The following is a 56512-nucleotide window of genomic DNA, read 5'->3' as shown; positions in this document are numbered from 1 at the left end:
GAATCGTTGCTCTTTCTCGCCTCATCGTCGGTGGTCGGCCGCTCTCGGCCGTCCGTCGAGCACCTCACCCCCGGGCTGCCCCCGACCTCGTCGTTTCCGTCCGGCCACGTTGCCGCGACCACGGCGGCCTACGGCGCTATCGCACTGCTCATCGTCTTTCTCCTGCACCGGTGGTGGCGGTTTCTCGCTGTTGCCGTGGCCGCGTTGATCGTGCTGTCCGTCGTCGTGTCCAGGCTGTACATCGGCGTCCACTACCTCACCGACACCCTCGCGAGCGTGATCTACGCCTGCACCTGGCTTGCGGTGTGCTGGTGGATATTCTTGCCTGCGGCTGGCACGAACGACGATCAGTCCGGCCATATCAGCAGCCGCGCGGAACCGGGCTCTCGAAGCGTCATGGCGAGATGATCTCGCGGGCTTGCGCAGGGAGCTTGAATACTATGATTGCGCGGCACGCTTGCGCCGCAGGTAGAGCCATTCGAAGCCGATGATGGCGCAAATGGCGAGCGCAGCGACTCCGATCACCAGTGGGTCGGTCCGAATCTTCATCGTGACGAAGGCCGCGAGGACCACCAGATCCATAGTGATGGCGACCAAGGGAATCGCGGGCTTGATATCGATTTTCCTCCGGAGGTTCTTCCATAGGCCCCAGTGGATCGCGATGTCCATCGCGAGGTAGAAGACCACGCCGAGCGAGGCGATCCTGCTCAGATCGAAAAAGATCGTCAGCAGTATCGCCAGGGCAATCGTGTAGACCAGAGTGTGCTTCTGAATGTCTCCCGGCATGCCCAGATGGCTGTGCGGCACCAGTTTCATATCGGTGAGCATGGCGAGCATCCGGGACACCGCGAACGCGCTGGCGATCACGCCGGAAACCGTCGCTATGATGGCGAGGAAAACAGTGAAGTAGAGCCCAAAGTTCCCGAAAGCGGGCCTCGCCGCTTCCGCTAGGGCGTAGTTCCTGGACTGCACGATCTCAGCGAGCGATAGATTGCCCGCGACAGCCAGCGCAACCAGCATGTAGACGAGGACACAGATCACGATCGAGTAGATGATTGCTCGACCGACATTGCGGTGTGGATCCTTGATCTCGGCGCCACTGTTGGTGATCGTCGTAAAGCCCTTGTAGGCAAGGATGGCCAGAGCAACACCCGAGATGAAGCCAGTGATCCCGAACTGCCCGAGGCTCGCATCGGTTCCGGTGATCCTGCCGAGGTCGGCCAGCCATAGTCCAGCGATTCCGAAAAGCGTGATTCCGCCGATCTTGACGAGCGACATCACCAGCGAGAAATTTCCAACGATGCGGTTGCCGGAAATGTTGATGGCGAAGGCGAAGATGAGCAATCCAACGCCGAGCGCTGGAACAATCCATGCCGGTGTGCTGCCGAACAGCTGGCTGACGTATGTGCCAAAGGTGCGGGCAACAAGGCTCTCGTTGATCACCATGGAGAAGTACATGAAAAGCGCACCGACGGCCGTGATCGTGCCCGGCCCGTACATCTGCTTGAGGAACATGGCGATGCCGCCCGCGCTCGGGAAAGCCTTGGCTAGCTTGACGTAGCTATACGCGCTGAACGCGGTGACGATAGCGCCGACGATGAACGCGAGGGGAAACAGTGGACCTGCGAGCTCGGCTATCTGGCCCGTCAGGGCGAAGATTCCCGCGCCGATAATGACAGCGGTGCCCATCGATATCGCGCCCACGAGCGACAAGGATCCGCTCTTGTAGCGTGCGGTGCTTTCGTCTTCGTTGGACACCTGGCTGCTCCCTTCCAGCTAAACTCCTCCACGATACTGCGCAGGCGTTGCGTGCCTATGCCGCCGAGGACTGTAGTGGTGCTTCAGGCGCAAGTCTGCCTGCCTGTCGCTGGTGCTGCGGTGGCCCGCTTCGTGGCGGGGAGCACCGCGAGGAAACCGAGGATGCCAGCAACGGTGAAAGCCACGAGCGGGGTAGTGGAACCCATCAGGGCGCCGAGCAGTCCCGCGCCGATCGCCTGGCCGACGGCGAGAGCGATGAACAACATGGCCGTGCCTTGGGCTGCGTGGCAGGGGAGAGAGCGCGAGGCCCAGACGATGAGGACCCCGCATACCGCGGTGTAGGTGGCACCGAACACGGCCACGGAGATGCCTGCCAGCAGGGGCGATCCGGGTGCCGCGGCCAGGCCGATGGTCACGGCGGCCATTGCCGATGTAGCCACGTCCCAGGCGGTCCGCAGGGTCGAGGCCTGGGCGATCCTTCCGGCGGTGGCTCCGAGCACGCCGAATGCACCCAGGACCATCCAGGCGATGATGGAGTACATCGCCCCGTCCGCGCGGGACTCGACCATGATGGTGCGGCCAAAGGTCCAGATCGCGGCGCTCGAAGCCCCTGCCAGCGCCGCTGCGGAGATGGGGAACGCCAGCGGTGCCAGGATCGGCGCCCGCGCTGGCGGTGGTGGGCGCTGATGGGCGGACTGGTCAGCGCGGAGGGTGGCAATGGTCGCCAGGGCTACGAGGATGGCGAAGGCGAGCCAGCCCAGCCGCCACTGGCCGATCGTGAGCAGCATGACGATGCCTGCAGCAACGATCCCCGCGCCGGTGCCGGCGTTGACGATCGTCTGAGCGCTCTCGCGGCGCGGTGGCGCGACGTTCCGCTCGATGAGCATGACGAGGCCTGGCGTGGCGAACCCGGCCCCGGCGCCGGCGAGGACCACGCCGAGCGCGAGGACGATCGCGTCGGGGGCTCCTGCCACGACGAGTGACCCCAGCGTGGCTGTCGCGCCCGCGCAGAGGACGACGAGTCGCGGGCGGGCAGCGAGGCGCGAGGCCGTCACTGCGGCAAGGCAGAAGGACAGGAAGCTTCCGGACTGAATGAGCCCTGAGATGACTGGGTCGAGCTGGAAGGCATTAGCGAACCGGGGGAGGAAGAGGCCGTAGCCGAAGCGCGCGAGCCCATAGGTCGCTGCGATCAAGGCCATGCCGCTGACCACGAGAGACCGCATCGCGCCCCCTTGCATCCGATAACCAGAACGCACGTATCAATCTAGCAGAACGAACGTTTCGATTTGAAGGGTACCTACACTGAAACCATGACCATGGCCCGGCGATCTCCCGCTCGCGCACGACTGCTTCAGGCCGCCGATCGGGTGCTGTTCCACCGCGGCATCCGGGCAACGCCGGTCGACGAGCTGCTGCGCGAGGCACAGGTCTCGGCAGCCACCTTGTACACGCACTTTGGCAGCAAGGACGCTCTGGTAGCCGAAGCGCTACGGGCGCGCCTCGCGGAGTGGCGCACAGCCTGGGACCGCTGCATCATCGCGGCAGGCGACGACCTGGAGCGTTTGCTCGCGGTGTTCGACGCACTAGCTTCCCACCGTCGCGACCAGGACAACCCAGCACGCTGGTGCGCATTCCTGGCCGCTGCGGCCGAGCTTCCCGTGACAGCGGACGAGATCGGTGAGGTCATCGCAGCAGACACTGCCCTCCTCACCGAGCGCCTCCTGCACCTTTCTCGTCCCCTCGCCGGGGCGCGGGCCCAGGATCTAGCCGACGAGGTACTCCTCGCCTACACCGGCACCCTGGCTGCACTCCTTCGCGGCGCCCCCGGATCGCCGATCGACGTGGGCCGCCGCCTGGCCTGCTCGGCAGCTCGCTCCTACATGCGTGATTGACAGCAGACGATCCGGGGGCGGATGGCCCTGGCTGCACGGGACGGAAGGCTCTATCCCGGGTCTCGCTTCCCGGTGAGAATCAAGAAGGAAGCATCGCGCGAGCCCATGCTCGCCGAGCCTGGACCGGTCTCGTCCTGATCGGCACCGTCCGGCCCCCCGACATACCAGTGAGCTTGAGAAGGGATCGAGATGAACGCGATGAAGTCTGCCGTTGTGGCGAGCGTCATGGCAGTATCAGCAGTTCTTGGTGGCGGCACAGCGCTCGCGCAGCCCTCGACATCCATGATGCATGACGCGAACAGCACATGCGGCAAGGTCATGCAGTTCATGCACGAAAACGCGGAGATCATGCGCTTCAAGCATGAGCTGTTGCAGCAGAACCCCGACCTGATGAGCATGCACATGCAAGCGATGGGCATGATCTGTTCCCCGGACCAGATGATGCGGATGCGCCAGATGATGATGTCGATGTAGTGCCGGAATGGCGCCCCCTAGCTGATGAACCGGTAGCCCATGCCGGGCTCGGTGATGAGGATCCGCGGCCGGGCGGGGTCCTCCTCGAGCTTGCGGCGCAGCTGGGCGAGGTAGACGCGCAGGTAATGGGACTCGTTCTCGTACTCGGGCCCCCAGATGGTGGTGAGGAGCTGCTTCTGGGTGACGAGCTTTCCGGCATTGCGGGCGAGGAGCTCGAGGATGGCCCACTCGGTCGGCGTGAGCCGGACTGTCGTCCCGTCGCGGGTGACGCGCTTGGCGGAGAGGTCGATATCGAGCGAGCCGACGCGGATCTCGCTGCTCACGGTGGGCGCGGGGGCCCCGCGGCGGATGGCGGCGCGCAATCGGGCCATGAGCTCGTCCATCCCGAAGGGCTTGGTGACGTAGTCGTCGGCGCCCGCGTCGAGAGCGACGACCTTGTCGATGGAGTCGATCCGGGCGGAGAGCACGATGATGGGCATGGTCGTCCAGCCCCGGAGGCCATGGATGACGTCAGTGCCGTCGAGATCGGGGAGCCCGAGGTCGAGGATGACAACGTCAGGCTTGTGGGTGGCGGCGGACCGTAGCGCTTCGGATCCGGTGGCGGCGGTGTGCACGGTGTAGCCGCGGGCCACGAGATTGATGCGCAGGGCGCGCAGGATCTGCGGGTCGTCGTCGACGGCGAGGACACTGGTCATGCTCGTGGCTCCAGTCCGGGCTGGGGGGCGGCGGGGAGCGTGACGGTGATGGTGAGCCCTCCGCCTGGGGTGTCGCTGGCCTCGATGGTGCCACCCATGGCGGTGGCGAACCCTTTGGCGACGGACATGCCGAGCCCGATGCCAGTGGTGCGGTCGCGGTCGCCGTGGCGCTGGAACGGCTCGAACAACTGGGCCCTAGCCTCGGGCGAGAGGCCAGGACCGTGGTCGATGATCGAGAGCAATACGCGCTCGGCGGTGTGGTGCGCCTCGATGCGGATGGGTTCGCTGCCGTGGCGGATGGCGTTGTCGGCGAGGTTGGCGATGACGCGCTCGAGCAGCCCGGCGTCCGCGAGCACGTCGGGCAGGTCGTCGGGAAGAGCGAGGGCGAGTTTGTTGCCGCCGCGGACGCTGGCAAGGGCACGCACGGCTATGTCGTCGATGCCGTGGGATCGGATGAGGGGCCGCACGGCGCCGGTGGCGAGGCGGGAGGAATCGAGCAGGTTGTCGACGAGATCGCGGAGCTGGCGTGTTGATTCGTCGGCGACACTGAGCAGCTCGCGCCGATCCTCGGGCGTGATGGCGAGCGCCTCGTTGTCGAGGGTCGCGATGGCCATGGTCAGGGCGGTCAGGGGAGTCCGCAGATCGTGGCCGAGCGCGGAGAGCAACGCGGTGCGCAGCGCGGCGGCGTCGGATTGCCGCTTGGCCTCGGCAGCGGTGCTCATCATGTGCTGGTGGCGTAGCGCGAGGACCGCCTGCACCCCGGCGCTGGCCAGCATGGAGCGCCGGGCCTCGTCGAGGCCGGGTCCGTCGAGGACGAGCGCGGTCGTGGCGTCGAGGGGGATCTCCTGGCAGTGCGGCGAGCCAGCGCGGGCGGGCTTCTCGCGCAGCTCTACCGAATCGAGCCCGAAGTCCTCGCGGATGCGGGCGAGGAGCGTGTCGGCCGGGTTGTCGTCGAGCAGGATGGTGCGGGCGTAGGACGACATCAGCGCGGCCTCGGTGCGGGCATGCGCGGCCTCGCGGGCGCGGGTTGCAGAGCGGTGCACGACGGTGGCGACCGCCGCGGCGACCACGGCCATCACGGCGAGGGTGAACCGGTTGTGGGCATCGGCGATGTAGGGCGTGTGGAAGGGCTCGGTGTAGAAGACGTTGAGCAGGATGGCGCTGAGCACTACCGCCGTCAACGCTGGCCGCCATGCGCCGATCAAGGCGACGGCAACGGTGCCGAGCAGGAACGCCATGGCAACGTCAGCGAGCTCGAGCTGCTCCTTGAATGGCACGAACCCGGCAGTAAGCAGCGTGGGCACGGCGATGGCCGCCACCCACGCGGCGCGCGTGCGGGAGCGGGACAGTGCTGATCCACGCATCGTGCCGTGCGCCGCGCGTCGGCTCGGTGGCGTGGCCACGAGCTGCACATCGATGGATCCTGCATTCCGCGCAACGGTGCTGGCGGTGCCGCGGCGGCGCGCCAGGGGCCAATTGGGGCGCGCGCGATGCCCGACGATGATGCGGGTGGCGCCAGCACTGCGGGCTAGCTCGAGAAGAGCACCGGCAACGTCGCTGGCCACGACGGTATGGAATGTAGCCGCGGCTTTGGTGGCTTGCTCGCGAATTGCCTCGACGACACCGGGCGGGGTGCCGCGCTCCCGGGGGTCGAGCACATGTACCACGAGCAGCTCGGCACCGCATCGGTCGGCCGCGCGAGCAGCGCGCTGCACCAGCGCCTCGGTATCCCCGGCACCGGAGATCGCGACGAGTACTCGCTCGCGCAAAGCTGCCCCCTCATCGTTCATGCTCACCCCACGATGGGGCGTTCCGCGGGCAGCTCGTAGCGCCGGGGCCGCTCCTGCAGCGCGAGCGCGGACGCCACCACCACGGGTCCGATCCGGCCGATGAGCATGAGCGCGATGAGCACCACATGCCCGAGGGCAGGCAGGTCCGCGGTGATGCCCATGGACAACCCCACAGTAGCGAATGCCGAGATCACCTCGAACATCACTTCCTCCGCGCCGTGGCCACTGATCGCGATCAGCAGGATCGTCGCGCTGATGATCGCGGCGACGCTGAGCAGCACGATCGTCAGTGCCTGGCGCTGCACTGACTCGGGGATGCGGCGATCGAGGGCATGGACGGAGGGTTGCCCGCGCAGCTCCGCGAGTATCACGAAGCCGAGGATGGCGAAGGTAGTCACCTTGATGCCGCCCGCGGTTCCCGCGCTGCCGCCACCAATGAACATCAGCACATTGGTGATGAGGATCGTTGCCGAGTCCATCTGGCCCACATCGAGCGAGTTGAAGCCGACCGTGCGAGGGGCGAGGCCCTGGAATACCCCGGCGAGGATCTTCTCTCCCGTGCCCAGCGGGCCGAGAGTCTCCGGGTTGGAGTATTCGAAGGCGAGAACCGCGGCGATGCCGACGGCGGCGAGCGCGCCATACGCGAGGACGGTGATCCGGGTGTGCAGGGACCAGCGCGGGGGAGGCCCGAGAGGAAGACCCGTGTTGTTGCGCGCGCGGCGTTCCCGCCGCAGGTGCTTGCCGATCTCGAGGAGGACGGGGAAACCGATGCCGCCGAGCACGAACGCGGCGATGATGGGCAGGAGGATCCACGGGTCGCCGGTGAACGCCATCATGCTGTCCGCCCGCAGTCCGAAGCCTGCATTGTTGAATGCAGACGCCGCATGGAACAGCGCGAACCCCACAGCCCCGAGGGCCGAGTCGGTATAGGCGGCGTAGTAGCGGACGCCAATGATGAGCGCCACGATCGCCTCGATGGCAAGGCTGACCACTACCACGCCCACTGCGACCCGCCGCACGTCCGCGAGGCGGAGTTCCTTCGTCTCGGCCTGCACGATCAGCTGCATCCGCATGCCCATCCGGCGCGCGACAACGATGCCGAGCAGGGAGGCGAGCGTCATCACGCCCATGCCACCGATCTGGAAGAGCACCGCGATGACGCCCTGCCCGAACACGGACCAGTAGGTGCCGGTATCAACAACGACGAGGCCCGTGACGCACACCGCGGACGTGGCGGTGAACAGCGCCGGAAGGGGAGCGGTCCAGCTACCGGCGGCCGACGAGAACGGGAGTATGAGCAGAACCGTGCCGGTCAGTACGACCAGCACGAATCCTGTGGTGACCACGCGCGCGGGGTGGCGGACGAAAAGCCCGACGAGATGACGGGCGCGCGCGGGCCCCGCCGCGCTACGCAGCATGGACGTGTAGTTGGTGTGGCACTCATCCAGCGTGCGCACCGCCGGTGGCGCGCGCACGCGCCTTGATGCCGTCCTGACGGTGCGGCCTGGAGTCTTGATGGTTTCTTGACGCCGTGTGACGCGCGTCTATTGCCTGGGCCAATCGGTGCAGTCGCCGGCGCCGCTGCAGTAGGGCGCGTTCGCGGTCTGCCCGCAGCGGCACAGAGTCGCGCGGGTCTCGGACCGAGGCCCGGACCCATCGTCGATGGTGAACGATCCATTGATCACTAGGGGCTGGCCGGGGCCGGTGGTGATCCGTACTGCGGCGTCGCCCTGCTCGGCGGGGCCGGTAGTGAGCTGGTAGTGCAATGCGCCGGTGGGGCAGCGGCGAACGACCTCGGCCGTGGCGCCGGGCTCGGCCGCGCTGGGCTGGATCCACGGGCGGCGCGCGGTGTCGAAGACCTCCGGCAGGCCGCGCACGCACTCGGCGGCGTGCAGGCAGCGATGCCGGTCGTAGGTGACGGTGATGCCGTCCCCTTCATACGCCTTGGTGCTGGCGTTCTCGCTCATCGCGACTCCTGGGATTGCAGGCCGAACTTGCCGTGGAGCTGCGCGGGCACGAGGTCGGCATAGCTGGGATGCTTCTGGATGTATCGCTGGGCAAACGGGCAGAACGGCAGTACCACGAGCTCCCGCTCCCGTGCCTCATCGAGCACCTGCCCGAGCAGCTGGGAGGCAAGGCCCTGCCTGGCATAGGACTTGCTGATCTCGGTGTGGGTGAGGGAGAACCGACCTTGCAGGATGCTGTACTCCACCGATCCGGCGACCTCGTTGGTGTCGTCGTCGATGAGCTCGTAGCGCTCGAGCATGTCGTTGTCGCGCAGGGTGAATGGCATGTGGCGCCTTCCGGGTGCGTTTCTGGTGCTTCCATGGTGCCGCAGCATGGCGCGCATGGCAGGCGAACAGCAGGAGCGCGCGCCGCGCCGGGGACCAAATACCCGTGGGAAAGAGTCGGCGTGCCCTAGGGTCCGCGCGTGCCGTAGCGGGACCCTGGATGCAGGAAGTGGCGCCGAGCCACCCCCGTACCGGGACCGCGAGGAGACAACGATGAGCGTGGCGATCCGCACGTCCGGGCTCACCAAGGCATACCGGCGCGCTATCGCGCTGGACAATGTGAGCCTGGAGGTTCCCGCTGGCATCGTGTTCGGCTACCTCGGCCCGAACGGGGCGGGCAAGACCACTACGATCCGCATCCTGGCAGGCCTGCTACGCCCCACCAGTGGCACCGCGACCATCCTGGGCACCGACGTCCTGGCCGACAGGGAGGGCGCGCAGCGGCATGTTGGTTATCTCCCCGGTGACTTCGTGGCCTATGCGGACCTCACTGCGGAGCAGTACCTGCGCTACCTCGGAAACCTGCGCGGGGGCGTTCCGCCGGCGCGGGCACGGGGCCTGGCGGAGCGGCTGCGGCTCGATCTGCGCTCGCGCATCGGCGAGATGTCGCATGGCAATCGCCAGAAGGTCGGCATCATCCAGGCCTTCCATCACCAGCCGGAGGTACTGATCCTCGACGAGCCCACCGCTGGTCTGGATCCGTTGGTGCAGAGAGAGTTCCTGGGCATGGTGCGCGAAGCCCGTGACGAGGGCCGCACGGTGTTCCTCTCCTCCCACGTCATGTCGGAGGTAGAGGCGGTCGCGGATACCGTCGGTATCCTGCGCCGCGGCGCCCTCATCGAGGTTGCCGATGTGGCGACGCTCAAGTCCCAGGCGCTGCGCCGCATCGACATGGTTCTCGACGAGGCGGTGTCGCTCGAGCAACTGAGGCTGATCGATGGCGTGCGGGAGGCCACCTGCGATCACGCGGGAACGCACGTGCTCGTCGAGGGATCCACCGCGCCCCTGCTGTCCTGTGCCGCGCCCTACGGCATCAGCTCGATCATCACCCATGAGCCGGATCTCGAGGAGATCTTCCTCGGCTACTACGCGAAGGCGGTGTGATCATGCTGCGCAGCGTGTTCACCAAAGCGCTCCGGGACCAGCGGCGCGCGCTGGCAGGGTGGGGGACCGGCCTTGTCCTGCTGCTCCTGCTGATGGCCGCGCTCTGGCCCTCCCTCGCGGACATGGGCGATCTCGAGGCCTTCCTGGCGAGCTTCCCCGAACCGATGCAGGAACTGTTCAACCTCGAGGAGTACGGCACTGGGGTCGGCTACTACAACACGGAACTCTTCACCGCCATGCTGCCGATCCTGTTCCTCGCGTTCGGTATCGGCAGGGGAGCGCGCGCCGTCGCCGGCGACGAGGAAAACGGAACCCTCGATGCAGTGCTGCTGACCCGGGTCTCGCCGCGCGGCTTGCTGGTGCAGCAGGCGGCGGCGGTGGCCGTGGCCATCACGCTGCTGGGCACGGTCGTGCTGGTGTGCGCCGTCGCCTTCTCCGCGATCTTCGGCCTCGGAGTGGGGGTGGGCGCTGCCGCGAGCGGGGCACTGGCGATCACCCTGCTGGGCCTGGAGTTCGGCTGGCTCTCGCTGGCGATCGGGGCAGCGACAGGAAGCCGGATCAAGGCGCTCGCGCTGAGCTCCGCGGCCGCGGTCGCGGCGTACGTCCTGTACCTGGCGGGCGCCCTCGTCGACGGGGTGCGGCCATGGCAGCCGCTCTCGCCGTTCTACCAAGCGCTCGCCGATGGCCCGGTGGGGGCCGGGCTCCCATGGTCCTACCTGTGGATGCTGCTAGCGGCCGTGGTCTTCGTCCTCGCGGCCATTCCCTTGCTCGAGCGGCGCGATATCGGTCGCTGACACCGATCGGCCGCGCGGCCCGGCATGGCGAGCGAGCGGTCGGTCCCGGCGTATCGTGGAGCCACTATGGCTGAGTTGAAAGCACGGATGCGCGCGGACCTGACGGCCGCGATGAAAGCACAGGATTCCGAGACCAAGGCGACGCTTCGCATGATGCTCGCCGCGGTGCAGACCGAGGAAGTAGCGGGGGAGTCGGCCAGGGAGCTCTCCGATGCGGAGGTCACCAAGGTGTTGATGCGGGAGGCGAAGAAGCGGGCCGAGTCCGCGACGGTATACGCCGACGCGGGCCGGGAGGAGCTCGCGGCGAAGGAGCGTGCCGAGGGCGAGATCATCGCGCGCTACCTGCCCAAGCCGCTGACCGATGACGAGCTCGCCTCTCTCGTCGACCAGGCGATCGATCAGGTCGCTACCGATACGGGCGAGCGCCCGGGCATGCGGCAGATGGGGCAGGTCATGAAGGCGGCGAATGCCCTCGTTGATGCGCGCGCTGACGGTGCACGGGTGTCGCAGGTGGTCAAGGCGCGCCTCGCGGGGTAGGGGCCCCGCGGGGGCCCGCGAGTGTGGCAGCTCCACGAGTGTGCGAAAAACGACAGCTCTGAGCACGGTTGCTGTCGTTTCTTGCACACTCGCGGGCGAGGCAGGCGAAACCCGCGGCGCCCGGTGACAGCCAATGGCAGCACCCGCCTAGCAGTGGTCGCAGCAGCTCCCGCTGTCGTCCTCCTGGGCGAGCAGCCCGCCAGGGCGCCGCGTGCCGGTGGCTGGCACGGGAACGGTCACAGCCTCGGGCGCGGCACCATCGAGCCGCCGGATGCGGGCCGCCCGGATGGCGTTGAGGATGACGAGCACCTCGGCGGATTCGTGGATGAGCACGACTGTGGCGAGGCCGAGCAATCCTGTCGCGGCGAGCGGCACGAGGAGAATGATGATCGCCAGCGATAGCGCGATGTTCTGCACCATGATGCGGCGTGCCCGCCGGGCGTGGTCGAGCACCTGGGGAAGGTGGCGCAGGTCGTTGCCGAGCAGCGCGCAGTCGGCCGCGGCGATGGCGGCGTCGCTGCCCATCGCGCCCATGGCGATGCCGGTATCGGCGGTGGCGAGGGCGGGGGCGTCGTTGATGCCGTCGCCAACCATCGCGGTAGTGCTGGAGCGGCGCAGGGTCGCCACGACGTCGGCCTTGTCCTCGGGCAGGAGGCCGGCGTGCACCTCGGTGATGCCGCATTCGGTGGCGAGGGCGCGGGCGCATGGCTCGGAGTCGCCGGTGAGCATGACGGTGCGGATGCCGCGGTCACGCAGCTGCTTCACGACGGCGGGCGCTTCGGGGCGCAGCTCGTCGCGGACCGCGAGGATGCCGAGCACCTCGCCCGCGAGCTCGACGGCAACAACGGTGGCGCCGGATTCCTGCCACGCCCGCGCGTTCTCCTGGAGCTCTGCAGGCAGGAGGATCCAGCCGGGGGAGCCGAGCCGCGCTGGGGCGGCGTCGATGGTTCCGGTGAGGCCGCGGCCCGGCACGGCTTGCACGTCGTCGGCGTGGTAGCGGGTGGCTGCGCGCTGCTGGGCGGCCTCGACGATGGCCGCGGCGAGCGGATGGTCGCTGCGTTCCTCGAGGGCTGCGGCGATGGCCAGCGGGTCGGCTGTTTGCCTGGTTCGCCGGAACCCCGCGCCCTGGGTACCGATCACGGTGGGCGAGTTCGTGGTGAGCGTGCCAGTCTTGTCGAGCGCGACGATCGTGACGGCGCCGAGTGCTTCGAGGGCGCGTCCGGAGCCGACGACCATTCCGGCGCGGCTCGCCCCGCCGACGGCGGCAACGACGGTGAGTGGCACGGAGATGGCCAGCGCGCAGGGTGACGCGGCGACGAGCACGACGAGTCCGCGCTCGATCCACATCATGGGGTCGCCGAGGAGCGCTCCGACGACGGTGATGGCGGTCGCGAGCAGGAGGATCGCGGGCACGAGTGGCCGGGCGATGCGGTCGGCGATTCGCTGGCGGGCGCCGTGGTCCTGCTGGGCCTGCTCGACGATCGTGACGATGCGGGCGAGCGAGGAATCCGCCACTTCCGCGGTGGCGCGGGCGGTGATGGCGCTGGTGCCGTTGATGGCGCCGGCGGGCAGGGCGTCTCCAGGACCGGCCTCGAGGGGGATCGATTCGCCGGTGATGGCGGAGACGTCGAGGCTGGTTCGGCCGCCGGTGATGGTGGCGTCGGTGGCGGCGCGCTGGCCGGGCGCGAGGACGAGCGTGTCGCCGATGGCGAGATCGGCGGCGGGGATGTCGAGGATCGTGCCGCCCTGCTCGACGGTGACGGTATCGGGGATGAGCACGTGCAGGGCGCGCAAGCTACGGCGTGTGCGCGTGACGGCGAGGTCCTCGAGCCCCTCGGCGAGGGAGAACAGGATCCCGAGCAGGGCGGCCTCGGTGTAGGCGCCAAGCAGGACCGCGCCGATCATGGCGATGCTCATCAGGGTGCCGACGCCGATGCGGCGGGGCAGGCGAGCGACTGCTCGGGGGACGAAGGTGCTCGCACCAACCAGTGCGGAGGCGAGGACGAGGATCGTCGACGGCAGCCCGTGGAAGGGGAGCGCGACGACGAGCAGCGCCGCAGCGAGCAGGGCCGCCCGGATCGTGGGGTGCCGGAGGGCTTCGCGGATCATGGCGTGCTCCCCTCGGTGGTGCCGAGCAGCATGCCGAGCAGCGATGCGGTCTCGGGGGCGAGGCGGTAGAGGACGAGCTTGCCGTCGCGGCGCGAGGTGACCATGCCAGTGGCGCGGAGCTGGCGCAGGTGGTGCGAGGCGAGCGCTTTGCTGGTGCCGGTGATCCAGGAGAGGTCGCAGACGCACAACTCGCCGCCGCTCGCGAGCGCGGTCGCGAGGGCGATGCGGGTCGGTTCGGCGAGGCCGCGGGCCTGCTCGGCGGCTCGTCGGCGCAGTTCCTCGCTGGGGAGGCTGGTGCGGATGGCTTCGGCCCGGGGCAGGTCGAGGCAGAGCAGGTCGCAGGTGTCGCCGGTGCCTTCAGTCATGCAAACAGTCTAACGGATGTTTGACTAACTGTCGGGCGCGCCCGACAGTCGCCCGCGAGTGTTCGAAAAACGACACGGGCATCGACCAAACCTGTCGTTTCTTGCACAGTCGCGGGCCTGGTGATGCGGATGCCGTCCGCGCCCAAGGCCGGAAACGAGCAGGCTACTTGCACTCCACGATCGGCTGCGGGTCATAGCGCACTGTGCGGGTGGTGCGGGAGATCTCCGCACCAGTCTGGGCATCGCGCACCACACGGGTATCGGAGGTGGTGAAGCCCTGCGACCCGTTCGAGGGGAAGCAGTTCGGTCCCTCCGGCAGGGTGATGCGCGACGGGCTCGTATACGCCCAGCGGCCGCCATTGATCGACTGCACGTTCACCGTCTTGGTGCCCCAGATCCGCACCGTGACGCTGGATGAGTCGCCGAACGACTGGATGAGAATGCCGGTGCTATAAGGATTGTGGAACTTCACGTCGATCGCGCCCTCCCACACCGTTGCCTCGCGGCCGGCCGGGTAGCGCGAGATGTAGTACGAGTGCTCCTGGTGCTCCACGTCATCCATGCCCGCGAAGTAGGACGCGTTGTACAGGGTGGTCGCGAACTGGCTGATGCCACCGCCGACCGCTTCGGAGGGCCGCCCGTTGAGGATGATGCCTGACTCGATGTAGCCCTGGGCGGTGCCGCGCGGCCCCGTGTAGCCGTTGAGCGAGAACGTCTCGCCCGGCTTGACCACGGCGCCATTGACCTCCCGCGCGGCCTGCCGGATATTCACCCCGGACTCGGTGGCGAATCCGCTGGTGGTGTACTCGGCAACGACCTCGTTGATGCCGAGGGCCTCCGCATCGGCGGTGCGGAACTCCGCGATGATCTCGACGTACTCGGCGTCGACGGTGCGGTCCTCGGTCCGCAGCATCAGCTCGTCGAAACCAGTGAGAGTTGCTTCCCAGTCGATCTTCCTGCCCTCGCGATCCTCCACCACGTACGGCCCCGAGTTGCCGAGCGCCACGGTGGCGTCACGCGCCGGGTACTCGGTGGAGGCGAGCTGGGGGGAGAGGATGCCGATCGCGGCCTCCTGGTCGAAGAAGTGCCGCAGCTCCGGACCGTCTGCCTCGAAGCGCAGCACCTCGCCGACCTGCTCGGGCGGCAACGTAGCGGTGGTGTCGCTCCTGCCGGTGACCTCGAGCGGGGTGGCGAGCGCGGGCTCGGCGATCTCGCGCATCGCGCGGTCGATGTCCTCCTCGGTGAGCTCGACCTCGGTGATGTCGGCGGGCAGCATCAGCGGTATTCCGAGGGGCCAGTCCCGGACGACGATGCCGCGCGCGGTCTCGGCGAGCAACTGCTGGCCTTGCTGGGGCATGATCGGGACGGCACGGGCACCGTCGAAGGCGATGCCGCCGGGTTGCGGCTCGCGGTCGATCTCGCCGACGAGGCGTTCCATCGTGGCGGCGAGCGCGGGCTCATCGACGGTGCGGGCCACAGGCACCTCCCGCTCCCGGAACAGCGAAGCGAGCCGGGTCAACGGATTGAGAGGCTGATCGGCCGCCTGATCGACTGTCTCCTCGAGGTCGAGCGCGAGGCCAGCCTCAGCGGGAACGAGGGCGGTCTCGATGTCACCGGCGATCACGGGCACGGACGCGGTCTCCCGGTCCTTGAGCGATTCGCGCAGCTCCACGAGGGCCTGTTCCCGCGGCATCCCGCCGATCTCGGTGCCCAGGACCTCGGTGCCTCGCGGAACCTCACCACGGCTGAAGTAGATATCCGCGCCATAGGCGGCACCCGCGATCAGGAGCAGGGCCACGGCAGCGATGATGATGCGGCGACCGCGACGCTTCCCGGCACTGCCACGATCCGATCCAGCTCTGTCGGTGCCGTCGGCCGGGGTGTCGGCCTGGGTGTCAGCGGCCTGGTCCTGGTCGTTGCTGGGCTCGTCAGCAGTGCTGTCGTTGGTCTGCTCGTCGGTCACGCGTGCACGGCTCCCCTGATCATCGGTGGACCAAAGCCTATCGAATGCACGCTGGTACGGCACAGCCTTCGAGATCGCGTACAGCTGCGAGACGGCGGAGGTGCGGGCGTTGTGGGCCACGGATACCGTGGATTCCATGCCAGCACTCGTATCCGGCGAAGCGGTCCAGCTCGACCTGCGGCACGCTACTTTCGCGAGCCGCGGCGTCGCGGTGGCCATCGATGTGCTCGTGCAGCTCACGATCCTCGGCACGCTGGTCGCGGTGCTGTTCGCGGCCCTGCCCGCGCTCGATCCCGCCGCCTATGCCGCGATCTCCCTCCTGCTCGTCATCCTGGTCATGATCGCCCTGCCCGTGCTGGTCGAGACGCTGACGCGGGGCCGTAGCCTCGGCAAGGCCATCATGGGGCTGCGGGTGCTGCGCGACGACGGAGGAACCATCAGTGGCCGCCATGCCCTCGTGCGCGGCCTCGCCGGGTTCTTCCTCGATTTCTGGGTGCTGGGCTTCTTCGGCGCGGTAGCGCTCGTGGTGTCCCTCGCTAGCCCGGCCGGCAAGCGAGCCGGGGATCATCTCGCGGGCACGATCGTCGTGCGCGAGCGGCTCGCCCCGATGATGGCCGGCCCGGGCAGCGCTCCCGGCAAGCGAGCGGACTGGACGAGGACCGTGGATCTGACCGATGTCGACCCCGCGCTGCTGCAAGCGGCACAGAGCTTCCTCGCTCGGCGCGATACTTTCTCCGCAGGAGCACGCGACCGCATCGCCGGTGACCTCGCGGCGAGCCTGCTGCAGCGCACCAGCGCCACGCCTCCCGAGGCAACACCGGACGAGGACGTCGTCGCTGATCTCATTGCGGAGAGGCGTTCCCGTCTCGCGAAGCCCCTGGGCCAAGGCGTCCCCGCGCGCCCCATCCTGGGCCCGGCCAGCGATGACCCCTGGGCCGCGCCTCCGGGGTGAGGTGCTCGAGCGGAGTCACTCCGCACTGCGTACGCGGCCGGGGGCTGGCAGACTCTGAGGTCACTGAGGCGATCCAGCTGGCTCGATCCACCGGGCATCCCGCGGCTGGCCCGCCCCGCCGAGATGAAGGGGGAACTGTGACCCATCCACCGGGCTCGAATCCGGGAAGCGACAACCCAGGGGGCGACTACCCACCACCGCCTGGCTACGAGCCACCACAGGGGGCCATGCCGGGCCCCCAGGGCAATTACGGACAGGGCGGCTACGGACAGGGCAGCTACGGGATGCCACCCATGCAGCAGGTGGACCCTTCGCGCTTCGGCGCGCCCCGCCCCGGCGTGATCCCGCTGCGCCCCCTCGGTGTCGGCGAGATCCTCGACGGCGCGGTCAAGACGATGACCCGCTACGCCGTCGTCATGTTCGGCCTCACCGCGATCCTGGTCACCATCGGCCAGGTCATCGCGACCGGCACGCAATTGCCCACTGCTGATGTGATGTTCGATCCAGCCACGATGGATACCGGTACGGAAGGAATGGCTGGATGGATCACTGGCCAGCTGATCGCCGCAGCGATCTACGGTCTCGTCACCATCGTGCTGCTCGGCATGCTGACCACTGTCGTCAAGTCCGCCGTGCTGGGTGATCGCATCACGATCGGCGAGACCTGGGCAGCGGCGCGGCCGCATCTGCTGCGCATCCTGGGCCTCTACCTGCTCGGTGTGGTCGCGGGGATCACCCTGATCGCCATCGTGGTCGGTGGTTTCCTCGTTCACTGGGCGGTCGGCCTCGTCGCGGTGCTCGCCGCGCTCGCGCTCGTGGTGTGGGTCGGCGTGCTCGTCTCGGTCTCGGTGCCCGCGCTCGTGTTCGAGAAGACCGGCGTGATCACCGCCATCCAGCGCTCGATCGCGCTGGTGCGTGGCACGTGGTGGCGGGTCCTGGGCGTCCTGCTCCTGCTGATGCTCATCGTCTTCGGTATCAGCCTGATCTTCATGATCCCGTTCAGCATCATCGGTGGCATCGCGGGCATCGCGGCGGACAGCAACATTCCGGTCCTGATCATTTCCGCGATCGGCGGCATCCTGTTGTCCATCGTGGTCACCCCGTTCTCCACGGCTGCCACGTCGCTGCTCTACGTCGACCTGCGCATGCGCAAGGAAGGGCTCGATATCGAGCTTGCTCGCGCCAGCGAGGAGCAGGGCGCCCGGTAGCCCGCCCATGCCATCGCGGACCACGCTGCAGCCCCCCGTCGAGATCGCCCGCGATCCGGCGGGGGCCGCGGCGCGCGAGGAACTCTCCCGCGCGGTCTACCTCGAGCAGCGACCATCGTTGCTCGAGCAGGCAACCGGCTGGTTGCTCGAGCAACTCGGCCGGGCGATCAGCGTCGCGCTGTCTGGGATCGAGGGATTATCCCCGAGCGGGATCGGCAGCCTGCTCGTCCTCGTCGCCGTCCTGGTCGCGGCACTCGTGCTCGTCAGGTGGCGGGCGGGAGCGCTGCGCGCTAGCCGTGCTGCCCGGTCCGGGCGCAGCAGCGCGGCGCGCGATAGTGCCCGTGATCACCGGCTCGCCGCGGAGGCCGCGCTCCGCGAGGGAGACCTCGCCATGGCCATCGCGGCCCGTTTCCATGCGGCCACCGCCAGCCTCGAGGAGCGCGGCATCATCGAGGACACGCGCGGTTCCACGGCCTGGGAGCTCGCCAACCATCTCGAAGCTCGCCATTCCGAGGCGGCTAGCGCGATGCGCTCGGCCGCCCCTGTGCTCGATGACGTGCTCTACGGGCATCGCGATGCCACGAGCGCGGACTACGCGATCATCGCTGCCGCCGACGATGCGATCGCCTTCGGCCGGGCAAGCAGCGATCTGCTGTCCAGCGCGACGCCGGAGCCACCCCGGTGACCGCCGCGCCCGGCCCCACGACCCGGCGTGCGCGCTGGCAAGCCATGCGCGCGCCGCTGCTGATCGGCATGGCGGTCGTCACCACGGCCATCGTCACCGTGGTGCTCGGCGGAACCGATGCGAGCACGCCGCTTGATCCACGCTCGGCGGCCCCCTCGGGCACCCGCGCGCTCGACGTGCTGCTGGGCGAGGAAGGCGTGCAGGCCAGCCGCACCGAGTCCTACGATCAGGCGCTGGCTGCCGCACCGGGAGGCACAGTCCTGGTCACCGATCCCGCTGACGTGCCCAGCGCGCGCATGCTGGACCTGATCGGTACGGCGAGCACCACCATCCTGGTCGATCCGGGCCCGTCGTTGCTCGAGGAACTGCCTGGCGACATCGACCTGCTCCGGCCTGCGCTCACCGCTGCGCTCGAGGCCGGTTGCGACCTGCCCGCCGCGGCGAGCGCGGGGCGCGCCACCCTCGGCGGTGCCCGCTACAGCGCCGAGCCGCCAACAATACGTTGCTACGACGATTCGCTCGTCGTGATCCCCGCGAGCGCTGGAAACAGCACCATCATCATCCTCGGCACCGCCGCGCCGCTTACCAACGAGCACCTCGGCGACGAGGGCAATGCCGCCCTGTCCATGATGCTGCTCGGTCGCCACCCCACTCTCTCCTGGTACTTGCCGAGCGCCACCGATCCCGCGTTCCGCACCGACGAGCGATCCCTGGTCTCGCTCATCCCGACCGGCTGGTGGTTCGCCGCCATGCAGGTGCTCGTCGGCGTGGTGCTGCTCGCCGCATGGCGCGCTCGGCGCCTCGGGCCCATCGTGACCGAGCCACTACCAGTGTTCATTCGTGCCACCGAGACCCATGAGGGCCGGGCCCGCCTCTACCAGCGCTCCCGCGATCATGCTCACGCAGCGAGCATCCTGCGTGCTGCGACGACCGATCGGGCTGCCCGGCTGCTGCGACTGCCCCGTGGCACCGCCGGGCCAACCTTGGTGGCGACCATCGCCGCGCGGACGGGGAGGGAACCCGATGCGGTCACCGAGATGCTGAGCGGTTCCCGTCCCGCCGATGACGCCGAGCTGCTCGCCCTGGCCCGCGCGCTCACCGAGCTCGAGCATGACCTAGACCTAGGACGCGACACCCCGGAGGGAAGCAACCCATGAGCCCAGCACCGAAGATCAGCGACCCGCGCGAGGCCATGCACGCCGTGCGCGAGGAGATCGGCAAGGCCGTGATCGGGCAGGATGCCGCGGTCAGCGGACTGCTCGTGGCGCTGCTCTGCCGGGGGCACGTGCTCATCGAGGGAGTGCCGGGGGTGGCGAAGACCCTGCTCGTCCGCGCGCTCGCCACGAGCCTGGAGATGCGGTCGACGCGCGTGCAGTTCACCCCGGACCTGATGCCCAGCGACATCACCGGCTCGATCATCTACCACGCGGCAGCGGAGCGATTCTCCTTCCGCGAAGGCCCTGTGTTCACGAACCTGCTGATCGCCGACGAGATCAACCGCACCCCTCCGAAGACCCAGTCCGCGCTGCTCGAGGCGATGGAGGAGCGACAGGTCACCGCCGATGGGGCTTCCCGGCCGCTGCCTGATCCGTTCGTGGTCGTCGCCACCCAGAACCCGGTCGAGCAGGAGGGCACCTATCCGTTGCCCGAGGCGCAGCTCGACCGCTTCCTGCTCAAGCTCACCATGGGCCTGCCCTCGCGCGAGGACGAGGCGGGCCTGGTCGCGCGGCACATGGCAGGCTTCGATCCGCATGATCTCGCAGCGGCAGGAGTGCGGGCCGTCGCGACGGCAGGCGATCTCGCGGCGGCGCGGGACGGGGTGCGGGGAGTCACGGTCGGGGAGGAGATCATGGGCTACGGGGTCGACCTGTGCCGCGCCACCCGCACCGTTCCGGCGGTGCAGCTCGGGGTCTCGCCGCGCGGGGCCACCGCCCTGCTGCATGCCGCGCGGGCCTGGGCGTGGCTGGTGGGGCGCGACTACGTCACCCCCGATGATGTGAAGGCGATCGCCCGGCCGGCGCTGCGCCATCGACTGGGCCTGCGGCCCGAGGCCGAGATGGACGGCACCACGGCCGAGGGGGTGCTCGACCACGTGCTCGCGACCGTGGCCGTGCCACGATGACGACCCGTGGCCGTGCCACGATGACCACCCGTGGCGGTGCCACGATGACCACCCGTGGTCGTGCGAGCGTGATCGTGACAGGGCGCGCGGGGGTGCTGGCGCTTGTGGCGGCACCGATTGTGGGGCTTCTCGCGCCGTCCTGGTGGGGGCTCGGTGGCGCCGCGCTGCTCGTTGTGGCCGTGATCGCCGCTGACTGGGCACTGGCCGGATCGCTACGGGATGTGGCTGTGACAAGGTCGGGGGAGAGGTCAGTGCAGCTCGGGGGCAGCGTGGAATCCCGGCTCCGCATCGCCAACGAGGGGCGCCGGAGGGTGCGGGGGCAGGCGCGCGATGCCTGGGTGCCCAGCGCGGGCGCGACTAGCAACCAGTGGACGATCGATGTCCCTGCTGGTCATGCGCGCACTGTTGCCGTGCGGATCACGCCGCTGCGCCGGGGCGACCGCGACGTGGTGGCGACGACTCTCCGATCGGTGGGGCCGCTGGGTGTAGCGGGGCGGCAGCATGACCGGCACGTTGCCGGGACGGTGCGAGCATTGCCGCCGTTCACGAGCCGCAAGCACTTGCCCTCGCGCACGGCGCGGCTGCGCGAGCTCGATGGGCGGCGATCCGTGCTCGGCCGCGGCGGGGGAACCGAGTTCGATTCGTTGCGCGAGTATGTGCCGGGCGATGATGTGCGATCGATCGATTGGCGCGCTACGGCCCGCTCCCGCGATGTGATGGTGCGAACGTGGCGCCCGGAGCGGGATCGCCGGATCATCATCGTGGTCGACAGTGGCCGCACTTCGGCGGGCCGGGTGGGGGATGCGCCGCGCCTGGACGCGCAGCTCGATGCGGCCTTGCTGCTCGGGGTGCTGGCCTGCCGGGCCGGTGACCGCGTCGACTACCTCTCGCATGACACCGCGGTCACCTCGCGTGCCTCGGGCTCGACCGAGTCAGTGCTGCTGCCGACGATGGTTGATGCGATGGCCGCCGTTCAGCCGCGGCTCGTCGAGACGAGTGCGTCCGGGGTCGTCGCGGAGGTGCTTCGCCGGGCGAGGAAGCGATGCCTCGTGGTGCTCGTGACCCCGCTCGAGCCCGCAGCGATCGAGCAGTCCTGGATGCCCGTGCTCGATGGCCTGATCGCGCGGCATCAGGTGATCCTCGCGTCAGTCGCGGACCCGGCGCTGCGCGAGATCGCCCAGGACCGGTCGAGCAGCGATTCCGTGCACGCCGCCGCGGCGGCCGAGCAGGACCTCGCGCAGCGCGGCCGTGTCGCGGCCTCGTTGCGAGCGCGGGGGGTCACCGTGGTCGACGCGGACCCCGAGGCATTGCCGCCCGCCCTCGCGGATCAATACCTGGCCCTGAAGGCTGCGGGGCGCTTGTAGGGGCGCGCAGGAGGTAGACGCGGGGCGGGGGCTGCTAGCGGCCCAGGCTGCCAAGGCTGGGGCGGTCTCCGCCTTGCGGCGGCGGTGACGGCTGGGTGGGCTGCTCGCCACCGCTGTTGTCCGCCATGTAGGCGGCAGCGGTGCTGCGGATCTGTCCGAGGTATCGGTAGCCCTGCGAGCCGGGGCATTCAGTGTTGTTGACGTCCCGGTGCGCGAACACGATGGGCACGGTGATGGGCTGGCCTCGGGGGACCCAGGTGAAGCTGGTGCCTTCCGAGTACATCGTTGTGGTACCTGTGGCGGTGAGCCTGGGCTGCGTGCCGGATGGGTTGAGCGCGTTCGCTGTGGCGAGCCGCCAGCCGGTGAGCTCGGCGATAGCGGTGATCTGGGCGGAGGTGGGGGCAGTGCTGGTGAACGTCCCAATCATCGAGAATCCCGCGGTATTGACGTTGAAGCCACCGGCATGGGCGCCTTGCACTGGCCGGTCCATTCCGCCGAAGCGGCCTTCGTAGATGTTGCCGAACTTGTCGACGAGGGCGTGATAGCCGACGTCGCCCCAACCGAGGGTCTGGGCGTGGTAGGCGTAGATGCCGCGGACGATCTGCCGGGCCTCGGACTCGGTGTACTGGTTATTGCCCGCGGTGTGGTGGATGGCGACCCCGCCGAGGCTGTCGTTGTAGACGGGGTTGCGGGCGCGGATCGATTCGTCGGCGCCCCACTGCCTCCGGGTGATCACCCGGGGCATGGTGGCGCCCGCGATGCTGGTTGGTGCCCGATCGTCCTGCTCGGGCTCACGGAGGGGCGCGTTGCTGGGGCGGACGAGCACGGCGGAGAGCCCGCCGGGCATCCCTGGGGTCATGCCTGTCTCGACGCCCGCGATGCGTCGTCCGCGCACGTGGATCTGGACTGCCGTTGTCTGGCCGAGGAAGACGAGCTCGGTGCCGTTGCGCACGTCCGGGGCAGCCGGGTCCGCGATCTCGTTCGGACCGTGGCCGCCGTGGAGGTCCCGCCACGGCTCCCACGCGCCGCTGCTATTGCGTGCTCTGCATTGCCCATCGAGCAAGCCTGGCCCGTTCCAGGTAACCCCGAGCAGGTTGAACGGGGCTTCCTGGGTGATCTCGAAGACCTGGGAGTCCTCGCTCGGGCTGCTGATGCCCATCGGGCCGGTGGCGGTGCTGGCGCCGTCGAGCGGGATATCGGTGAGCGTGGTGCCGTCGCTCGCGGTGAAGGTCACCGCGCGGGGTGCTTGGCGAGGGGGCAAAGCCCGCGCCGGGCGGGCGCCGAGCACTCCCGCGGGGCCGATGGCGGTGGCGGTACCGGCCGCGGCGGCGATCATCAATGCTTGCCTGCGGGTGAGCGCGGTCAAGGTTCCTCCTGGGGTGGCTGGCGAGCCAGTGGCCATGGCGGCCTTGTGGTCTCGAATCGAGCGCTGCACCACCATAGGCTTGGTTCAAACACGAACTACATACGGTCGGGTGACTATCGAGCATCGGTCAGCGCGCATCGTGCAGCCACCTGCGCTGGGGCAAGGCCTCCGGGTGCCTCTCGCGGCTATGCGGGGGCAGCGACGGGCGCGTGGTGGTGCCCGGATCGACCGGGGAGGTCGCCGATGCTGCCGCGCTCCACCGAGCGGCGGCCGAGCACCAGGGCGTAGGCGAGGAACGCGACCTCGGCGGTGATGCCGATGCCGATGCGGGCAGGGGTTCCGAGCCCGCTGGGCGTGACCACCGCTTCGATGATGCCGGAGAGGAGCAGCACGATAGCAAGGCCGAGGGCCAGGATAGCGACGACGCGGCCTTCCTCGGCGAGAGCTCGGCCGCGGGCGCGGGGGCCGGGGTCGATGAGCGTCCAGCCGAGCCTCATGCCCGCTCCCGCCGCGACGAACACGGCCGTGAGCTCCAGGAGCCCGTGCGGGAGGATCAGGCCGAAGAACACGTCGAGCCGGTCGGCGGCCGCCATGAGCCCGGCAGCGACGGCGACGTTCGCGGCGTTGACGAACAGGATGTACACGACCGGCAGGATCAGCACTCCCACAATGAGCGAGGCAGCGGCGATGTAGGCGTTGTTCGTCCACACCTGGGCGGCGAACGAGGCGGCGGGGTGGGTGGAGTAGTAGGTCTCGAAGTCGCCGCCCGGGCGGGTCAGCTCACGGATCTCGTCGGGCGCGGCGATGGCGGCCCGGACGGATGGGTCGCGCGCGACCCACGTGGCGATGAGGGTGGTCGTCGCGAGGAACGCGACGGTCGTGGCGATCCACCAGGCGCGGGTGCGGTACAGCGCGGCGGGGAACGTGCTGGCGGCAAACCTGGTCATGGCGTGCCAGCTAGGGGCGGGGGTGCCGGTGATGGCGGCACGGGCGCGGGCAACGAGCATGGTGAGCTCGTCGACGAGGCGGGGATCGTGCGTGGTGGTGCGGGCGATCGATAGATGTGTCGTTGCTAGCTGGTACAGCGCGATGAGCTCGTCGGCCTCGGCGCCGGTGAGCGTGCCCGCGCGACGCGATAGCTCGGCGAGCCGTTGCCATTGCTCGCGGTGCGTGGCGGCGAGCGTCTCGCTGTCCATAGGTGGTGAGCCCCCTCTGTGCTGCCGGACGTGCCGTGGTGCCATTCAAGCAGCGGGCGGGGCGTCGTGCCACTCGCGTGATCGCGGGAACTGCCGGCACCCACCTGGCTAATTCATTGTTTGACTAGTTCCTCGATCGGGGAATCGTTGAATGTGCCAAGAAAGGGATGCCCATCACAGCGGCGTAACAATTCTGGAAGGCCTCTCGATAATCCCTCCGAGAACGCTGGCCTGGCTGTGCTGCCCAGAGGGGTGGGCAGCAAAGCCGAGGGCCCAGCAGGCGCGGAATTGCTGCTCGGCGGGGTGAGTAGCAATTCCGCCACATTCGAAGCGGTCCTCCGGGGCCAAGCATGCCTCCGCAATGCGGCGGCACCGAGGTTCATGGCGGCAGTGCTCGCGCCAGTTCCGGCATCATCCCGATTGGGCATTGCCGCCATGAACCATAAATGGACTTCCGCACCAAAACGGACAATGCCGGGATTTACGGTGAAAACCGACTATTCACCAAGTTCGACGATGATCAGCGAGTAATTGTCCCGGCTGCCCCGACGGATCGCGGCCTCGACCAGATGATCGACGCAATCCAATCCGCTCCGCTCGAGGAGGGCCTGCTCGATCAGCTGGTCGTCGAGCACGCTATGGATGCCATCGGTGCACAGCACCGCTCTCAGCCCCGCGCCGCTCGTACCTGCCCCCGGCTCGAAGATGTTCGCCTCCGGCGCCTGCCCCGCGCGGCCCAGGCACTGGGACAGCACATGCGTCGGATTGCCAAACGCATCACGCACCACGTCATCGGAGGATTCCTGCCGGAGAGCGCCGTCAGGGCCAGCCAGATACACGCGGCTATCACCGACATTGAATACCCGGAGCGAGCCTGGCCCTACCGCGATGCCCGCGACCGTGGTGGCCATCCCAGCGAGGCCCGTGCTGCGCCCCACCGAGCGGATCCGGTCATGGATCGAGCGCACGCCCCCGGAGATCCCGGGCGCCGAGGCGAGGCGCTCCTTGCTCGCGATGAGCTCCATCAGCGCGACCCGGCTCGCCACGTCCCCGCCCGGCTGCCCGCCCACGCCATCGGCGACCGCGAGCACGGTGGGGCGGGCCAGCGGCATCCGGAATGTCATCGCCACTCCGTGCTCGGCCTGGCTGAACCAGGAATCCACCGCGATCGCATCCTCGTTGCGGTCACGGAAGAAACCCCGGTCGGTGACAGCGTGCGCTGTCAGAGTGAGTCCCACCCCGCACACGATAGTGAGTCGGTAGCTACTCCTGCGAGGAGTTACCGGGATCCGCTGGAGTCGTTGAGCTCCCCGATCTCGCCGATGAGGCGCTCCACGACGTCCTCGAGCATCACGACGCCCAGGACCGCCGTGGTGCCATCGGTGACCAGCGCGACGTGCACGCCGCCCTCCTGCATCCCGTCGAGCGCGTCATCGAGCAACGTATCGGCAGCGAACCGCGGCAGCGCGCGGATCACGTCCCCGGGCAGCGGCGCACCGGGGTCGAGCGAAGCATCGAGCAGGTCCTTGACGTGGACGTAGCCGGTGAGCTGGCCGTTCTCGTCGGCCAGGGGGAAGCGCGAGTATCCGGTGCGCACGCACTCGGCCTGCGCCTGCGCGATCGTCGCTGAACGGGGCAGCACAGTCAGCTCGGTGCGCGGAACGGTGATGGAGTCGATGGTCTCGCTGCTCATGCTCAGCGCTCCCCAGAGCAACTGGTGCTCCTCCGCATCGATCAGCCCCTCGGCCTTCGACTCGCTGACGAAGCTCGCCACCTCCTCCGCCGTGAACGCCGCCGCGACCTTGTCCCGCGGGGTGACCCGCAGCAGCCGCAGCACCGTGTTGGCGATGAAGTTGATCAGCAGCAGCAAGGGCTTCGCCAGCTGCACGATCACATACAGGATCGGCCCGAGCACCATCGCCGCCCGGGCTGGGCCCGCGATCGCCAGGTTCTTCGGCACCATCTCGCCGACCGTCATGTGCAGCGACAGCACGATCGTCAGCGCGATCACCAGCGCGATCGGATGCAGGAACGCCGAGGGCACGCCCAGCGCCTCGAGCGGGATCTCGATGAAGTAGGCGACGGCGGGCTCGGCCACGGCGCCGAGGCCCAGCGAGCACATCGTGATTCCAAGCTGCGCGCCCGCCATCATCAGCGAGACATTGTCCACCGCCCGCAGCGTCCAGCGCGCCAAGCGGCTGCCGGACTCGGCGAGCGGCTCGATCTGGGTGCGCCGCACCGAGACCAGGGCGAACTCAGCACCCACGAAGAAGGCGTTGCCCACGAGCAGTGCGATTCCAATGAGCATTCCAGTGATGTCGATCATGATCGCGACTCCTCGGACGCGGTGCCGCTCGCCGGGGAAGTGATGGACATCCGGAGACGCGCGACCCGGTAGCCGTCGACCTGCGTGACGGTCATGCGCACGTCCGCGTCGGTGGGAATGCCGTCCTCATCAAGTGCCTGGGTATTGCGACCGGCGAGCGTGATCGTGTCTCCCGGTACCGCGAGGCGGCCGAGCTGCTCGATGATGACGCCGCCGATCGTGTCGGAGTGCTCGCCCTCGGGCAGATCGACGCCAGTGAGGTCATCGATCTGGTCCGGGCGTAGCAGCCCCGGGAGCGTCCAGGTGCCATCGGCGAGCTGGCGGGCACGGGCGGAGGGACGATCCTGCTCGTCATCGATCTCGCCGACGATCTCCTCGACAAGGTCCTCGATGGTGACGATGCCGTCAGTGCCGCCATACTCATCGACGACGATCGCGAGATGGATGCCGCTGCGCAGCTCGGCGAGCACATCATCGATGGGCAGGGAGCTGGGCAGGGCGCGGACCTCGCTCATGATGTCGCGAGCAGTGGTGGTCGCGCGCTCGTCGAGGGGGATCGCGAGCGCTTCCTTGAAGTGCACGACACCGATCACGTCGTCGACGGAGGAGTCCTCCACCGGAAAGCGCGCATGGCCCGTGCGCGAGACCAGGGCCAGCACGTCGCTCACCGGCAGGTCCGCGGCGACGAACGTGACGCGTGGCCGGGGGGTCATCACATCGGCAGCAGTCTGCTCCGCGAATTCCGCCGCCTGGGACAGCCGCTCGGCCACATCCGGCTCGAGCAGGCCCTCGGACGCGGACTTGGTGGCCAGCGCACCGAGCTCCTGGGCGGAGCGGGCCGACGCGAGCTCCTCGCGGGGCTCCACGCCCAGCGCCCGCACCATAGCGTTCGACGCGCCATTGAGAACGCGGATCAGGGGGCGGGAGGCGGAGGTGAACGCGCGCTGCGGACCTGAGACCGCCCGCGCGATGCGCTCGGGCTCGGAGATCGCCCAGTTCTTCGGCACGAGCTCGCCGAATACCATCTGGGTGATCGTCGCGGTCAGCAGCGCCACGGTGAGCGCGACGCCCAGGCTGCTCGACTCGGGCAGACCGAGGCCCTCGAGCAGCGGCCGAAGCAGCGTGGCGAGCGAGGGCTCCGCGATGAAGCCGATTACCAGGCTGGTCACCGTGATGCCGAGCTGCGCTCCCGACAGCTGCGTGGATAGGGACTTCAGCGCCTTCTGGACAGATTGCGCGCCCTTGTCGCCTTGCTCTGCGGCCGCGGCGATCAAGGGCCGGTCCACGGTCACGAGGGCGAACTCGGCGGCCACGAATAGCGCGTTCGCCGCGATCAGGATGACCGCGAGGCCCAAGAGGATCCAGGCTTCTAGCATGTCGTCGACCTCCGCGGCCAGGCGTCACGGGCGCGGGAGCCGGGCGAGGGGAGGAGGGGGTGCCCCGTCACAGGATCAAGGCGCTGTGACGGGCAAGTACTACAACTGTCCATGGCGACTAAATGTAGCCGATCCGGGGAGGGCCCCGCACGGTGATCCGTGCCTCTCGGGGCGCGTTGGCCCGGGACCTCGCTGCCATGTGCCAGGATGCTCTCGTTCAATATTCGTGACCGACGAGGAGGCCCTCTAGGTGCGCAGCGTCGACCACCCTGGCGCGAGCGGCATCGCCGCGACGGCGGTTCTCCTGGCGGGGGCGGCGATGGGCGTCGTGGTGCTCCTCGGCAGCGGACGCATCGGGGACCGGTCACTGGGTTCCGCGGCCGACGGGATATTCGCTGATACCGCCACCTTGCTGGCCCCGGCCGCGCCCGCGTATGTCCTGTGGCCAATCCTCTACCTCGGGCTCGCCGCGTACGCGGTGTGGCAGGCCTTGCCGGCGCAGCGGGTCTCGCTCCGCCAGGCTCGGCTGCGAGGCTGGGCCATCGCGTCGATGCTGCTCAACGCCGCCTGGATCGCCGCGGCCGTCTCGGAGGCGCTGCTCGCTAGCGTGGTGATCATCCTGTTGCTGCTCGCGACGCTGGTGATGATCTTCGCTACTGTGGCCGAGGCCTGTCCCGTGGGATGGGTTGACCGCCTGCTCGTTGATGCCGTGTTCGGTCTCTACCTCGGGTGGATCATGGCGATGGTGCTCGCGAACACCGCTGCGTGGCTCGTGCATATCGGCATCGGCGCGGGCGAGCCGTCGGGCACGGCCTCGGCATGGTCGGCAGGCGCTCTCGGCGGGCTCGTCATGGCAGCGGTGGTCCTCGCAAAGGCTAGCGGCGGGCGCGCGGCACCCGCCGCCGGCACGGCGTGGGCGCTGGCCTGGATCGCGCACGGCAGGCTCGCGGGCGACCTCCAGGCTCCCGCTGTCGGCCTTGTGGCTGCGGTTGGTGTGGCCGTGGTGGCCGCCTCGGTGATCGCCGCACGATGGCGCGCCCATGCGGTTGCCGCGCCCCGAGCGGGCAGAAAACCTCTTGCCAGCGCGGAGGCCCTGGCGCGATAGTCAGGGACGTGGCCCTCCCTGATCTGTTGCGCCCCCGCGCGCCGGCGCTCTCGAGCGTGGGCCTCGCGCTAGCCTCCGCAGCGCTCTTCGGCCTCTCGGGGCCATTCGCCAAGGCACTGCTCGATGCGGGGTGGTCACCGCTGTCGGTCGTGATGGCCCGGATCACCGGGGCGGCGTCGATCCTGGTCGCGGCATTGTTGCTCGTCGAGCGCGGACGGCTGCGGGCGCACCTTCGCGCGATGCTCAGTGATCGATCGACCATTCTCTTGTTTGGCATCGCCGCGATAGCCGGGGTGCAGTTGTGCTTCTTCTCCGCCGTGCAATACCTCCCGGTGAGCGTGGCCCTGCTCATCGAGTTCCTCGCCCCCGTCGTTGTGCTCGCCTGGGCCTGGCTGGTGCGCGGCTCGCGGCCGGATCGCGCGACGCTGCTGGGAGCAGCGGTCGCGGTCGCTGGCCTGGTGCTGGTGGTGGGCCCGGGGAGCCCCACCGGGCTGCACCCGGCCGGAGTCGCCTGGGCGGTCGCGGCGATGGCTTGCGTGGCCTGCTATTTCCTCATCGTTGACCGGGCAGCGCCGCGCACCTCGCCGATCGTCCTGGTCACCGCAGCGATGGTGGTGGCCGTGGTCGCGCTCGCCCTGGTCGCGCCATTGCCGCTGCTGCCCGTCGACGTCGTCCTCTCCGGGAGCGTCGGCTTCGGCAGCATGGACGCTGCCGAGGCTCCCTGGTGGGTCGCGGTGCTGGTCCTGGCCGGGGCGTCGGGCGCGCTGGCGTACGCGGTGGGCGTTGTCGCCATCGCGCGGCTCGGCGCCCCCCGGGCAGCGATGGTGGGGCTCTCCGAGGTCGTGTTCGCCGCAGCGCTGGCCTGGATCATGCTGGGCGAGGCGATGTCGGGGGCACAGTTCGCTGGGGCAGTCGCGATCCTCGCCGGGCTCGTGCTCGTCGAGCGCGGCCGCAGCAAGATCGCGGCCCAGCCCGTCGAGCCGGTCCCGGCGCCTAGACTGGAGGAGCAGTAGTGCACCCTGGGCGCCCACGCCGATAGGTCCTGCAACAGGCGATTCCGCCCAGGGAGACCGTGAATCGGAGGTTCGCCATGACCAATCACGAGGCACATGGGCATGCCCTTGCGGGACAGATGCTCGAGCAGCATCCGGAGTTCGAGAGCCCGCATTCCCTCGAGATCGACGAGACCGTTCCGCCGCGCCCCGAGGAGGAGATCGCGGATTCCCGGTAGATCGCGCCCCCGGCTCGCGGTAGCACGTTCCCGCCGCTACGATGTGCGTGCCGTCACATTGGTGGCGAATTGTGATCTAGCCGCGATCGGTCAGGGCCCTGCCTTGCCGGGACCGGCAACATGAGGGGGAGCGAGCCGCGTGGGTCCTAGCGAGAAGATGTCACGTCCATTGCCTGCGGTCGCAGTGGTGATCACCTGCCTGCTGGCGCTAGCGGGGGCCGCGGTCCATGCGCCCCAAGCCACCGCGGGGCCGGCGTACGCGGTGCCCGACCCCGACGCGTTCTACCACGATGCCACGGGCTTGGCCGATGCCGAGCCCGGCGAGGTGCTGCGGTTCCGCGAGATCGATGCCGCGGTGTACTCCGGCGCCCGCGGGTGGCAGGTAGCTTTCCGGTCGACGAACTCGCATGGCGCGCCGATCGTGGGGGTCACCACCGTGTTCATCCCGCCCGCGCCCGCGCCCCAGGGCGCCGCGCGGCCGATGCTGTCCTACCAGCCGATCGTTAATGCTCTCGGCGCGCGCTGCGCGCCGTCGCGGGCATTGTTCAATCTCGAGCAGGTGGAGGCTCCGGGGCTGCTCCTGCCGCTGCAGCGTGGCTGGGCGGTCAACATCCCCGATCATCTCGGTCCCGGCAATGCCTACGGCGCCGCCCGGCTGGGGGGAATGATCACGCTCGACAGCATCCGCGCGGTGCGCAGCCTGCCGCAGCTCGGGCTCGAATCAAGCCCTGTGGGGCTCGCCGGGTATTCAGGCGGGGCGATGTCCACGGCGTGGGCGGCAGCGCTGCAGCCCGAGTATGCTCCCGAGCTCGAGCTCGTCGGCGCGGTCCAGGGCGGGCTGCCCGCGGACCTCGAGCAAATGGCAGAGGTCATCGGCGATGAGCCGCACCCAGGCTTCGGGCTTGGCTTCGCTGCGGCGATCGGCCTGGAGCGGGAGTACCCGGAGCGGTTCCGCATGTCCCCGGAGCTCAACCCGGAGGGACAGCGGCTGCGTGACTTCATGAGCAACGAGTGCCGTCGCTCGATCCTGTTCCACGGCGCGTTCCGGGGCGCGGCGCAGCTGACGCGCTCGCAGGGCTGGCTGCGCAATAGCGAGGCACGGGAAGTCCTGCGGGAGAACAGCATCCGCTACTTCGATGGCGTTCCCTCCATTCCCGTCTACATGTGGCATGGCAAGCTTGATCCCCTCACGCCCTATGACGGAGTCGCGGAGATCGCCCAGCGGTACTGCGCATCGGGCTCGCCCTTGACGTTTGTCACCTACGATGTGGCAGAACACCTGATCCCGGCAGCGCTGGGCTTCAATGACGCCTACGACTACCTGGCAGACCGGTTCCGGGGGATACCAGCGCGATCGACCTGCTAGCTATCGAGAAGGAGTGCATGTGAGCACTGCCTACCTGGCCGTTCATCCGATTCCCGGCGAGGGGCCGGAGGACATCGTGCTCGACGAGCATGGCACGTTGTACGCGGGGCTCGTCGATGGTCGCATCATCTCGCGAACGCGCGAGGGCGAGGTCGCCACGGTCGCGACAGTTCCTGGCCGCCCGCTGGGCATCGAGCTGCTCGGCACCGATGAGCTGCTGGTGTGCGCCTGCGACGCCGGGTTGCTGGCCGTGTCCCTCGCCGATGGCACGGTTCGCGTGCTCGTTGAATCGGTCGATGGGGTTCCGCTGCGCACCTGCAACAATGCGGCTGTCGCCAGGGACGGCACGATCTTCTTCAGCGATTCCTCGACCGTGCATTCCATCCCGAAGTGGCGCGCGGAGATGATCGAGCGAACCGGAACGGGCCGGCTGATCCGCCGGGACCCCGACGGAACGGTCGAGGTCATGCGCGATGGCCTGCAGTTCGCCAATGGTGTAGCGCTCGCGATCGACGAGTCCTATGTGATCGTGGCGGAAACGACCACGCGCCGCATCGAGCGGATCTGGCTCACTGGTGATGCGGCTGGAACGGCGGAGCCCTTCGCCGAGGACCTGCCCGGCTACCCCGACAACTGCTCGACCGGCACCGATGGCCTGATCTGGGTGGCGCTGGGCAACCCGCGCAACGCCGCGCTCGATGTAGTGGGCCACCTGCCGCGGGCCGTCCGGCGGGCGCTGCGGCAGGTCCCGGAGAAGCTGCTGCCCAAGCCCACTGCCGAGATCGGCTTCCTCGCCTACGACGATCGCGGGATCGTCGCGCACGAGGAGTACGGGCGCGTCGACGGCTTCTCGATGCTCACCAGTGTCCGGGAGCAGGGCGGGGAGCTGTGGTTCGGCTCGCTGACGAGCAGCGCCATCGCCCACGCGCGGCTGTAGCAGTGCGCTAGTTCCCGGCGGGCCCGCTCGGGGCCTGCGAATCGGTGAAGTCACCGGCGGCGGAGCGGAAGCGGGTAAGCACGGCGACGAGCTGCTCGATGTCCTCCTCGGCGATGGGCAGCGCGGCGAACACCTGCTCATTGACCTCGTCGGTCGCGGAGCGCGCGATGCGCCGGCCCTCGTCGGTGATCCGGATCAGGGTGGTGCGGCGATCATCGGGGTGTGGCTCGCGGCGCACGAGCCCGGCTTCCTCGAGGCGGTCGACGGCATTGGTGATCGAGGTGGGGTGCACTTGCAGGCGTGAGCTAGCGCGGGCCATGGGGATCTCGCCCTGGCGGGTGAAGCTCAGCAGCATCAGGACCTCATAGCGAGCGAAGGTCAGACCGAAGGGCCGCAGCGCTTTCTCGACCTTGGCGAGCATCAGCTGGTGGGCGCGCATCACCGAGGTGACGGCGGCCATCCCCGGCGCGGCATCGTGCCAGTCGTTCGCGGCCCAATGCGCGCGGGCGGTCGCGATCGGGTCGAACGGCAGTGGTCGGCGCGGTTCCATGCGTCCATCATGCTTCATCGCGGGCGTGGCCCTCGGTCGCCGTGCCACTCGGCCGATGGAGCCGATCTTGCGGGGAGGCAGGAGCCCTCGAGCGCATTGCGGCGTGCCAGCGTGGCGCAAAACACTTGGACGTCCTACTATCGGACTACCGCAGTTTTCAGCACATGCTTTCGCGACAGCAGAGGACCACCATGACCGTGCGCGACATCCCGCACTTCATCCACGGCAAGCCCACCGCCGGATCAAGCACCCGCACCGCCCCCGTCTACCACCCGAGCAGCGGGGACGAGCAGGCGCGCGTCCCCCTCGCCAACAGTGCCGACGTCGATGAGGCCGTGCGATCCGCCGCCACCGCGCAAGCCGAATGGGCGACCTGGAACCCGCAGCGCCGCGCCCGCGTGCTCGCCCGGTTCCTCCAGCTTGTCGAGCCCGAGCGCGACAAGCTCGCCAAGATGCTCTCCGACGAGCATGGCAAGACCGTCGCCGACGCGCACGGCGACCTCCAGCGCGGCCTCGAGGTCGTCGAGTTCGCCTGCGGCATCCCGCACCTGCTCAAGGGCGAGCACACCACCGACGCCGGAGCAGGCATCGACGTCTACTCGATGCGCCAGCCGCTCGGCGTGGTCGCCGGGATCACCCCGTTCAACTTCCCCGCGATGATCCCGCTGTGGAAGGCCGCGCCCGCGATCGCCTGCGGAAACTCCTTCGTGCTCAAGCCCTCCGAGCGAGACCCCTCGGTGCCGGTCCGGCTCGCCGAGCTCTTCCTCGAGGCCGGGCTCCCTCCAGGGGTGTTCAACGTCGTTCACGGCGACAAGGAATCCGTCGACGCGCTGCTCCACCACGAGCAGGTCACCGCCGTCGGGTTCGTCGGCTCGACGCCGATAGCCCGCTACATCTATTCCACCGCCACCGCGAACGGCAAGCGCGCCCACTGCTTCGGCGGCGCGAAGAACCACGCCATCGTCATGCCCGATGCCGATCTCGACCAGGTCGTCGACGCGGTGGTGGGCGCGGGCTACGGCTCGGCGGGCGAGCGGTGCATGGCGATCTCGGTGGTGGTGCCCGTCGGCGAGGACACCGCGGAGGCGCTCGTCGCGCGCCTCGCCGAGCGGGTCAAGGGACTCGTCGTGGGCGCCTCCGATGATCCGTCGGTGGACTTCGGCCCGCTGGTCAACGCCGAGGCTGTCACCCGGGTGAACGACTACATCGACATCGCCGTGCAGGACGGCGCGGACCTGGTGATCGACGGCCGCGGCCTCGTCGTGGAAGGCCACGAGAACGGCTTCTTCACCGGACCCACCCTGCTCGACCGGGTGCCCACCACCTCCCGCTCCTACACCGAGGAGATCTTCGGCCCCGTGCTCTCGGTGGTGCGCGCGGACACCTATGAGGATGCGTTGCGCCTGCCGAGCGAGCACGAGTTCGGCAACGGCGTGGCGATCTTCACCCGCGATGGTGCTGCCGCGCGCGACTTCGCGTCCCGCGTGCAGGTCGGCATGGTCGGGATCAACGTCCCCATTCCTGTTCCCGTCGCCTACCACACCTTCGGCGGATGGAAGGCATCGATGTTCGGCGACCTCAACCAGCACGGCCCCGACGCCATCCGCTTCTACACCCGCACCAAGACCGTCACCGAGCGCTGGCCGTCCGGGATCCAGCAGGCGGGCGCCGCGACGGATCACTTCTCGATCCCCACGATGCGATGAAAAACCTCTTCGTGCTTGATGCGGCCGACCGCGACATCCTCGCCACCGTCGAGGACTTCGCGGCGGCCCGTATCGCCCCGCACGCCCTCGACTGGGACCAGCGGTCGCACTTCCCCGTGGAAGTGCTGCGCGAGGCGGGCGCGCTCGGCATGGGGGGCATCACCGTGCGCGAGGACCATGGCGGCGCGGGGCTGGCGCGCCTCGACGCCGTCCGCATCTACGCCGCCCTGGCGCGAGCGTGCCCGACGATCGCGGCCTACGTCTCGATCCACAACATGGTCGCCACCATGATCGACACCCACGGCAGCGCGGCGCAGCGCGAGCAGTGGCTGCCCCGCCTGTGCGGCATGGAGGCGCTGGCCTCGTATTGCCTGACCGAGCCCGGGGCAGGATCGGATGCCGCGGCATTGTCCACCACCGCTCGGCTCGAGGGCGATGAGCTCGTTCTCTCCGGGACCAAGCAGTTCATCTCCGGCGCTGGCACCAGCGATCTCTACCTGGTGATGGCCCGCACCGGAGGCGAGGGTGCCCGTGGGATCAGCGCGATCCTCGTCCCCGCGGGCACTCCCGGCCTCTCCTTCGGCGCGGAGGAGCGCAAGATGGGCTGGCATGCCCAGCCCACCCGGCAAGTGATCCTCGATCGCGCGCGCGTGCCCGCGGTCAACATGCTTGGCGAATCCGGCCAGGGCTTCGCCATCGCCATGGCCGGCCTCGATGGAGGCAGGCTCGGGATCTCCGCATGCTCGCTCGGCGGGGCGGAAGCCGCCCTCGGGGCGACCGTCCGGCATGCCCGGGAGCGCATCGCGTTCGGCGAGCCGCTCGCCGAGCGGGAGACCGTGCAAGCGACCATCGCCGGGATGCGCCTGGGCATCGAGACCTCCCGCAGCATCCTGTGGCGCGCCGCGAGCGCCCTGGACCGGGGGGATCCCGACCAGACAGTGCTGTGCGCGATGGCCAAGCATCACGTCACCGAGACCTGCTACACCATTGCCGACCAGGCCTTGCAGCTGCACGGCGGCTATGGCTACCTCGCCGACTACGGCATCGAGAAGATCGTGCGCGACCTGCGCGTCCATCGCATCCTCGAGGGCGCAAGCGAGATCATGCACCGCATCATCGCCCGCGATACCCTCCGCCCACGCACCAACCAGAAAGCCGCCTCATGACCACCAAGGATCCACTGCCCACCGTCGCTTTCATCGGCCTCGGGCACATGGGAGCACCCATGTGCCGCAACCTCGCCACCGCGGGCTACCCCGTCACCGGATTCGATGTGGTGCCCGCAGCGCTGCAGGTTGCCCGCGAGCACGGCATCGCCACAGCGAGCAGTATCGAGGAGGCCGTCTCGGGGGCCGATATCGTGCTGACGATGCTGCCGGGCGGCCGCCACGTCCATGAGGTGCTCGACCACGCGCTGCCCGCGGCCCGGCCGGGCGCCCTGTTCCTCGAGTGCTCCACCATCGATGTGGCCGATGCCCGGCGTGCCCACGAGCGCATCGGGCACGCCGGGTTCCACTGCGTCGATGCGCCTGTCTCGGGCGGCGTGGCAGGCGCGGAAGCAGGCACCCTGACCTTCATGGTCGGCGGACCGGACGAGGCCATGGAGGCCGCGCGACCCCTGCTCGACGTGATGGGCCGGACGATCGTCCATTGCGGCGGTCCCGGCGCCGGACAGGCCGCGAAGATCTGCAACAACCTGATCCTCGGCATCACCATGATCGGAGTGAGCGAGGCATTCGTGCTTGGCGAGCATCTCGGGCTGAGCCACGAGGCCCTGTTCGCGGTGGCCTCGCAGGCATCCGGCCAGTGCTGGGCGCTCACGTCCTACTGCCCGGTGCCGGGACCAGTCCCCGCGTCCCCGGCCAATCGCGGGTATGTGCCGGGCTTCGCGGTGGAGCTGATGGACAAGGACCTCGGCCTCGCCACGTCAGCGTTGCGCGCGCACGGGGTCGACGGCGCGCTCGCCGAGCAAGCCGCCGCGCTGTATCACCGCTACCTCAGCGAGGACGGCAAGGGCCGGGACTTCTCATCGATCATCGAGGATGTCCGCCGCCGCAGCAGCTGAGCAGAATCCGCCACCGCCGGGATCGTCCGGTTTGTGATTACTGGGATGTACTGCGACACACTGCAGTCCGTCCGGCGACCTCGTCACTAAGCGCCGCTTTGTGACCGGCGCAATACCGGTGCTCTCCCGCCCGGGGCTAGTGTTCGTAGCCGTACAGGGCCACGTCGCCCGCACGTCGCTCCGGGGGGAGAGCACATGGTCAGCACGGCCGTCCATGCCGCAGGCCTTGCTCTGGCCGAGATCACGGCCACCGATCTCGCCTACTTCGCCGCGGGCGGCCGCGCGCGCCGCCACGGCAACTGGATCAGCTGCCGCGCGCCCGGGTTCGAGCAGCTCCCCGCCGCGAGCGTCACCTGCCAGCCACCCGGAACGCCGCTGGCCATGCATCCTGCCCGCCTGCGCCGCCGTCTCGAGGCCAGCGATCGAAGGCGCGGCCACGCCCTCACCCGCCTCTACCTCACCGAGCCCAGCCTGCTGATCGAGCAGCACTTCCTCGACCACGGCTACCAGCGCCGGACGGAATCGGTCTACATCCGTCCCACGGCAGGCCTCGGCTCAATCAGCGGCGGGGTGCAGCTCGAGGAGATCCACGACGAGCCCGCCTGGGCGATCAAGGCTCGCATCGACAGCGAATCCCAGGGCGGACCTGACGGCTATGACCGTTCCGCGGCCCTGTGGGCCCGGTTCGAGCACGCCAAATGGCGTTCCGGCGCGGTGCGCTTCTTCCTCATCCGATCAGGGCAGCAGTGCCACGGCAGCGTCGGCGCCATGATGACCCCCCAAGCGATCCGGCTGAAGAACCTCCTCATCCGGCCAGCGAGCCGCGGGCAAGGGATCGGGACCGCCACCACGCTCGCCCTCGCTGCCCTCGGCGCGAGCGAGGGACGACCAGCCTTCGGGGTGTTCGCCGTCGACGGCGGCATCGGTGCATCGACCTACCGCAGCGCTCGATGCGAGCCGCTCGGCCAGGTGATCGAGCTCAGCAAGGCCCACCACGACCACCAGCGAGGAAACCAATGAGCAGCGAGTTCACCCGCGACTACGCCGCCCGGGGCTACGCGATAGCTCGTGGCGCCTTCACCGCGGCCGAGGCCGGGGCGTGGCGGCAGGAATGCAACCGGCTAGTAGCCGATCCGGCGATCATGTCGCGCGAGGCGCATCGCACCGTGACCCGCGAATCCCTCGGAGGCGGCAAGGTCGTCGACCGCCTCGATCCTGTCATCGATGTCTCGCCGGTCCTCGCCGCCCTCGTGCGGGATCCGCGCCTGCTCGGGATGGCCGCCGAGCTGCTCGGCGAGGAGGCCGTCCTGCTCAAGGACAAGCTGATCTTCAAGGGCCCGGGGGTGCATGGGTACACCGTGCACCAGGACTACACCGCTTGGCAGGAGATGCCCGTGCCCGCGAGCTCGGTGCTGTCCCTGATGGTCGCGATCGACCGTGCCGATGCCGAGAACGGGGGCGTCGAGTTCTTCCCCGGCCTGCACCATGAGCACTATGCCGGCCCCGGGCTGCCCGAGGACCTGTTCGCCCCCGAATCCGGCACCGTCCCCGAGGCCGTGCTCGCCGGGACCGAGCCGGAGGTAGCGCGCGCCGATCCCGGTGACATCGTGGCCATCCATTCCCTCGCCCCGCACCGCAGCGCCCCCAACCGCACCACCGAGCGCCGTGCCGCGCTGTTCCTCACGTACTCGGCGAAGCGCCATGGCGACCTGTATGACGACTACTACGCGAAGTTCCGTGGATACCGCCAGGCGAGCATCGCCGCGAGGAGCCTGTGATGAGCCTGCTCCAGACATCCGTCGCGACCATCAGCCGTGGGATCCTCGGCGCGCTCCCGCCGACAGGCAAGCGCTACTACATCTACGTCATGACCCACGGCCGGCTACCGAACCTCAGGCAGCCGCGCCGCTACACCGAGAAGATCACCTGGCGCATCCTCAATGACAAGCGCGACATCTGGACCTGGACATGCGACAAGCTCGCCATGAAGGAGAACGTCGCCCGCCGCGCCGGGGACGCGGTACGCATCCCGCGCACCTACTGGCATGGCACGGACCTGCGCGAGCTCGCCACCGTCGAGCTGCCCGAGAAGTGGGTGCTCAAGCCCACCCACCGCAGTGGCCTCGTGCATCTCGGCACCGGGCGCCCCGATATCGACATGCTCATCGCGCACACCCGCGGCTGGCTCGATGAGGTCAACTGGAAATACCTGGGGGAGTGGGCATACCAGTTCGCATCGCGCCAGTTCCTCGTCGAGGAACGCATCGGTGACGGGGAGACCGTCCCTGACGATGTGAAGATCACCATCTCTGGCGGACGGCCCACGGTCATCTTCACCAAGGCCGGGCGGGGTGGGGCGAGCTCCGAGAGGTTCTACGGCCCCGACTGGACGCCCCTGGACCTGAGCACCGGCGACACGCCGGGCGAGCCCCTCCCGCGGCCGGCGAACCTCGGCGCGATGCTCGACGCCGCGGTACGCATCGCCGAGGGCTTCGACCTGCTCCGCGTTGACCTGTACAACCATGGGGGCGAGCTCTGGTTCGGCGAGACCACCCCGTACTCCGGCAGCGGCACCGCCCGCTACGACCCCGATGAGTGGGACTTCATCCTCGGTGATACATGGCAGCTGCCCGATCTCGATGCTGGCGCGTGAGGGCATCTGCTGGCCAGGAGTCCCGCCGGTAGCGAGCGGGCCCAGGCGCTCCTAGTCGGATGCGCCTAGTCGACGGGCGTCACCGCTGAGCTGCCGATGGTCTCGCCGATGACATCGAGCGCGTCGACCCGCACCACGTCGAAGGCTCCATCGATGATCGCCTCGGTCTCGAAGCCCTCGCGCGGAACGGTGCGCACGACCTCCAGCTCGTCCTCGCTCGGGCCGGCCCAGACGCGCCAGCGACGCACCTGCGTGGCCCCGTTCCAGCTCACGCTCACCCGTGTCGACCGGTTGTCGGCGCGCGCATCGACGACCGGTGGCACAAAGGGCGCCCCGGACCATTCGACGAGCTCGGCGCCGCTTGAGCGCAGCGATGCGGGGAAAACCAAGTGGCGGACGATCTCCCCGCTCGGCGCGAACTCGGTGATGGCGCCCTGCTCGCCCCAGGTGACCAGGCTATTGCCATTGGGCAGCACTTGATGACTGCCGGCGCCGGGGCTAGACCACCCGAAGGGGTGCGGGAACGATTCCGCGACGCTAGCGGTCCGGTCGACCTCGTTGATGTCGAGCACGAGCCCTCGCGATTCCGGCGGGGCGGCAGGCTCCTCGTCGGCGTCCTCGGCCTCCTCCAGTTGCTCGGCGGTGAGGCCACGGTGCGCGTCGCGAGCAGCCCCGTCGAAGACGCTGAGACGCCCGCCGGGCAGCAGGCGGGCATCGCGCGGCCAGTCGAACTCCGCGTCCCCCTCGACCACGAAGTCGCTGGCCTTGCCGCCGAGGCGCCAGGCGAGCTCTCCTGAGTCCCTGTCGATCCGATAGATCGCGCCGGTGTTGTGGCCGGTGATGAGGACATCCCCATCATCAGCGACCGAGAGGCCGACGATGCCGAGGTAGTCCCACGGCTCGGCGGGATCCTCTGGCGCGGCCACCTCCGAATCAGCGGCAGGGATGTGCTCGAGCGCGTCCCACTGGAACAGGACAGCGCCGTTCTGCAGCGAGATTTCCTGCAGCACCGCGGTGCGCATGGCGCGCTCCACGCCATCGATCACGGTCTCGACCACGGGGGTCGCTATCAGCCAAGCGGTGCCATTGGCCGTGATCTGCATGTCCCGGGGGGCCGCGGTGAGCCCGTTCGCGGCGCGGACGAATCGTGTTTCGCCGTAGTTCGCGCCGAGCACCACGAATTCCCCGCCGTTGCTCGTGCCCCGCCAGTAGGTGAGTACTGGTTGCCCATCGAGTTGCTGCACCTTGGGCGCGCGGATCTCCGCGTCCTCGGGGGCGGGCAGGAACCAGATGGGCTCGCCCTTGCCCGAGGCCAGCAAAGCGCCGGGCTGGGCCATGTCGGTATCGTCCGCGCTGTTCTCGTCCGCGCTGTTCTCGTCCGCGCTGCCCTCGTCGTCGCTGTCCCCATCGCTGTTCGCCCCGCCCTCGGCGACTCGTGCGGGCGGCTCGATCGATAGGAGCAGTGATCCGGGCGTCGCGGACTCCAGGAACAGCATGGGTGCCACTACCGGGGGACGCAGCTGCGGCGCCGTGATGTAGGTGCGCGAGCCCACATCAAGCGTGGCCGGGAACACCGGTGCCTCATCAGCCTTGAAGCATCCCGCCAGCAGCGTCACCGACGCGCAAGCCGCGACGATCCGAGCTAGCCGGTACCGCACCGCATTACCACCTCTCGCGCAACACGAATCTCGCTGCCACGCTACGGCAAAATGCCAGCGATCGCCCGCCACCACGCGCCTGCCCGGTTTGTCCCCGCGCTACCCCAGCGCGCTGCGGCGTTGGATACTGATGGGCATGCGGGACGATCCTGGATGGTGCTATCACGGCGATCGCGGGCCCCACGGGCCAGTGGCGGACGCGACACAATGGGTGCTCGCGTGGTCCGGAGTCCGTCGATTGCCCCCGTCCATCCCACCGCTCAAGGATGGACCGGCGTTGTTCCTCGCTGCCGGGCACCTTTCCGCGGCAACCCGGGAGGCGTTCATCCAGCGCCTGCGCTCCGGGGCAAGCATCCCGTCCGTGGGCGGGTTCGTGCGGCTCCGCCAGGACAGCGACCTGCACGGCGCGCTTGCCTCGCGCGCGGAGGCGCTCTCGCCCGGCCCCGCCCGGCTCGTCCTTGGGCGCCAGGCGCGTTCCCTCGAGCAGCGGCTCCGCGAGGCCCGTGCGCGATTCACCCTGGCGCGCGGGCACTATCCCTCGTCGGTCCGCCAGGTCCGTCGCGAGCGCAAGGAGGGAATCTATCTCGGCGTCGAGCAGCGCGACGAGATCTTCGACGCGCTGCGAGCAACGCCAGCACCCCTGCTCGCTGATCGGACGGCGCGCGCCATCCTCGTCCAGCAGGCCCGCAGGCTCGAGGAGCCCGGCCGCTGGGAACCGCTCGCGCGCGCCATCCGGGATCGCCTCGACGTCGACGAGCGCGACGACCAGCGCTTCGCCGACGAGGCCGAAGCGATGCTGCATCTCGCCGGGGTGGCCTGCGACGGGATCAGTAGCTCGCCCGCGTGGCGATCCTCCACGCTGGCGCCCCTGCGTGCTCAGCTCGATCTGGCGGGCGAGCTGAGCGCGATCAGCATCGACGCCGTCGCTGCGGCCGGGCTGCGCGCGGACCTCACGAACTCCCTGGTCGCCGCCAGCACGGCCGCGGAGCGGGAGGACCACCGCGCCCGGACCCGGCAGCTCGCTCCGATCTGGCAGGAGATCGCTGCCCGCATCGGCGCCCTGCTGGACATCGACGAATCCCTGCGCGCGGGCCGGATGCCCGGCAGCGTCGACGGCGACCTGCTTGATGCCCGCCTCGAGGAGATCGCGGGCCGCGCTGGCGATCGCGAGATCTCCGCGGCCGGGATGCGTCGCGTCTCCGAGCACGTCGGCCAGCTCGCGCCCCGCGATGTCGACTATCACGGCATGCTCTTCGGGCGCGGCTCGCCCCCAGCCAGCTAGGAGCGGGAACCCGCTCGCGCGCCAGCCGCCGCGTCGACGAGCTCGGAAAAGGCTGCCGTGACATGCGCGAGGTACCGATCGGTATCGGGGATCGCGGAGGCATCCGCATTGACGCTGACGAAAAGCCGATCGCCGAGCGAGGTGATCTCATGCTTGGCGCCGATGCCGGAGTTCATCGGGAGCAAGCTATAGGTCTCGAGCACCTCGTTGCCCAGGAAGAACAGCGGTGCCCGGCCACGCGGCATATTGGTCGCGACGGTGCTCAAGGATGTCTCGGCGGTCTTGCTGCCGGCCGCGCGGGTCTCGGCGATGGTCAGGGGACGGATGACCGCTGGTGGTAGTCGCAGGATGAGGTGGCCCAGCTCAGCGGTGCGGTGGACGCTCGTCCGGTGCTTCTCGGCAGTCGTGCTGGCGTGGATCCGGCTCAGTCGCTCGACCGGATCCGTGCAGGTGTTGTGCAGGTCCACGGACATGCCAGTGATCTTGTTGACGCCCTCCTCGATGTCCTCGCCGTGCAGGGAGCGGGGCACGCCGCAGATGAGGTCGCCCGCGGGTGCCTCGCCAAGCTCGGCGAGGTAGCGCTGGAGGCCGCCCGAGATCGCGGCGAGCGCTACATCATTGATAGTGGCGCCCTCGACGAGCTCGCGGCAGCGGCGCGCATCGGCCAGGGCGACGTGCGTCCCATTGAACACATGGGAGCCGGAGGTGGTGTCGTTGAGCCGGGTCACCGGAGCGGAAACCGGCCGCGGCTCGACCGTGCCCGTGGCAAGCGCGGCCCGGAACCTGCGCTGCGCCCCGATCGTCCTGTATGTGTCCGCGAGGAAACGTGTGACGGCGCCCGGCGCGCGCGACGCTGCATCGCCGAGTAGCGCGGCCTTGCCGCTTTGTCGCTGGTCGGTGGGCCGTGGCGCGTGCACGTGCCGCGCGACCGGCCCGGGACGCGCGTCGAGCAGCCGGCCCGCGAACCGGACGATGCCGAGCCCGTCCATCGCCGCATGGTGCACCTTGATGAGGAGCACGCTTGCCCCGTCGGGGAACCGCTCGCTCGGAGCGACTCCGGTGAGGACACGGATCTCCCAGAGGGGCCGCGCCAGATCCATGGGCTCATCAAAGACGCGCGCGATCTCGTCGCACGCCGCCCGCCAGGACCCGTCTCCAGGGATGGTGCTGATCCGGATGTGATCGCGCGGGTCGAACCCTGCTTGCGGGACCAGATAGGGCCGGAAGAGCCCGCCGGGCAACTCCACCACGCGCGCATCAAAGGCGGGGGACCCCGCGAGCCGCTCGATGACGTGCGCGGGCACGCTCTCCGCGTCGGTGCCGCTTGCGCCCGGCTCGACGACATAGACGCTCATCAGGTGATGATGGTGGCCCGTCTCCTCGAGGTAGAGCATGACGGCGCTGGCGGGATCGAGTTGTCGCACGCGGGGTTCCTCCGGCAGATGAGCGGGCGGCCCGGGCTGGTGCGCGGGCGCGGCTTTCGGCCCCATCGTGCCAGTAGTCGCCGCGCGAGTCAGCCGACCGCGCACGCGCTCCTACTCCCGCACGAGATTGAGCCCGCCCTTGGTGATCGATAGAGCGTCCTGGATCTGGCCGCTGGTTGCTTCGGGATCATTGATGTCCAGGCCGGGATCGCGGCTGACCAGCGCCACGAACACCGCCTGCCCGTCACTGTCGACCGCTCGGTACGACAGCGCGAGCACGCCCGGCTCGGAACCACCCTTGAACCACACGGTGGGCCACACCTGAGGGTCGAGCCGGATGCCGCCATCGTTGCGCGAGATCGCCCCCTCGATGAGGGGCTCGTCGTGCTCGGCGAGCGCGGCGTAGGCGTTGCATACGTCGTCGAGCGAGGCGAACCATTCGATCTCATCGACGTGGCGCGGGGTGGTCCAATCGGCTGCCTCGCTCAGCGGTGGCAGGGGAGTGCTCGCGAGGGTGCCCTCGATGAAGCCTTGCTTGGCCGTGGTGCCGTCGAGCGCGGCGTACTCGTCGGCGAGCTCGGGGTAGTCGACGGCCTTGAGGATGAACATCTCGCGCGTCGTCAGCAAGGGGGCATTGCTCCCGGTCTCGCCGGTGATGCGCGCGAACGACTCCTCCACGGCGTCACGGCCGACGAGGTCGATCAGCAGGTCGGTCGCGGTGTTGTCGCTGAGCGCCATCATCAGTTCCGTCGCCTCGGTCACGGTGACGGGAGTTCCATCCGCCTCGTCCTGCAGGACTCCGGTCGGCCAGCTCTTGGTCGCGTCCTGCACGGTCATGGTGGTCTCGGGGGAGATGGAGCCCTCGTCGAGGGCGCGGGCCACGGCGTCGAGGACGAAGACCTTGAACACCGACGCGATCGGCACCGTCTCGGTCGCGGCGCGCTCATGGACTGCAGCGCAGGATCCATCCTCATCCATGCGCGCGGCGAGGAACGCGCCTTCTGGCGCGATCGCATCAAGCCGCTCGTCGAGCTCATCCCAGCTCGCGGGCGGGTCGGGCATCTCGGCGGCCGCGGGGGAGATGGTGAGCCCCGCGATCTCGCCAGCCTCGTTGACAGATAGGGCGATGTCGAGGCGTTCCTCGTTGGCGCTGGCGACGATGACGAGCTCGTTGGGCTGGTCGGCCGCGATCGATTCGGTAGCGAACCCGCCGAATTGCTCGAGGGTGTCGTTGAGCTCGTCGGCGGAGACGTTGGCGAGGAAATCCTCGGTGAAGTGCTCACGAAGCTCGGTCTCGCTGATCGGCGGATTGGCCGAAGCGGACAGGAACCAGGCCATCTGCTGGCCGGCCGCGGTGTCCGGGAGGGATACGGGCGACTGCTCGCTGCTGGCCTCGCTGCCAGTAGCAGGATCGTCACTGGTGGAGCAGGAGGCGAGCGTGGCTGCGGCGGCGATGACCGTGAGCACGGCGGTGGCGCGACGCACGGGGGAGACGGAGGGGCGCATGCCTCCATTACTACCCTGCATCGATGCGGAACGAGGTGGAGGGCCCTGCATCCGCGCCGACGAGTGCCCGCTGCTCCGCGAGCGTGCGATCCGCGACTGCTTGCGGCGCTGCAAGTGTCGTTCTTCGCACGCTCTCCGGACTCGCCGCACGGCTCCCGGCGCGCCCGGCACAAGCAATGTGCGCCAAGTACTGGCGCTGCGGGCCGCGATGTGGTCTACTTAGTTCCGGTCGTAGTTTTCGGTGTTCGTTTCGTGCGTGCTCGAGATCAATGTTGCGGTCACAGGGTATACACAAAGCGTTCTTCACCAGTAAGACTCGCAAGCTCCTGTGATCTCAACCGGCCTGATGGGCTGGAACGTCTACCCATCATTTCCGGTAAGAGAGAGAAGTATCATGGCGCAGGGCACAGTCAAGTGGTTCAACTCGGAGAAGGGCTTCGGCTTCATTGCTCCCGAGGACGGTTCCGCTGACGTATTCGTTCACTACTCGGAGATCCAGTCGAACGGTTTCCGTTCGCTCGAGGAGAACCAGCGAGTCGAGTTCGAGATCGGCCAGAGCCCCAAGGGCCAGCAGGCCATCGCGGTTCGCCCCCTCTGAGGAACACCCCAAACTTGAGGTAGTTCGCTAAGACATCGAGCCCCCCGCATTCGTGCGGGGGGCTCGTTGCATGTCCAGATGGCCCGACCGCGCAGGCCCCTATCCTCCCCGCCCTGTTCAGCATTACCATGACATATGAACATCTGAACAGATGAGAGGATAAGTGGTGGGGAGCTCGCGGGCACGCAACGCCATCGCCTTGCCGATGACGGCCGCGCTCGCGCTGATCCTCGGGGCCTGCACCACCCCCGGCGCCACTAGCGAGGAACCGAGCGGCCTCATCCTCGCGGATTCCAGCGATCCCGGTGGCTACAACCCCATCGCCGGCTACGCGCCCGTCGGCGCATCCAAGCTCTACGACGGACTGCTCCGCCACAATGCGGATGGAACCGCTCTCGAGCCCGCGCTCGCCGCAACGATGCCCACTAGCGACAGCACGGGCACCCAATGGACGGTCACGCTCCGCGAGGGCGTGTCCTTCACCGACGGCACGGCCCTCGACGCGACCGACGTCGTCGCGACCTACCGGGCGATCCTCGACCCCGCGAGCGCGACCGAGATCGCTTCGGCATTCAGCATGATCACCCGCGTCGAGGCGCTCGACGAGCAGACGGTGCGCTTCACCCTCGAGCATCCCTTCGCGGCGTTCCCCGTGAAGCTGCTGCTCGGCATCGTCCCCTCCGAGCGCATCGTCGCTGGCCAGCCCGCCTCAGAATCCGTGCTCAATACCGAGCCCGTGGGCACCGGCCCCTATCAGCTCGCCGAGCTTCGCCCCGACCGGGCCGTCCTTCGCGCGAACCCCGCGTACTGGGATGGCGCGCCCGCGGTCGAGCAGATCACCCTGCTCTCGGTCCCCGACGACAATGCCCGGGCGCTGCGGCTCGCCGCGGGGGAGCTCGATGGTGCGCCGCTGCCACCGCTGCTGGCCCAGCGCTATGCCGGGCGCACCGGGATGGACCTCGTCACCGCTCCGTCCGCGGACTGGCGTGGGGTCTCGATGCCCGCCAGCGGCCCCGTCACCGGGGATGCCACGATCCGTCGCGCGCTCAATCTCGCCGTCGACCGCGACGCCATGATCACCACCCTGCTCGGTGGCCACGGCCGCCCCGCCCACACCCCGATCCCTCCCCATGCGGGGGAATCCCACGAGCCCGCAGCGGTGTTCGACCATGATCCGGCCGCGGCCCGCGCGCTGCTCGAGGGCGCACGATGGCGCCGCGGCAACGATGGCGTCCGCGAGAAGGATGGGCAGCGAGCCACTTTCACTGTCATGTACAACCCCGCGGACCTCGTGCGCCGCGACCTCGCGCAGGCGTTCGCCGCCGATGCGCGCCAGATCGGAATCGAGGTGCAGCTCGAGGCACTGCCGTGGGACCGGATCACTCCCCGCATCGAGGATGACGCGATCCTGCTCGGTGGAGGCGAGGAGCCCTACGATCCCGACACCCAGGTCTATGCGACCTGGCACTCGCGCTTTCTCGATCCTGGGGCCGGCAACGCGTTCGACAATGCCAGCCGCCATGCCGATCCGCGCATTGATGCCCTGCTCGACACAGCCCGCCGGGTGACCGATCCAGGAGAGCGCGCCGAAGCGTACCGCGAGGCCCAGCGTCGCTACATCGAGGCCCCCGGGTATGTCTTCCTCGTCTTCCTGGACCACACCTACCTCGCCAATGCCTCTGGCTGGACCGTCAGCGAGCCGATTCTCGAGCCCCACGCCCACGGAGCCCTGTGGGGACCCTGGTGGTCCGTCGAGTCCTGGACCCCGCGATGACCGCCACAGCGATGACCACCACAGCGGCGAGCGAACGGCTCCCTGGCCGTGGCCGACGGCTGCGGGAGCGCGGGGCGGGACGCATGATCCTGCGCAGGCTGGCCCTGTTCCCGATCGTCACCATCGTCGTTTCCGCGGCATTGTTCGCCGCGGCCGCAGCCTCCCCGTTCGATCCGCTCGCCGCATACCTCGGCAACCGCTACCTGACCGCGAGCGAGGAATCGAAAGCCGCCATCACCGCGACTCTCGGCCTTGATGCCCCCTGGTACACCGCCTACTGGTGGTGGATCTCTGACCTCAGCAACGGCGACCTGGGCTACTCCCGTGCCTTCCATCAGCCCGTGGCCGACGTGCTCGCGGAACGGCTGCCCTGGACCTTTCTGCTCGTGACCACCTCGCTGGTCGTAGCGATCCCCGTAGCGCTGTTGCTAGGCACCTGGGCCGGAATGCGGCCCGGCAGCATCATCGACCGCGTCATCACCATGATCGCGCTGGCCGTGCAGGCGATGCCACCGTTCGTGCTGGCGCTCGCCGCGATCGCGGTGTTCGCGCTCGCGCTGGGCTGGCTTCCACCGGCCGGGCTCACTGATGCAGGGGCCGCCCCATCCCCGGACCAGGTCGCTCGTCATATCGTGCTGCCCGCGAGCGTGCTCGCGATCAGCCAGATGCCCTGGCTGCTGCTCGCTGCCCGCGAGTCCATCGCCGCGAGCCTGTCGTCCAGCTTCGTCGCCGGAGCGCGGGCGCGCGGCATCAGCGAGCGGCGCATCCTCACCGGGCATGTGCTGCCGTCGTCTCTCGCCCCGGTCCTGACGATCCTCGGAGCACGCCTGCCCGAGCTGATCGTCGGCGCGGTACTCGTCGAGGAGGTGTTCTCCTGGCCGGGCATTGCTGCTGCGCTAGTCACCTCTGCCCAGCACCTCGACCTGCCGCTGCTCGCCATGCTGACGATAGCCACCACGCTCGCGGTCCTGCTCGGCTCGCTCCTCGCCGATCTTGCCTACCTCGTCGCTGACCCGCGGGTGCGCGCCGATGGCTAGGCCTGCGTTGCCCGCCGCGCCTGTCCTCGGACTGGGCATCCTCGGCATGGTCCTCGCCTATGCCATTCTCGTGCCGTGGTTCGCCGGGCCCGATGCGCTCGCCGTCGATCTCTCCGCAGCACGACGCGCACCATCGCTGGCGCATCCCTTCGGCACCGACAGCCTCGGCCGGGACCTCTTCGCCCAGGTAGCTGCTGCTCTGCGCGTGTCGCTGCTCATCGCTGCCGCCGCAGCCCTGCTCGCCACCTGCATCGGACTGCTCATCGGCACCGCCTCGGCGCTAGCCGGGGGAGCCACCGATCGCCTCGTGATGCGCTTCGCCGACGCCACCAATGCCCTGCCGCACCTGATCCTCGGCATCGTCATCGTCGCGATGTTCCGCGGCAACATCGCCGCGATCATCCTGTCGATCGGGCTCACCCACTGGGTGCTCGTCGCCCGCATCACCCGGTCCGAGGCGCTAGTGCTGCGCGAGCATGACTACATCACCGCCGCCCGGCTCGCCGGCGCCGGAAAGCGGCACATCCTGGGCCAGCACATCGTTCCCGGCGTGCTCGGCCAGGCGCTCGTCGCCACCACGCTGCTGCTGCCGCACGCGGTATGGCACGAGTCGACCCTGTCCTTCCTCGGCCTCGGCCTGCCCCCGCACCAGCCCAGCCTCGGCACCCTGCTCGCGGACTCGCGCGACGCGATCCTCCTCGGCTCCTGGTGGACGCTCGCCTTCCCGGCCGGGATGCTCGTGCTCGCCACGATCGCCCTCGCCCTCGCCAGCTCCCGCGTGGGCCGGGCGCACCACCATCACCAGCGCCAGGAGGCCCTGCGATGAGCCCAGCAACCCGAGTGGCCGAGCCGCGCGCCCGTCAAACCGTGCCAACGGGGTCCAGCACCAGTCCGGTGCTGGCCATCAACGACCTGACGGTCCGCATCCCGCTGCGCGATGGCCGCGTCGTGCACGCCCTGTCCGGGATCACTCTGCACCTTCGACCCGGCACCATCACCGCGCTGATCGGCGAGTCAGGCTGCGGCAAGTCCATGCTCGCTGCGGCGTTGATGCGGCTGCTGCCGCCGCGCGCACGAACCACTGGCACCGCGCGCCTGACGACCCCCAGCGGTGTGATCGATGTGCTGTCGCCACAGTGCCGACGGGGCAGCGACATTGGCCTCGTGCCGCAATCCCCGGCAACGAGCTTCACGCCCGTGCGCACCGTCGGCTCCCAGATCCACGAGACGATCAATGAGCTCGGCGGCAACCATGAGCCCCGCGCGCTCGCGGAGCGAGCCGGACTGCCCCCGGAACTGCTGCACCGGTATCCGCACGAGCTATCCGGGGGACAGGCCCAGCGCGCCGCGATCGCCGCTGCCCTCGCCGGGGATCCCACAGTGCTCATCGCCGACGAGCCCACCTCCCAGCTCGACCCAGCGCTAGCCCGAGGAACGCACCAGTTGCTGCGCGACCTCGCCAGCACCGGCTCAACGATCCTGCTGATCAGTCACGATCTCGCCGCTCTGCAGCGCGACGTGGTGGCCGACCACATCGCCGTGATGCACGCGTCCCGGTTGATGGAGGAAGGACCCGCCGCGGACGTGCTGGCCGACCCCTGGCACGACTACACCCGCGGCCTGCTCGCGGCGCTTCCCGAGCGGGGACTGCGCCCGCTGCCCGGGCAGCCCGTGAGCCTCATCGACCTTCCCGAGGAATGCGTCTACCACCTGCGGGATCCCGCGTCGCGCCAGTCCGGCGGCAGGACCGCGCTGCGCATCGCCGGGAACCGCTCCGTGCGGCAGAGGACCTCCTGATGTGGTCCGCGCAGCACCTCAGCGTCGGCTATCCCGGCACCCCCGTGCTCGACGACGTCAGTATTGACATCGCGCCAGGAGAGATCGTCGGCCTCGGTGGCCCCTCGGGCAGCGGCAAGACCACCCTCGCCCGCGCCATGCTCGGCCTGCGCGCCCCGCGGCACGGCGCTGTCAGCCTCGATGGGCGCGATGTCCGGTCCGCCCCGCGGGGCTCGCTCGCGATGTTGTTCCAGGCGCCACGAAGCGCTACCAATCCCCGCCACACCCTGCGCCGCATCATCGACGAGCCACGACAAATACGGGCCTCGCGCGCGCGCCGGCAACCGGGCTTGATCGAGGAGATCGCCGCGAGAGCCGGACTGACCGCCGACCTGCTCGATCGGTATCCCCACGAGGTCAGCGACGGGCAACTGCAACGCGCGTGCCTCGCCCGCGCCCTCGTCCAGTCGCCCCGCTACCTGGTGTGCGACGAGGCGACCGCGATGCTCGACCCCGCCACCGCCGCTACTGTCGCCCGCGTCCTCGTTGATCGTGCGCGCCGTCATGGCATGGGGATCCTGCTGATCAGCCACGACAGCGCGCTGATTGCCGCAGTCGCCGACAGCGCGGTCGCGCTTCCCGCGAGGAATGCAGCGCAGTGATACCTCAGCTGGCAGGGCCGGTGTCCTAGAGCTGCACCATCTCGGCGGAGCCCTGCGTCAGTACTTCCGTGCCCGTGGCAGTGATCGCGAACGTGTGCGACAGGCCCACCCCGGCCTCGCCGATCGACCGGAACGAGCCTGGCATGTGGAAGACCATGCCTTCGCGCAGCGGCTCCGGATTGTCGATCGTGATGTTGAACGGAACGCTGTCCATCCAGTGCGGGGGATGCGCGAGCCCCACCGGGTAGCCGAACAAGTCGTGGAACACGACGCCTTCGGGCAATGCGCCAAGCTGGCCGCTGACCGTGCGTGCCACCTCATCGCAGGGCGCGCCAGCCCGGGCGGTCTCGAGCACCCCGGCGACGTATTCACTGGCCAGTCCCGCCAGCCGGGTGACCAGCGGGGACGGTGTGCCCTTGCAGAACGTCCGCATGATGGGTGCGTGATAGCGGTGATGGGTGCCGGCGAATTCCACGAAGGTCGACCCTTCTTCCAGCGGGATGCCGCGCCACGTCGAGTGCGGGATCGACGCCCTGTTGCCCGTTGCCACGACGACCTGCCACGCCGATCGCGAGTTCGCCTGCTCCACGAGCGCGCCGCTGATCGCCGCCGCCACCGAGGCATCCGTCGCTCCAGGCCGGGCTGCCGCGACGTAGGCCGCCTGCACGCCCCGCTCGGTCGACTCGCCCGCGATGCGCACGCACTCGATCTCCGCGGGGGACATCACGATCCGGACTGCGTCGACCATGTCGGAGCCGGGATCGACATTGCACTCGGCGTCGCGCAGCACATCGATCATGCTCATGGGAGTGCGCGAATCCGCGCCAACACGACCGCCGCCGACCCCGTGCGCGATGAACTCGGCCACCGCGGCGTACGCGGTGTGCGCCGTGGCGTACCGGAAGTACCGCACCACGGGCGCGACCGAGCTCGCCACTGCCCGGCCTACCTCGAAGTCAGGAACGAATAGGATCAGCTCGCGCGCGGTGACGAACATTGGCTGCGGGATCGTCTCCGCCGAGAAGTAGCCACAGAGGTACTCCACCGCAGAAGGACGCGATACCACGAGGGCATCGAGACCGTTGTCAGCCATGGCCGCGCGCACGCGCCGGAGCCGGTCCTCGTACTCCTCGGGAGGGAACGCGGGGGGCTCGGCGGCGGCGACGGTGGCCAACCGATCCGGATCCGACAGCCAGCCAGGGGGCGTGCACCCCGCGAGCGGCTCGACGACAGGGGACTTCTTGGTGACTGGATTGCTGCCCATGCAAACGACCTTACGTCGAGAGGGCCTGTCGCGCCCTCCGGTTCACGAGCGAAGGCGTGCGATCTGGAGTAGTGCTGAGCGAGCGCGTGATGCCTGCGGAGCATGCCGACGGCGCGAGGTTCTAGACATTTCGTACAGGTTCACTGATTCTCGCCTCTCGGACGGAAGCTCCCGCTAGCGTCTAGGTGTACCAGTACTTCGAACGTGAAGGACCACATCATGCGCATTCGCCATCTCGTGCCCGCCACGGGCCTTGCCCTCGCCGCGAGCATTGCCGTGCCCGCGATCGCCCAGGCCGCGACCATCGACGACTATCTCGCGCCCGAGCTCTCCGTCCTCGTTCCCGCTGAGATCGCCGAGCAGGTGCTTCCACTGCTGCCGCCGCCTCCGCCCGAGCCGATCAGTGCCGGGGACCTGGGCTCTCTTGCTGAGTTTGTCCCCGCGGCCCCCGAGGCCGCGCCGCCGGTCTACGCGGACTGCACCGAGGTATGGGAGGCCGGCGCCGGGCCGATCGAGGAGGGTGACCCCGGGTTCGAGGAGAAGTTCGACGCTGACGACGATGGGGTTGGCTGCGAGACCGATCCCCGCTAGCTCCCGCGAACCAGCGCGGTCGCCGCATCAACAAGGCTGCCGCCTCCGATGCCCGGTGTGATGAGCCCGCATGTGCTGCCCGAATGTTTATGTGACAGCTCGTGCGGGCATGTCTCAGTAAGCCCGCGTAGTGTGGGCTGCATCACCTACAGCGATTGGAGGCCGACAATGGCCGAAGGACAAAGTGAACGCCCGGAACCCACGAACACCGTCGACGCGTTGAAGCACATCGCCCAGACCTCCCTCGATAAGTCCGGGGAGATCGTCGAGGGCAGCACCGACATGCTGAAGGGAAACGTCTCCGGCGGCATCGGCAAGATCATCAAGGGCGCCACTGACATCGCGACCACCTCCGCGGGGAAGGGTGCGCGCATCCTCACGCACAATTTCCCCGACGAAGGGGACGAGGGCACCAAGGAAGCGATGAAGGAACAGAAGAAGGTCGACCGCGAGCAGGGGTCCTCCGACGACAAGAAGAAGTAGCGGTCGCGAGCCCACATCCCGCGCGCGAGGCCAGCTAGGACGGCGATGTCGCCTGGCAGGGCCCCGCGGGATTCGGGCGCGCGCTCGGATCGCCCTTCGGCCCAGCCTTTGTGGTTCTCGATGGGCGTGGCCGCGCCCCGGATGGCATCGCGATCAGCGATACTGGCAGCCGGAACTCTTGGAGGCGCAGCCTTCGATCCAGGACGAGGACACGCATGCCACGCTGCGTGCGGGAAGGAGCATCCGTGCCCAGCACGCCTGCCCAGGACGAGATCGTTCCCGCGCTCATCGAGCAGTGGGAAGTGCTCGACGCATTGCTGCACGAGATCCCGGACACCCGCTGGGCAGAGGAATCGATCCTGCCGGGCTGGCGATTGCAGGACATCGTGTCCCACATCATTGGCACCGAGTCGATGCTGCTCGGAGAGCAACCACCCGCGCCTGCTTCCGACCCGCGCGAGCGGGCGCACGTGCACAATGACATCGCCGCCATCAACGAGCAGTGGATCGACCACCTCCGGGGCGAGAGTCCCGACCGCATAAGGGAATTGTTCCGCACGATCACGTCCCGGCGTGCCGCGGCATTGCGGGAGCTTTCCGCGGAGCAGTGGGAGCAACTCTCTTTCGGTCCCACCGGGCCGACCACCTATGGCGGATTCATGCGGGTCCGCCTGTTCGACTGCTGGATGCATGAGCTTGATCTGCGCGACAGCGCGGGGCTGTCCGGCGACGAGGGTGGGCCACGCGCGGCGATCTCGCTCGACGTCATCTCCGCGGGCCTGCCCTACGCCGTGGGCCGCAAGGCTCGAGCACCGCGTGGTTCCACGATCACCTTCACCACGACCGGCCCTATCGAGCGGGCGATCCACATCGAGGTCGGGGAGAAAGCCCGCCTCGTCCCGGCCCACGAAGCTTCTCCCACCGTAGCGATCTCGCTTGGTTCAGGGCTGCTCGCGCGCCTCGCGGCAGGCCGGGTGCGCGCTGCGGATCATCGCGAGTCGATCAGCATCGAGGGCGACGGCCAGCTCGCCACCATGATCCTTGAGAACCTCGCGTTCGTGATGTGACCCCGGGCCGAGCGCTTTCCCTCCGCTAGCGCGCGAGGTGCCGAGCAATGACGAGGCGCTGGATCTGGTTCGTTCCCTCGAAGATCTGCATCACCTTCGCCTCGCGCATATAGCGCTCCACCGGGAAGTCGCCGGTGTAGCCGTAGCCGCCCAGGACCTGCACCGCATCAGTGGTGACCTTCATCGCGGCGTCGGTGGCAATGAGCTTGGCGATCGATGCCTGCTGCGAGTACGGCAATCCCGCATCGCGCCGTCGCGCCGCATCGAGATACGTCGCGCGCGCCGCCCCGATGGCAGCGGCCATGTCAGCGAGGAGGAATCCGAGGCCCTGGTGGTCGATGATGGCCTTGCCGAAGGCTTCTCGCTCCTTGGCGTAGGCGACCGCGTCGTCGAGGGCACGCTGCGCGAGACCGGTGGCCACCGCAGCGATGCCAAGCCGACCGGAATCCAGCGCGCTGAACGCGATCGGCAGGCCGTCGCCCTCCGCGCCGAGGCGGTGCTCGCCCGGCAGGAACGCCGAGTCGTAGAACGCGGCGGTGGTGGGGATCGCGCGCAGTCCGAGCTTGTCCTCGGGCTTGCCGAACGACAATCCCGGGGTAGTCGCGGGCACGTGGAAGCAGCTGATGCCGCGCGAGCCGTCCCCTGTGCGGGCGAACAGCGTGTAGAAGTCCGCGCGACCACCGTGGGTGATCCAGGCCTTGCTGCCGCTGATGCTGTAACCGCCGTCGCCGGGGGTCGCGCGGCAGCGCAGCGCTGCGGCGTCGGAGCCCGCGTGGGCCTCGGAGAGGCTGTACGCGCCGATCAGGTCCCCGCCGAGCATGCCCGGGAGCCAGCGCTGCTGTTGCTCCGGCGTGCCTCGGGTGGCCATGGCGTAGCAGGACAGGCCATGCACGCTCACCGCCACAGCTACTGCGGCCCAGCGGGCCCCGAGCTCCTCGAGGACCTGCAGGTACACCTCATAGGGCTGCCCGCCGCCACCGAGCTCCTCCGGGTAGGGCAGGCTGAGCAGTCCTAGCTCGCCGAGGGTGGCGAACAGGCCTCCGGGGTAGGTCTCGTGCTTCTCGTGATCAGCGACGATGGGGTCGATCTCGCGCGCGGCGACATCGCGGACGAGCTCGATGAGGTCGCGTGCCTCGCTGGTGGGCAGGTGGCGCTCAACGGGCATGGGATCCTCCGGGGCTGCCAGGCTGCCCGGACGCGGCTCGGGATAGATCGGTCACGGCGTCCACTGTAGTGGCGCGAGCGGGCCCGGGTGGCGGCGAGTGAGCCGCGGGCGTGCGGCGGGTGTGCCGCGAGTGTGCGGCGAGTGTGCGAAATACGACAGCTCAACTCGGGTGGATTCATGCGGTCGTCGCAACACCAGGCGGATCCGGCTCCTCGGACAACATCCTAGCGAGGGCCTCGGCAGGG

Annotated in this window: 54 protein-coding genes (1 of these 54 cut by a window edge); 33 read left to right on the top strand and 21 right to left on the bottom strand. The window is 69.0% G+C overall.

All coding sequences use genetic code 11. The features are described 5' to 3' along the window. On the top strand, positions 1-408 hold the 3' portion of the coding sequence (locus QC765_RS12005; RefSeq protein WP_278314679.1) for a phosphatase PAP2 family protein. Its footprint begins 996 nt before the window's first position; the window shows 408 of its 1404 coding nt (coding positions 997-1404); its start codon lies beyond the left edge, outside the window; it ends in the stop codon at positions 406-408. A gap of 30 nt (positions 409-438) precedes the next feature. On the opposite strand, the gene QC765_RS12000 is transcribed toward QC765_RS12005, so the two are convergent. Next, positions 439-1704, bottom strand: coding sequence for an APC family permease (locus tag QC765_RS12000; protein ID WP_278314796.1), 1266 nt, complete (start codon positions 1702-1704; stop codon positions 439-441). A 137-nt stretch (positions 1705-1841) separates the two neighbouring features. Continuing rightward, complete coding sequence (locus tag QC765_RS11995; protein WP_278314678.1) at positions 1842-2981, bottom strand: MFS transporter; 1140 nt, start codon at positions 2979-2981, stop codon at positions 1842-1844. An 87-nt stretch (positions 2982-3068) separates the two neighbouring features. On the opposite strand from QC765_RS11995, the gene QC765_RS11990 reads away from it, so the two are divergent. Further along, a complete protein-coding gene (locus QC765_RS11990; protein WP_278314677.1) occupies positions 3069-3650 on the top strand; it encodes a TetR/AcrR family transcriptional regulator in 582 nt (193 codons plus the stop codon). A gap of 198 nt (positions 3651-3848) precedes the next feature. After that, on the top strand, positions 3849-4124 hold the full coding sequence (locus QC765_RS11985) for a hypothetical protein (protein ID WP_278314676.1): 276 nt from the start codon (positions 3849-3851) through the stop codon (positions 4122-4124). 17 nt (positions 4125-4141) lie between these two features. Here QC765_RS11985 and QC765_RS11980 read toward each other — a convergent pair whose 3' ends face one another. The 5 genes from QC765_RS11980 to QC765_RS11960 all read right to left on the bottom strand — a co-directional run bounded on the left by QC765_RS11980 (position 4142) and on the right by QC765_RS11960 (position 8902). Continuing rightward, a complete protein-coding gene (locus tag QC765_RS11980; protein ID WP_278314675.1) occupies positions 4142-4819 on the bottom strand; it encodes a response regulator in 678 nt (225 codons plus the stop codon). Next, positions 4816-6609 carry an ATP-binding protein gene (locus QC765_RS11975; protein ID WP_278314795.1) on the bottom strand — a complete coding sequence of 598 codons (1794 nt, stop codon included), beginning with the start codon at positions 6607-6609 and terminating at the stop codon, positions 4816-4818. The genes QC765_RS11980 and QC765_RS11975 overlap by 4 nt, the downstream gene beginning before the upstream one ends. 2 nt (positions 6610-6611) lie before the next feature. Next, positions 6612-8084: a TrkH family potassium uptake protein gene (locus QC765_RS11970; protein ID WP_278314674.1), complete on the bottom strand. Its 1473-nt coding sequence runs from the start codon at positions 8082-8084 to the stop codon at positions 6612-6614. A gap of 69 nt (positions 8085-8153) precedes the next feature. Then, a complete protein-coding gene (locus tag QC765_RS11965; RefSeq protein ID WP_278314673.1) occupies positions 8154-8576 on the bottom strand; it encodes a (4Fe-4S)-binding protein in 423 nt (140 codons plus the stop codon). Further along, positions 8573-8902: a GNAT family N-acetyltransferase gene (locus QC765_RS11960; RefSeq protein ID WP_278314672.1), complete on the bottom strand. Its 330-nt coding sequence runs from the start codon at positions 8900-8902 to the stop codon at positions 8573-8575. Before QC765_RS11960 ends, QC765_RS11965 begins: the two co-directional genes overlap by 4 nt. A gap of 211 nt (positions 8903-9113) precedes the next feature. Between QC765_RS11960 and QC765_RS11955 the strand changes: the two genes are divergently transcribed. The 3 genes from QC765_RS11955 to QC765_RS11945 all read left to right on the top strand — a co-directional run bounded on the left by QC765_RS11955 (position 9114) and on the right by QC765_RS11945 (position 11335). Further along, complete coding sequence (locus tag QC765_RS11955; protein WP_278314671.1) at positions 9114-10004, top strand: ABC transporter ATP-binding protein; 891 nt, start codon at positions 9114-9116, stop codon at positions 10002-10004. A gap of 2 nt (positions 10005-10006) precedes the next feature. Further along, positions 10007-10798, top strand: coding sequence for an efflux permease Rv1217c-related protein (locus QC765_RS11950; protein WP_278314670.1), 792 nt, complete (start codon positions 10007-10009; stop codon positions 10796-10798). Between the two features lie 66 nt (positions 10799-10864). Continuing rightward, positions 10865-11335, top strand: a complete 471-nt coding sequence (locus tag QC765_RS11945; protein ID WP_278314669.1) for a GatB/YqeY domain-containing protein — start codon at positions 10865-10867, stop codon at positions 11333-11335. Positions 11336-11482: 147 nt separating this feature from the next. On the opposite strand, the gene QC765_RS11940 is transcribed toward QC765_RS11945, so the two are convergent. The 3 genes from QC765_RS11940 to QC765_RS11930 form a co-directional block, all read right to left on the bottom strand. After that, on the bottom strand, positions 11483-13444 hold the full coding sequence (locus tag QC765_RS11940; protein WP_278314668.1) for a heavy metal translocating P-type ATPase: 1962 nt from the start codon (positions 13442-13444) through the stop codon (positions 11483-11485). Further along, positions 13441-13809 carry an ArsR/SmtB family transcription factor gene (locus QC765_RS11935; protein WP_278314667.1) on the bottom strand — a complete coding sequence of 123 codons (369 nt, stop codon included), beginning with the start codon at positions 13807-13809 and terminating at the stop codon, positions 13441-13443. Before QC765_RS11935 ends, QC765_RS11940 begins: the two co-directional genes overlap by 4 nt. A 163-nt stretch (positions 13810-13972) precedes the next feature. After that, positions 13973-15910, bottom strand: a complete 1938-nt coding sequence (locus tag QC765_RS11930) for a VanW family protein (protein ID WP_278314666.1) — start codon at positions 15908-15910, stop codon at positions 13973-13975. Here QC765_RS11930 and QC765_RS11925 point away from each other — a divergent pair. From QC765_RS11925 to QC765_RS11900, 6 genes are all read left to right on the top strand, one after another. After that, positions 15909-16724, top strand: coding sequence for an RDD family protein (locus QC765_RS11925; RefSeq protein WP_278314665.1), 816 nt, complete (start codon positions 15909-15911; stop codon positions 16722-16724). The two genes, QC765_RS11930 and QC765_RS11925, sit on opposite strands and share 2 nt — an antisense overlap. A 137-nt stretch (positions 16725-16861) precedes the next feature. Continuing rightward, positions 16862-17932, top strand: a complete 1071-nt coding sequence (locus tag QC765_RS11920; protein WP_278314664.1) for a DUF7847 domain-containing protein — start codon at positions 16862-16864, stop codon at positions 17930-17932. A gap of 7 nt (positions 17933-17939) precedes the next feature. Then, the gene (locus QC765_RS11915; protein WP_278314663.1) at positions 17940-18617 is read left to right on the top strand and encodes a DUF4129 domain-containing protein; all 678 of its coding nucleotides are present in this window, start codon (positions 17940-17942) and stop codon (positions 18615-18617) included. After that, positions 18614-19774, top strand: coding sequence for a DUF4350 domain-containing protein (locus QC765_RS11910; protein ID WP_278314662.1), 1161 nt, complete (start codon positions 18614-18616; stop codon positions 19772-19774). Before QC765_RS11915 ends, QC765_RS11910 begins: the two co-directional genes overlap by 4 nt. Beyond that, positions 19771-20739: an AAA family ATPase gene (locus QC765_RS11905; protein ID WP_278314661.1), complete on the top strand. Its 969-nt coding sequence runs from the start codon at positions 19771-19773 to the stop codon at positions 20737-20739. Before QC765_RS11910 ends, QC765_RS11905 begins: the two co-directional genes overlap by 4 nt. A 68-nt stretch (positions 20740-20807) precedes the next feature. Then, positions 20808-22103, top strand: coding sequence for a DUF58 domain-containing protein (locus tag QC765_RS11900; RefSeq protein ID WP_278314794.1), 1296 nt, complete (start codon positions 20808-20810; stop codon positions 22101-22103). Between the two features lie 34 nt (positions 22104-22137). Here QC765_RS11900 and QC765_RS11895 read toward each other — a convergent pair whose 3' ends face one another. The 5 genes from QC765_RS11895 to QC765_RS11875 form a co-directional block, all read right to left on the bottom strand. After that, positions 22138-23469 (bottom strand): peptidoglycan recognition protein family protein, encoded by a 1332-nt coding sequence (locus QC765_RS11895; RefSeq protein ID WP_278314660.1) that lies wholly within the window; start codon positions 23467-23469, stop codon positions 22138-22140. Positions 23470-23654: 185 nt separating this feature from the next. Beyond that, positions 23655-24665, bottom strand: a complete 1011-nt coding sequence (locus tag QC765_RS11890; RefSeq protein ID WP_278314659.1) for a stage II sporulation protein M — start codon at positions 24663-24665, stop codon at positions 23655-23657. Between the two features lie 497 nt (positions 24666-25162). Further along, positions 25163-25903 (bottom strand): PP2C family protein-serine/threonine phosphatase, encoded by a 741-nt coding sequence (locus tag QC765_RS11885; RefSeq protein WP_278314658.1) that lies wholly within the window; start codon positions 25901-25903, stop codon positions 25163-25165. Positions 25904-25944: 41 nt separating this feature from the next. After that, a complete protein-coding gene (locus QC765_RS11880; protein ID WP_278314657.1) occupies positions 25945-26991 on the bottom strand; it encodes a hemolysin family protein in 1047 nt (348 codons plus the stop codon). Next, the gene (locus QC765_RS11875) at positions 26988-28367 is read right to left on the bottom strand and encodes a hemolysin family protein (RefSeq protein ID WP_278314656.1); all 1380 of its coding nucleotides are present in this window, start codon (positions 28365-28367) and stop codon (positions 26988-26990) included. Before QC765_RS11875 ends, QC765_RS11880 begins: the two co-directional genes overlap by 4 nt. 250 nt (positions 28368-28617) lie before the next feature. On the opposite strand from QC765_RS11875, the gene QC765_RS11870 reads away from it, so the two are divergent. The 5 genes from QC765_RS11870 (at position 28618) to QC765_RS11850 (ending at position 33006) form a co-directional block, all read left to right on the top strand. Beyond that, entirely contained in the window at positions 28618-29472 is an 855-nt protein-coding gene (locus QC765_RS11870) for a TspO-related membrane protein (RefSeq protein WP_278314655.1), read from the top strand. Positions 29473-29480: 8 nt separating this feature from the next. Further along, positions 29481-30485 carry an EamA family transporter gene (locus tag QC765_RS11865; RefSeq protein ID WP_278314654.1) on the top strand — a complete coding sequence of 335 codons (1005 nt, stop codon included), beginning with the start codon at positions 29481-29483 and terminating at the stop codon, positions 30483-30485. Positions 30486-30562: 77 nt separating this feature from the next. Next, positions 30563-30703 carry a hypothetical protein gene (locus QC765_RS11860; RefSeq protein WP_278314653.1) on the top strand — a complete coding sequence of 47 codons (141 nt, stop codon included), beginning with the start codon at positions 30563-30565 and terminating at the stop codon, positions 30701-30703. 157 nt (positions 30704-30860) lie between these two features. Then, on the top strand, positions 30861-32069 hold the full coding sequence (locus QC765_RS11855; RefSeq protein ID WP_278314793.1) for an alpha/beta fold hydrolase: 1209 nt from the start codon (positions 30861-30863) through the stop codon (positions 32067-32069). 19 nt (positions 32070-32088) lie between these two features. Next, the gene (locus tag QC765_RS11850) at positions 32089-33006 is read left to right on the top strand and encodes an SMP-30/gluconolactonase/LRE family protein (protein ID WP_278314652.1); all 918 of its coding nucleotides are present in this window, start codon (positions 32089-32091) and stop codon (positions 33004-33006) included. A gap of 7 nt (positions 33007-33013) precedes the next feature. On the opposite strand, the gene QC765_RS11845 is transcribed toward QC765_RS11850, so the two are convergent. After that, positions 33014-33556 (bottom strand): MarR family winged helix-turn-helix transcriptional regulator, encoded by a 543-nt coding sequence (locus QC765_RS11845; RefSeq protein WP_278314651.1) that lies wholly within the window; start codon positions 33554-33556, stop codon positions 33014-33016. Positions 33557-33747: 191 nt separating this feature from the next. Here QC765_RS11845 and QC765_RS11840 point away from each other — a divergent pair, with 191 nt between their 5' ends. The 6 genes from QC765_RS11840 to QC765_RS11815 all read left to right on the top strand — a co-directional run bounded on the left by QC765_RS11840 (position 33748) and on the right by QC765_RS11815 (position 39980). Beyond that, entirely contained in the window at positions 33748-35262 is a 1515-nt protein-coding gene (locus QC765_RS11840; RefSeq protein ID WP_278314650.1) for a CoA-acylating methylmalonate-semialdehyde dehydrogenase, read from the top strand. Further along, on the top strand, positions 35259-36428 hold the full coding sequence (locus QC765_RS11835) for an acyl-CoA dehydrogenase family protein (RefSeq protein ID WP_278314649.1): 1170 nt from the start codon (positions 35259-35261) through the stop codon (positions 36426-36428). The genes QC765_RS11840 and QC765_RS11835 overlap by 4 nt, the downstream gene beginning before the upstream one ends. Further along, positions 36425-37327, top strand: coding sequence for a 3-hydroxyisobutyrate dehydrogenase (gene mmsB / locus QC765_RS11830; protein ID WP_278314648.1), 903 nt, complete (start codon positions 36425-36427; stop codon positions 37325-37327). Before QC765_RS11835 ends, mmsB begins: the two co-directional genes overlap by 4 nt. A gap of 195 nt (positions 37328-37522) precedes the next feature. Next, positions 37523-38347 (top strand): hypothetical protein, encoded by an 825-nt coding sequence (locus QC765_RS11825; RefSeq protein WP_278314647.1) that lies wholly within the window; start codon positions 37523-37525, stop codon positions 38345-38347. Then, positions 38344-39105, top strand: a complete 762-nt coding sequence (locus QC765_RS11820) for a phytanoyl-CoA dioxygenase family protein (protein WP_278314646.1) — start codon at positions 38344-38346, stop codon at positions 39103-39105. The genes QC765_RS11825 and QC765_RS11820 overlap by 4 nt, the downstream gene beginning before the upstream one ends. Then, positions 39105-39980, top strand: coding sequence for an ATP-grasp fold amidoligase family protein (locus QC765_RS11815; RefSeq protein WP_278314645.1), 876 nt, complete (start codon positions 39105-39107; stop codon positions 39978-39980). The genes QC765_RS11820 and QC765_RS11815 overlap by 1 nt, the downstream gene beginning before the upstream one ends. 65 nt (positions 39981-40045) lie before the next feature. Here QC765_RS11815 and QC765_RS11810 read toward each other — a convergent pair whose 3' ends face one another. Beyond that, the gene (locus QC765_RS11810; protein WP_278314644.1) at positions 40046-41638 is read right to left on the bottom strand and encodes an arylsulfotransferase family protein; all 1593 of its coding nucleotides are present in this window, start codon (positions 41636-41638) and stop codon (positions 40046-40048) included. A gap of 136 nt (positions 41639-41774) precedes the next feature. Here QC765_RS11810 and QC765_RS11805 point away from each other — a divergent pair, with 136 nt between their 5' ends. After that, on the top strand, positions 41775-42920 hold the full coding sequence (locus QC765_RS11805; RefSeq protein WP_278314643.1) for a hypothetical protein: 1146 nt from the start codon (positions 41775-41777) through the stop codon (positions 42918-42920). On the opposite strand, the gene QC765_RS11800 is transcribed toward QC765_RS11805, so the two are convergent. Beyond that, complete coding sequence (locus QC765_RS11800) at positions 42917-44344, bottom strand: wax ester/triacylglycerol synthase family O-acyltransferase (RefSeq protein WP_278314642.1); 1428 nt, start codon at positions 44342-44344, stop codon at positions 42917-42919. The two genes, QC765_RS11805 and QC765_RS11800, sit on opposite strands and share 4 nt — an antisense overlap. A gap of 111 nt (positions 44345-44455) precedes the next feature. Next, complete coding sequence (locus QC765_RS11795) at positions 44456-45850, bottom strand: serine hydrolase (protein WP_278314641.1); 1395 nt, start codon at positions 45848-45850, stop codon at positions 44456-44458. A gap of 394 nt (positions 45851-46244) precedes the next feature. On the opposite strand from QC765_RS11795, the gene QC765_RS11790 reads away from it, so the two are divergent. From QC765_RS11790 to QC765_RS11765, 6 genes are all read left to right on the top strand, one after another. Further along, complete coding sequence (locus QC765_RS11790; protein ID WP_149359483.1) at positions 46245-46448, top strand: cold-shock protein; 204 nt, start codon at positions 46245-46247, stop codon at positions 46446-46448. A 166-nt stretch (positions 46449-46614) separates the two neighbouring features. Continuing rightward, entirely contained in the window at positions 46615-48222 is a 1608-nt protein-coding gene (locus QC765_RS11785; protein WP_309297300.1) for an ABC transporter substrate-binding protein, read from the top strand. Continuing rightward, positions 48219-49259 (top strand): ABC transporter permease, encoded by a 1041-nt coding sequence (locus QC765_RS11780; protein WP_373876744.1) that lies wholly within the window; start codon positions 48219-48221, stop codon positions 49257-49259. Before QC765_RS11785 ends, QC765_RS11780 begins: the two co-directional genes overlap by 4 nt. Continuing rightward, positions 49252-50085, top strand: a complete 834-nt coding sequence (locus QC765_RS11775) for an ABC transporter permease (protein ID WP_278314640.1) — start codon at positions 49252-49254, stop codon at positions 50083-50085. The genes QC765_RS11780 and QC765_RS11775 overlap by 8 nt, the downstream gene beginning before the upstream one ends. Next, entirely contained in the window at positions 50082-51056 is a 975-nt protein-coding gene (locus QC765_RS11770) for an ATP-binding cassette domain-containing protein (RefSeq protein ID WP_278314639.1), read from the top strand. Before QC765_RS11775 ends, QC765_RS11770 begins: the two co-directional genes overlap by 4 nt. Further along, complete coding sequence (locus QC765_RS11765) at positions 51056-51697, top strand: ABC transporter ATP-binding protein (RefSeq protein WP_278314638.1); 642 nt, start codon at positions 51056-51058, stop codon at positions 51695-51697. Before QC765_RS11770 ends, QC765_RS11765 begins: the two co-directional genes overlap by 1 nt. Positions 51698-51722: 25 nt before the next feature. On the opposite strand, the gene QC765_RS11760 is transcribed toward QC765_RS11765, so the two are convergent. Beyond that, positions 51723-52961, bottom strand: a complete 1239-nt coding sequence (locus QC765_RS11760) for a M24 family metallopeptidase (RefSeq protein ID WP_278314637.1) — start codon at positions 52959-52961, stop codon at positions 51723-51725. 219 nt (positions 52962-53180) lie between these two features. Between QC765_RS11760 and QC765_RS11755 the strand changes: the two genes are divergently transcribed. From QC765_RS11755 to QC765_RS11745, 3 genes are all read left to right on the top strand, one after another. Next, positions 53181-53552, top strand: a complete 372-nt coding sequence (locus QC765_RS11755) for an excalibur calcium-binding domain-containing protein (RefSeq protein WP_278314636.1) — start codon at positions 53181-53183, stop codon at positions 53550-53552. A 168-nt stretch (positions 53553-53720) separates the two neighbouring features. After that, positions 53721-54035 (top strand): Rv1893 family protein, encoded by a 315-nt coding sequence (locus QC765_RS11750; protein ID WP_278314635.1) that lies wholly within the window; start codon positions 53721-53723, stop codon positions 54033-54035. Positions 54036-54280: 245 nt separating this feature from the next. Further along, positions 54281-55102: a maleylpyruvate isomerase family mycothiol-dependent enzyme gene (locus QC765_RS11745; RefSeq protein ID WP_278314634.1), complete on the top strand. Its 822-nt coding sequence runs from the start codon at positions 54281-54283 to the stop codon at positions 55100-55102. Between the two features lie 25 nt (positions 55103-55127). Here the strand turns inward: QC765_RS11745 and QC765_RS11740 are convergent, their stop codons facing one another. Next, positions 55128-56267 (bottom strand): acyl-CoA dehydrogenase family protein, encoded by a 1140-nt coding sequence (locus tag QC765_RS11740; RefSeq protein ID WP_278314633.1) that lies wholly within the window; start codon positions 56265-56267, stop codon positions 55128-55130. Positions 56268-56512 lie beyond the last annotated feature (245 nt).

Source organism: Hoyosella levis (assembly GCF_026008515.1).
Taxonomy (GTDB): Bacteria; Actinomycetota; Actinomycetes; order Mycobacteriales; family Mycobacteriaceae; genus Lolliginicoccus; species Lolliginicoccus levis.
The sequence above is the reverse complement of the archived record's forward strand: the minus strand, read 5'-3'. Positions and strand labels throughout refer to the sequence as shown.

What these genes read in the sequence shown, in the direction of transcription:
- QC765_RS11995 (WP_278314678.1), bottom strand. Translation starts at nt 2,981, where the DNA reads ATGCGGTCTCTCGTGGTCAGCGGCATGGCCTTGATCGCAGCGACCTAT.
- QC765_RS11990 (WP_278314677.1), top strand. Translation starts at nt 3,069, where the DNA reads ATGACCATGGCCCGGCGATCTCCCGCTCGCGCACGACTGCTTCAGGCC.
- QC765_RS11985 (WP_278314676.1), top strand. Translation starts at nt 3,849, where the DNA reads ATGAAGTCTGCCGTTGTGGCGAGCGTCATGGCAGTATCAGCAGTTCTT.
- QC765_RS11980 (WP_278314675.1), bottom strand. Translation starts at nt 4,819, where the DNA reads ATGACCAGTGTCCTCGCCGTCGACGACGACCCGCAGATCCTGCGCGCC.
- QC765_RS11975 (WP_278314795.1), bottom strand. Translation starts at nt 6,609, where the DNA reads ATGAACGATGAGGGGGCAGCTTTGCGCGAGCGAGTACTCGTCGCGATC.
- QC765_RS11965 (WP_278314673.1), bottom strand. Translation starts at nt 8,576, where the DNA reads ATGAGCGAGAACGCCAGCACCAAGGCGTATGAAGGGGACGGCATCACC.
- QC765_RS11960 (WP_278314672.1), bottom strand. Translation starts at nt 8,902, where the DNA reads ATGCCATTCACCCTGCGCGACAACGACATGCTCGAGCGCTACGAGCTC.
- QC765_RS11955 (WP_278314671.1), top strand. Translation starts at nt 9,114, where the DNA reads ATGAGCGTGGCGATCCGCACGTCCGGGCTCACCAAGGCATACCGGCGC.
- QC765_RS11950 (WP_278314670.1), top strand. Translation starts at nt 10,007, where the DNA reads ATGCTGCGCAGCGTGTTCACCAAAGCGCTCCGGGACCAGCGGCGCGCG.
- QC765_RS11945 (WP_278314669.1), top strand. Translation starts at nt 10,865, where the DNA reads ATGGCTGAGTTGAAAGCACGGATGCGCGCGGACCTGACGGCCGCGATG.
- QC765_RS11940 (WP_278314668.1), bottom strand. Translation starts at nt 13,444, where the DNA reads ATGATCCGCGAAGCCCTCCGGCACCCCACGATCCGGGCGGCCCTGCTC.
- QC765_RS11935 (WP_278314667.1), bottom strand. Translation starts at nt 13,809, where the DNA reads ATGACTGAAGGCACCGGCGACACCTGCGACCTGCTCTGCCTCGACCTG.
- QC765_RS11925 (WP_278314665.1), top strand. Translation starts at nt 15,909, where the DNA reads ATGCCAGCACTCGTATCCGGCGAAGCGGTCCAGCTCGACCTGCGGCAC.
- QC765_RS11930 (WP_278314666.1), bottom strand. Translation starts at nt 15,910, where the DNA reads ATGGAATCCACGGTATCCGTGGCCCACAACGCCCGCACCTCCGCCGTC.
- QC765_RS11915 (WP_278314663.1), top strand. Translation starts at nt 17,940, where the DNA reads ATGCCATCGCGGACCACGCTGCAGCCCCCCGTCGAGATCGCCCGCGAT.
- QC765_RS11905 (WP_278314661.1), top strand. Translation starts at nt 19,771, where the DNA reads ATGAGCCCAGCACCGAAGATCAGCGACCCGCGCGAGGCCATGCACGCC.
- QC765_RS11890 (WP_278314659.1), bottom strand. Translation starts at nt 24,665, where the DNA reads ATGGACAGCGAGACGCTCGCCGCCACGCACCGCGAGCAATGGCAACGG.
- QC765_RS11880 (WP_278314657.1), bottom strand. Translation starts at nt 26,991, where the DNA reads ATGATCGACATCACTGGAATGCTCATTGGAATCGCACTGCTCGTGGGC.
- QC765_RS11875 (WP_278314656.1), bottom strand. Translation starts at nt 28,367, where the DNA reads ATGCTAGAAGCCTGGATCCTCTTGGGCCTCGCGGTCATCCTGATCGCG.
- QC765_RS11860 (WP_278314653.1), top strand. Translation starts at nt 30,563, where the DNA reads ATGACCAATCACGAGGCACATGGGCATGCCCTTGCGGGACAGATGCTC.
- QC765_RS11855 (WP_278314793.1), top strand. Translation starts at nt 30,861, where the DNA reads ATGTCACGTCCATTGCCTGCGGTCGCAGTGGTGATCACCTGCCTGCTG.
- QC765_RS11845 (WP_278314651.1), bottom strand. Translation starts at nt 33,556, where the DNA reads ATGGAACCGCGCCGACCACTGCCGTTCGACCCGATCGCGACCGCCCGC.
- QC765_RS11840 (WP_278314650.1), top strand. Translation starts at nt 33,748, where the DNA reads ATGACCGTGCGCGACATCCCGCACTTCATCCACGGCAAGCCCACCGCC.
- QC765_RS11835 (WP_278314649.1), top strand. Translation starts at nt 35,259, where the DNA reads ATGAAAAACCTCTTCGTGCTTGATGCGGCCGACCGCGACATCCTCGCC.
- mmsB (WP_278314648.1), top strand. Translation starts at nt 36,425, where the DNA reads ATGACCACCAAGGATCCACTGCCCACCGTCGCTTTCATCGGCCTCGGG.
- QC765_RS11825 (WP_278314647.1), top strand. Translation starts at nt 37,523, where the DNA reads ATGGTCAGCACGGCCGTCCATGCCGCAGGCCTTGCTCTGGCCGAGATC.
- QC765_RS11820 (WP_278314646.1), top strand. Translation starts at nt 38,344, where the DNA reads ATGAGCAGCGAGTTCACCCGCGACTACGCCGCCCGGGGCTACGCGATA.
- QC765_RS11815 (WP_278314645.1), top strand. Translation starts at nt 39,105, where the DNA reads ATGAGCCTGCTCCAGACATCCGTCGCGACCATCAGCCGTGGGATCCTC.
- QC765_RS11805 (WP_278314643.1), top strand. Translation starts at nt 41,775, where the DNA reads ATGCGGGACGATCCTGGATGGTGCTATCACGGCGATCGCGGGCCCCAC.
- QC765_RS11795 (WP_278314641.1), bottom strand. Translation starts at nt 45,850, where the DNA reads ATGCGCCCCTCCGTCTCCCCCGTGCGTCGCGCCACCGCCGTGCTCACG.
- QC765_RS11790 (WP_149359483.1), top strand. Translation starts at nt 46,245, where the DNA reads ATGGCGCAGGGCACAGTCAAGTGGTTCAACTCGGAGAAGGGCTTCGGC.
- QC765_RS11780 (WP_373876744.1), top strand. Translation starts at nt 48,219, where the DNA reads ATGACCGCCACAGCGATGACCACCACAGCGGCGAGCGAACGGCTCCCT.
- QC765_RS11775 (WP_278314640.1), top strand. Translation starts at nt 49,252, where the DNA reads ATGGCTAGGCCTGCGTTGCCCGCCGCGCCTGTCCTCGGACTGGGCATC.
- QC765_RS11770 (WP_278314639.1), top strand. Translation starts at nt 50,082, where the DNA reads ATGAGCCCAGCAACCCGAGTGGCCGAGCCGCGCGCCCGTCAAACCGTG.
- QC765_RS11765 (WP_278314638.1), top strand. Translation starts at nt 51,056, where the DNA reads ATGTGGTCCGCGCAGCACCTCAGCGTCGGCTATCCCGGCACCCCCGTG.
- QC765_RS11760 (WP_278314637.1), bottom strand. Translation starts at nt 52,961, where the DNA reads ATGGGCAGCAATCCAGTCACCAAGAAGTCCCCTGTCGTCGAGCCGCTC.
- QC765_RS11755 (WP_278314636.1), top strand. Translation starts at nt 53,181, where the DNA reads ATGCGCATTCGCCATCTCGTGCCCGCCACGGGCCTTGCCCTCGCCGCG.
- QC765_RS11750 (WP_278314635.1), top strand. Translation starts at nt 53,721, where the DNA reads ATGGCCGAAGGACAAAGTGAACGCCCGGAACCCACGAACACCGTCGAC.
- QC765_RS11740 (WP_278314633.1), bottom strand. Translation starts at nt 56,267, where the DNA reads ATGCCCGTTGAGCGCCACCTGCCCACCAGCGAGGCACGCGACCTCATC.